This is a genomic window from Ureibacillus galli (genome assembly GCF_014836845.1).
Lineage (GTDB): Bacteria > Bacillota > Bacilli > Bacillales_A > Planococcaceae > Ureibacillus > Ureibacillus galli.
This window is the reverse complement of the sequence record NZ_JACSQA010000030.1, coordinates 1-40,540: the sequence shown is the minus strand read 5'-3', so window position 1 is coordinate 40,540 and position 40,540 is coordinate 1. Positions and strand designations below refer to the sequence as shown.

49 protein-coding genes and 2 pseudogenes are annotated in these 40,540 nt (G+C 34.9%); 36 read left to right on the top strand and 15 right to left on the bottom strand.

All coding sequences use genetic code 11. The features are described from left to right. Window positions 1-162 precede the first annotated feature (162 nt). The 3 genes from H9636_RS15680 to H9636_RS15670 all read right to left on the bottom strand — a co-directional run bounded on the left by H9636_RS15680 (window position 163) and on the right by H9636_RS15670 (window position 2,192). Window positions 163-729, bottom strand: a complete 567-nt coding sequence (locus H9636_RS15680; protein WP_191708509.1) for a DUF2812 domain-containing protein — start codon at window positions 727-729, stop codon at window positions 163-165. Next, on the bottom strand, window positions 716-1,033 hold the full coding sequence (locus H9636_RS15675) for a PadR family transcriptional regulator (RefSeq protein ID WP_122971664.1): 318 nt from the start codon (window positions 1,031-1,033) through the stop codon (window positions 716-718). The genes H9636_RS15680 and H9636_RS15675 overlap by 14 nt, the downstream gene beginning before the upstream one ends. A 577-nt stretch (window positions 1,034-1,610) precedes the next feature. Then, complete coding sequence (locus tag H9636_RS15670; protein ID WP_191708508.1) at window positions 1,611-2,192, bottom strand: DJ-1/PfpI family protein; 582 nt, start codon at window positions 2,190-2,192, stop codon at window positions 1,611-1,613. A gap of 140 nt (window positions 2,193-2,332) precedes the next feature. On the opposite strand from H9636_RS15670, the gene H9636_RS15665 reads away from it, so the two are divergent. Further along, window positions 2,333-2,764 carry an Lrp/AsnC family transcriptional regulator gene (locus tag H9636_RS15665; RefSeq protein ID WP_191708507.1) on the top strand — a complete coding sequence of 144 codons (432 nt, stop codon included), beginning with the start codon at window positions 2,333-2,335 and terminating at the stop codon, window positions 2,762-2,764. A 339-nt stretch (window positions 2,765-3,103) separates the two neighbouring features. Here H9636_RS15665 and vanY read toward each other — a convergent pair whose 3' ends face one another. From vanY to vanR, 3 genes are all read right to left on the bottom strand, one after another. Next, window positions 3,104-3,991, bottom strand: a complete 888-nt coding sequence (gene vanY / locus H9636_RS15660; protein WP_191708506.1) for a VanY-A/VanY-F/VanY-M family D-Ala-D-Ala carboxypeptidase — start codon at window positions 3,989-3,991, stop codon at window positions 3,104-3,106. A gap of 108 nt (window positions 3,992-4,099) precedes the next feature. Next, window positions 4,100-5,206, bottom strand: a complete 1,107-nt coding sequence (locus tag H9636_RS15655) for a sensor histidine kinase (protein ID WP_191708505.1) — start codon at window positions 5,204-5,206, stop codon at window positions 4,100-4,102. After that, window positions 5,199-5,894, bottom strand: coding sequence for a vancomycin resistance response regulator transcription factor, VanR-F/VanR-M family (vanR, locus tag H9636_RS15650; protein ID WP_191708504.1), 696 nt, complete (start codon window positions 5,892-5,894; stop codon window positions 5,199-5,201). Before vanR ends, H9636_RS15655 begins: the two co-directional genes overlap by 8 nt. 426 nt (window positions 5,895-6,320) lie before the next feature. Here vanR and H9636_RS19125 point away from each other — a divergent pair. The 4 genes and pseudogenes from H9636_RS19125 to H9636_RS15630 all read left to right on the top strand — a co-directional run. Then, window positions 6,321-6,782: pseudogene (locus H9636_RS19125) on the top strand (SMI1/KNR4 family protein); the annotation flags it as partial. Window positions 6,783-7,190: 408 nt separating this feature from the next. Then, window positions 7,191-7,970: an alpha/beta fold hydrolase gene (locus H9636_RS15640; RefSeq protein WP_191708503.1), complete on the top strand. Its 780-nt coding sequence runs from the start codon at window positions 7,191-7,193 to the stop codon at window positions 7,968-7,970. A 47-nt stretch (window positions 7,971-8,017) separates the two neighbouring features. Continuing rightward, entirely contained in the window at window positions 8,018-8,440 is a 423-nt protein-coding gene (locus H9636_RS15635) for a GNAT family N-acetyltransferase (RefSeq protein WP_191708502.1), read from the top strand. Between the two features lie 118 nt (window positions 8,441-8,558). After that, window positions 8,559-8,729, top strand: coding sequence for a hypothetical protein (locus tag H9636_RS15630; protein WP_191708501.1), 171 nt, complete (start codon window positions 8,559-8,561; stop codon window positions 8,727-8,729). A gap of 113 nt (window positions 8,730-8,842) precedes the next feature. Here the strand turns inward: H9636_RS15630 and H9636_RS15625 are convergent, their stop codons facing one another. After that, complete coding sequence (locus H9636_RS15625; RefSeq protein WP_225230275.1) at window positions 8,843-9,418, bottom strand: GNAT family N-acetyltransferase; 576 nt, start codon at window positions 9,416-9,418, stop codon at window positions 8,843-8,845. A 266-nt stretch (window positions 9,419-9,684) separates the two neighbouring features. Here H9636_RS15625 and H9636_RS15620 point away from each other — a divergent pair. Both H9636_RS15620 and H9636_RS15615 read left to right on the top strand, forming a co-directional pair. Next, window positions 9,685-10,580: pseudogene (locus tag H9636_RS15620) on the top strand (DMT family transporter). Between the two features lie 191 nt (window positions 10,581-10,771). Then, on the top strand, window positions 10,772-11,659 hold the full coding sequence (locus H9636_RS15615; protein WP_225230274.1) for a DMT family transporter: 888 nt from the start codon (window positions 10,772-10,774) through the stop codon (window positions 11,657-11,659). Window positions 11,660-11,730: 71 nt separating this feature from the next. Here the strand turns inward: H9636_RS15615 and H9636_RS15610 are convergent, their stop codons facing one another. Together H9636_RS15610 and H9636_RS15605 are read right to left on the bottom strand one after the other, a co-directional pair. Beyond that, window positions 11,731-12,636: an NAD(P)/FAD-dependent oxidoreductase gene (locus H9636_RS15610; RefSeq protein ID WP_191708499.1), complete on the bottom strand. Its 906-nt coding sequence runs from the start codon at window positions 12,634-12,636 to the stop codon at window positions 11,731-11,733. A 75-nt stretch (window positions 12,637-12,711) separates the two neighbouring features. Then, window positions 12,712-13,116 carry an Rrf2 family transcriptional regulator gene (locus H9636_RS15605; RefSeq protein ID WP_191708498.1) on the bottom strand — a complete coding sequence of 135 codons (405 nt, stop codon included), beginning with the start codon at window positions 13,114-13,116 and terminating at the stop codon, window positions 12,712-12,714. Window positions 13,117-13,295: 179 nt separating this feature from the next. On the opposite strand from H9636_RS15605, the gene H9636_RS15600 reads away from it, so the two are divergent. The 20 genes from H9636_RS15600 (at window position 13,296) to H9636_RS15505 (ending at window position 27,649) form a co-directional block, all read left to right on the top strand. Continuing rightward, a complete protein-coding gene (locus tag H9636_RS15600) occupies window positions 13,296-13,469 on the top strand; it encodes a hypothetical protein (RefSeq protein WP_191708497.1) in 174 nt (57 codons plus the stop codon). 193 nt (window positions 13,470-13,662) lie between these two features. Then, window positions 13,663-14,172 carry a YfiT family bacillithiol transferase gene (locus H9636_RS15595; RefSeq protein ID WP_191708496.1) on the top strand — a complete coding sequence of 170 codons (510 nt, stop codon included), beginning with the start codon at window positions 13,663-13,665 and terminating at the stop codon, window positions 14,170-14,172. 203 nt (window positions 14,173-14,375) lie between these two features. Continuing rightward, complete coding sequence (locus tag H9636_RS15590; protein WP_191708495.1) at window positions 14,376-14,831, top strand: DUF421 domain-containing protein; 456 nt, start codon at window positions 14,376-14,378, stop codon at window positions 14,829-14,831. Window positions 14,832-15,293: 462 nt separating this feature from the next. Beyond that, window positions 15,294-15,803: a membrane lipoprotein lipid attachment site-containing protein gene (locus H9636_RS15585; protein WP_191708494.1), complete on the top strand. Its 510-nt coding sequence runs from the start codon at window positions 15,294-15,296 to the stop codon at window positions 15,801-15,803. 323 nt (window positions 15,804-16,126) lie between these two features. Continuing rightward, a complete protein-coding gene (locus tag H9636_RS15580) occupies window positions 16,127-17,065 on the top strand; it encodes a DUF3231 family protein (RefSeq protein ID WP_225230273.1) in 939 nt (312 codons plus the stop codon). Between the two features lie 289 nt (window positions 17,066-17,354). Further along, window positions 17,355-17,732: a hypothetical protein gene (locus H9636_RS15575; protein WP_191708493.1), complete on the top strand. Its 378-nt coding sequence runs from the start codon at window positions 17,355-17,357 to the stop codon at window positions 17,730-17,732. Between the two features lie 44 nt (window positions 17,733-17,776). After that, a complete protein-coding gene (locus H9636_RS15570) occupies window positions 17,777-17,959 on the top strand; it encodes a hypothetical protein (protein ID WP_191708492.1) in 183 nt (60 codons plus the stop codon). Between the two features lie 27 nt (window positions 17,960-17,986). Continuing rightward, complete coding sequence (locus H9636_RS15565) at window positions 17,987-18,589, top strand: lysozyme inhibitor LprI family protein (protein WP_191708491.1); 603 nt, start codon at window positions 17,987-17,989, stop codon at window positions 18,587-18,589. Window positions 18,590-19,390: 801 nt separating this feature from the next. After that, on the top strand, window positions 19,391-19,921 hold the full coding sequence (locus tag H9636_RS15560) for a GNAT family N-acetyltransferase (protein ID WP_122971683.1): 531 nt from the start codon (window positions 19,391-19,393) through the stop codon (window positions 19,919-19,921). Window positions 19,922-20,102: 181 nt separating this feature from the next. Further along, window positions 20,103-20,267 (top strand): hypothetical protein, encoded by a 165-nt coding sequence (locus H9636_RS15555; RefSeq protein ID WP_158599681.1) that lies wholly within the window; start codon window positions 20,103-20,105, stop codon window positions 20,265-20,267. A gap of 208 nt (window positions 20,268-20,475) precedes the next feature. Beyond that, window positions 20,476-20,958, top strand: a complete 483-nt coding sequence (locus H9636_RS15550; RefSeq protein WP_191708490.1) for a DUF2975 domain-containing protein — start codon at window positions 20,476-20,478, stop codon at window positions 20,956-20,958. A gap of 11 nt (window positions 20,959-20,969) precedes the next feature. Further along, window positions 20,970-21,194 (top strand): helix-turn-helix domain-containing protein, encoded by a 225-nt coding sequence (locus H9636_RS15545; RefSeq protein ID WP_191708489.1) that lies wholly within the window; start codon window positions 20,970-20,972, stop codon window positions 21,192-21,194. Next, window positions 21,187-22,029, top strand: a complete 843-nt coding sequence (locus tag H9636_RS15540; RefSeq protein WP_225230272.1) for a DUF817 domain-containing protein — start codon at window positions 21,187-21,189, stop codon at window positions 22,027-22,029. The genes H9636_RS15545 and H9636_RS15540 overlap by 8 nt, the downstream gene beginning before the upstream one ends. Window positions 22,030-22,160: 131 nt before the next feature. Next, window positions 22,161-22,481, top strand: a complete 321-nt coding sequence (locus H9636_RS15535) for a hypothetical protein (protein ID WP_191708488.1) — start codon at window positions 22,161-22,163, stop codon at window positions 22,479-22,481. Between the two features lie 75 nt (window positions 22,482-22,556). Then, the gene (locus H9636_RS15530; RefSeq protein ID WP_191708487.1) at window positions 22,557-23,102 is read left to right on the top strand and encodes a DUF1697 domain-containing protein; all 546 of its coding nucleotides are present in this window, start codon (window positions 22,557-22,559) and stop codon (window positions 23,100-23,102) included. Window positions 23,103-23,266: 164 nt separating this feature from the next. Further along, window positions 23,267-24,319: an iron-siderophore ABC transporter substrate-binding protein gene (locus H9636_RS15525; RefSeq protein ID WP_191708486.1), complete on the top strand. Its 1,053-nt coding sequence runs from the start codon at window positions 23,267-23,269 to the stop codon at window positions 24,317-24,319. Further along, window positions 24,309-25,352, top strand: a complete 1,044-nt coding sequence (locus tag H9636_RS15520) for a FecCD family ABC transporter permease (protein WP_191708485.1) — start codon at window positions 24,309-24,311, stop codon at window positions 25,350-25,352. Before H9636_RS15525 ends, H9636_RS15520 begins: the two co-directional genes overlap by 11 nt. Beyond that, a complete protein-coding gene (locus H9636_RS15515) occupies window positions 25,349-26,386 on the top strand; it encodes a FecCD family ABC transporter permease (protein ID WP_191708484.1) in 1,038 nt (345 codons plus the stop codon). Before H9636_RS15520 ends, H9636_RS15515 begins: the two co-directional genes overlap by 4 nt. Next, window positions 26,386-27,198 (top strand): ABC transporter ATP-binding protein, encoded by an 813-nt coding sequence (locus H9636_RS15510; protein ID WP_191708483.1) that lies wholly within the window; start codon window positions 26,386-26,388, stop codon window positions 27,196-27,198. Before H9636_RS15515 ends, H9636_RS15510 begins: the two co-directional genes overlap by 1 nt. Window positions 27,199-27,352: 154 nt before the next feature. Then, the gene (locus tag H9636_RS15505) at window positions 27,353-27,649 is read left to right on the top strand and encodes a DUF3784 domain-containing protein (RefSeq protein ID WP_191708482.1); all 297 of its coding nucleotides are present in this window, start codon (window positions 27,353-27,355) and stop codon (window positions 27,647-27,649) included. A gap of 107 nt (window positions 27,650-27,756) precedes the next feature. Here the strand turns inward: H9636_RS15505 and H9636_RS15500 are convergent, their stop codons facing one another. The 3 genes from H9636_RS15500 to H9636_RS15490 are packed head-to-tail and all read right to left on the bottom strand — an operon-like array spanning window position 27,757 to window position 29,683. Continuing rightward, window positions 27,757-28,545 (bottom strand): ABC transporter permease, encoded by a 789-nt coding sequence (locus tag H9636_RS15500; protein ID WP_191708481.1) that lies wholly within the window; start codon window positions 28,543-28,545, stop codon window positions 27,757-27,759. Beyond that, window positions 28,542-29,447, bottom strand: coding sequence for an ABC transporter ATP-binding protein (locus H9636_RS15495; RefSeq protein ID WP_191708480.1), 906 nt, complete (start codon window positions 29,445-29,447; stop codon window positions 28,542-28,544). Before H9636_RS15495 ends, H9636_RS15500 begins: the two co-directional genes overlap by 4 nt. Then, entirely contained in the window at window positions 29,444-29,683 is a 240-nt protein-coding gene (locus tag H9636_RS15490; RefSeq protein WP_191708479.1) for a PLD nuclease N-terminal domain-containing protein, read from the bottom strand. The genes H9636_RS15495 and H9636_RS15490 overlap by 4 nt, the downstream gene beginning before the upstream one ends. A gap of 122 nt (window positions 29,684-29,805) precedes the next feature. On the opposite strand from H9636_RS15490, the gene H9636_RS15485 reads away from it, so the two are divergent. Then, window positions 29,806-30,351, top strand: a complete 546-nt coding sequence (locus H9636_RS15485) for a transcriptional regulator (RefSeq protein ID WP_191708478.1) — start codon at window positions 29,806-29,808, stop codon at window positions 30,349-30,351. Window positions 30,352-30,424: 73 nt separating this feature from the next. Then, a complete protein-coding gene (locus tag H9636_RS15480) occupies window positions 30,425-31,018 on the top strand; it encodes a dienelactone hydrolase family protein (protein ID WP_191708477.1) in 594 nt (197 codons plus the stop codon). Window positions 31,019-31,169: 151 nt separating this feature from the next. Here the strand turns inward: H9636_RS15480 and H9636_RS15475 are convergent, their stop codons facing one another. Both H9636_RS15475 and H9636_RS15470 read right to left on the bottom strand, forming a co-directional pair. After that, a complete protein-coding gene (locus H9636_RS15475) occupies window positions 31,170-31,634 on the bottom strand; it encodes a hypothetical protein (protein ID WP_191708476.1) in 465 nt (154 codons plus the stop codon). 45 nt (window positions 31,635-31,679) lie between these two features. Continuing rightward, window positions 31,680-32,702: a DUF3231 family protein gene (locus tag H9636_RS15470; RefSeq protein WP_191708475.1), complete on the bottom strand. Its 1,023-nt coding sequence runs from the start codon at window positions 32,700-32,702 to the stop codon at window positions 31,680-31,682. A 304-nt stretch (window positions 32,703-33,006) separates the two neighbouring features. On the opposite strand from H9636_RS15470, the gene H9636_RS15465 reads away from it, so the two are divergent. Together H9636_RS15465 and ppsA are read left to right on the top strand one after the other, a co-directional pair. Next, window positions 33,007-33,525, top strand: a complete 519-nt coding sequence (locus tag H9636_RS15465) for a GrpB family protein (RefSeq protein WP_191708474.1) — start codon at window positions 33,007-33,009, stop codon at window positions 33,523-33,525. Between the two features lie 217 nt (window positions 33,526-33,742). Next, window positions 33,743-36,343, top strand: coding sequence for a phosphoenolpyruvate synthase (ppsA, locus tag H9636_RS15460; RefSeq protein WP_191708473.1), 2,601 nt, complete (start codon window positions 33,743-33,745; stop codon window positions 36,341-36,343). Between the two features lie 25 nt (window positions 36,344-36,368). On the opposite strand, the gene H9636_RS15455 is transcribed toward ppsA, so the two are convergent. Next, window positions 36,369-36,995 carry a YczE/YyaS/YitT family protein gene (locus H9636_RS15455; RefSeq protein ID WP_191708472.1) on the bottom strand — a complete coding sequence of 209 codons (627 nt, stop codon included), beginning with the start codon at window positions 36,993-36,995 and terminating at the stop codon, window positions 36,369-36,371. Window positions 36,996-37,106: 111 nt separating this feature from the next. Between H9636_RS15455 and H9636_RS15450 the strand changes: the two genes are divergently transcribed. The 5 genes from H9636_RS15450 to H9636_RS15430 all read left to right on the top strand — a co-directional run bounded on the left by H9636_RS15450 (window position 37,107) and on the right by H9636_RS15430 (window position 40,437). Next, window positions 37,107-37,559, top strand: a complete 453-nt coding sequence (locus H9636_RS15450) for a MarR family winged helix-turn-helix transcriptional regulator (RefSeq protein ID WP_191708471.1) — start codon at window positions 37,107-37,109, stop codon at window positions 37,557-37,559. A 19-nt stretch (window positions 37,560-37,578) separates the two neighbouring features. After that, on the top strand, window positions 37,579-38,097 hold the full coding sequence (locus H9636_RS15445; protein ID WP_191708470.1) for a GNAT family N-acetyltransferase: 519 nt from the start codon (window positions 37,579-37,581) through the stop codon (window positions 38,095-38,097). A 12-nt stretch (window positions 38,098-38,109) separates the two neighbouring features. Further along, window positions 38,110-38,721 carry an FMN-binding negative transcriptional regulator gene (locus H9636_RS15440; RefSeq protein ID WP_191708469.1) on the top strand — a complete coding sequence of 204 codons (612 nt, stop codon included), beginning with the start codon at window positions 38,110-38,112 and terminating at the stop codon, window positions 38,719-38,721. Window positions 38,722-38,861: 140 nt separating this feature from the next. Continuing rightward, the gene (locus H9636_RS15435) at window positions 38,862-39,410 is read left to right on the top strand and encodes a sigma-70 family RNA polymerase sigma factor (RefSeq protein ID WP_191708468.1); all 549 of its coding nucleotides are present in this window, start codon (window positions 38,862-38,864) and stop codon (window positions 39,408-39,410) included. Further along, a complete protein-coding gene (locus H9636_RS15430) occupies window positions 39,385-40,437 on the top strand; it encodes a DUF4179 domain-containing protein (RefSeq protein WP_191708467.1) in 1,053 nt (350 codons plus the stop codon). Before H9636_RS15435 ends, H9636_RS15430 begins: the two co-directional genes overlap by 26 nt. The last annotated feature ends 103 nt before the right edge of the window (window positions 40,438-40,540 follow it).

Below are 40,540 nucleotides of genomic sequence, written 5' to 3'. Positions count from 1 at the left end.
TGTTCATTTGTAAATTTAGTCATAAAAAAACTACACCTCCAATTGTTAGATGTGTCTAACAATTGGGGTGCAGTTCACTTTCAGAAAAGCGCATAGTTGTAGTAGATATATGATCCTTAACTAATTCTTTGAATCAAAAAAGTTCGAATTGAACTCCTTACTTTATTCTTTTAACATGGAATGCTTTTGAAAAGCTTTATAGAAACTAATACCAAAGAAAACAACCATAATGGCGGGAAGCAATCTTAAAAGGGCGAATGGCGTTTCAAATAATAGTGCTTTCCAGAATAATGAACCTTTCATGCTCCAGAGACCTTCAGTCAAATATAAACCTGAATCCTTATAAAGCATAAAAGAAATAAACAATAATAATATAGCTAAGCTAGAAGAATAACCCATTAACCTTTTATAATAATTACTCTTCGATTGGCGATCCGAGAAGATTTCATTTTGATGATCTTTTTCTTTTTGCCAATATTGAATGCCACCAAGCCGGGAACCATTTATATAATGCCAACCGAAATCTTCATATATCCCTTTGTACTCTTCGAACTTATTCCTTGATAAATAATCTTGATAATCCAGTCGCACCACATATTGTTTGTTGGTTTTTTCGAAAGTGTATACGCCGAATCCGCTCGTATTTGTACAACGATAGCCTTTTTGTAATTGCTCATTTAGCCATTGTTCCTCTTTTTCGATATCAAAAAATATTTTAAATCTCTTCATTTGATGCACTTCCTTCATACAGAGATAAAATATGCAATAACCTGTTTTGTTCCATTTTCAAAATCGCTCTTCCTTCCTCTGTTATCATATAAACTTTTCTCCGGCCTTCCTCTCCAACAGGTTCGATCCAACCATGCTTACTTAAGTTCTCAATCGCACCATATAATGTACCAGCTGCTAAAATAACAGATCCGTTACTCATCGTTTCTATCTTTTGCATGACGGCATAGCCATGGAGTGGCTCACGCAAAGCTAATAAAATATAATGCATCGTTTCAGACAACGGTAATAATTTATGTTTCATTTTCTCATCCTCTATTCAGTTCGACTATATAGTTCAACTTAATAAAAATATAATACAGTTCAACTGAATAGTCAACATCATTTTCAAAATTAGTAAAAGGAACTTAATCTTCGATAAAGGTTCTAAAGGCACTACAATCTAGAGAATGAACGTTTACATATGAAGCATGTATTTCTAAAAAAGTGAAATGCCTCAGTTTCAGAAAAGGAAACATTAAAAAAAGACAAATCACAAGTAGTTGATAAAGGAACCAATTTGATGGAAAAGAGTTCATCAAGTTAGTAGGGGATAAGCATTGTACTAATTATTACTGATCGGATAATATGCTGAAAAGAAATCAATGATTTACGACAATAGGGGAATATGAGAATAGGGCTTACTTCATGTTTATCGAATTTCCAATTGCAAAAGTATTAAAGGGAAATTAAAAGGATTGAGTTCAGTTCAATACCGAAATCAATCCTTTATAGCTGTTAAAATAAATTTAAAACTTCTTATGGTAACTAAAATTTCGGGAAAAACGTCCGTTTATATAGTGATGACGATTAACTTCATTAGCTGGTTTTGAATCGATTATTTAAAATCCCATAAGATCCTTAACATGTTCTGCGTTTTCTTTAGAAGTTAATTTTTCGAGTAATAAAAATGCAACATCAAAAGCTGTACCTGGGTTAGAAGAGGTAATAATATTTTCATCCTGAACAATTAAATCATTTTGTACAACTGCACCGAAATTTTTTAACTGCTCTTTTCGTTTGCTCGTTGAATGATTGTATGTGGTTGCCTTTCTACCTTTAAGAATACCGCTTTTGCCAAGCGCTAAAGAGGCCACACAGATACTCGCAATCGGCTTCTTATTGGCATGAAAATGTTGAATAATATTTAAAAATGGGGTACTAAAAGCATCTTCGTAAAAGCCCGCTTCTTCAAAACCTCCTGGAATAGCTAGTGCATCAAACTCATCTAGTTGAATATCGTGAATCGTTTTTTCAGGTATGACTGTAAAATTCCAAGTACAAGTTAATTTATCCCGAAGGCCAACGGTTACGACTTCAGTTGAACCATCTCCCTCCCATTTATTCCAACCTAGTACATCTGTAAATACACTAGCCTCTACTGCTTCAAATCCATTAGCTAATAATAATAATATTTTTTTCATATTGTATCTCCCTCCTGGTACCTTATTTTATAAAATTATTTAAATTGCATGAATGGGTTGAAAAAGGATATTTAGTTGTTTAATTTTAATTAATAAAGTATTTAAGTTATTCTAATTTATAAAAAAAGGTTGGATATTTTATGGATCAAATTGATAAAAACATTGTGAAGATATTACAATCAAATGCAAAAATTTCAATGAAGGATTTAGCGGAAGCGGTTCACTTATCTTCTCCATCCGTCACGGAACGAGTACGAAAATTAGAGGAGCAACAAGTTATTGAAGGTTACCATGCACATGTTTCTCTAAAAAAAATGAACCGCCCAATCTCTGCACTTATATTGTTTGAATCAAAAGATTGTAAAGCATTAGCTAACTTTTGCCATAACCATCCAGATGTACTTGAATGTTATAGGGTTGCAGGGGAGATTAGCTATATTGTCAAAATAGCAACGCATTCTGTAGAGAGTTTAGAAAAATTTATTGATGAGTCAATGCAATTTGGAACACCCTCTACGAATATCGTGTTATCTTCTTATGAAAAAAGAATAATAGACCCTTTTGAAGAATGAAAATACAGGGAGACATACAAAAGAGGAGCCTCCAGTTATATACATTGATGTGGAATGGGACCAGATTTTGAGTTTGCGCCCAACTTTGATACACGATTATACGTAGAAGAAAGTAATGTTCTTTTCATAAAAAAAGGCACTTCCAAATGTTAGGCACAAATTAACATTGGAGGTGCCTTTATGAAGTAGGCAATCGATGCGATATTTTGTTTTAAAAGGGGTGAAGAAAGCCTAACTTCAATTGTTAAATCTCAATTTAAATTAATACTGAAATGTTAAATTTTTGATTGGAAAATATTAATTCCATGGACTAGAATCCCAAAACTTATTTCAAATTTATCATTCGTAAATGGTAACAATAATTCCATCCATATTGTCACCAGAAATCTCATATTTGTGATTTTTCGGTAGGTTAATGGTCATGTTTTCAGAAAAAGGGTAATAAGAAACAGTATATTTTTTACCTTCGATCTTCGTCGACACCTTCTTTTTTTCCTTTAGGTAATCTAAATATTCTTCTAAAACAAAATCCTCCTCCTTCATAATCGCACTATGCGGCAAACCAACATAACGAATATGCCAAGGTTCATATTGGATACCTGTAATATCAGTTTTATTCTCTGGATATCGTAAAATAAAGCCATATTTCCAAGCATTTTTTTCTATCCATTTTCCTTCTGGTGCATCTTCCATTTTCATCTGTGTAGACCCTACATCCAACGATAAACCCAAATTATGTTCGCTATAACCCGGAGGTAGTGCAAGGTTAGATCCCATTTGTTCATAAAGTATCTTTTGTTCTTCAAAACTACGAAATCCACTTGTGATAGCGAAATGATGGAGCCCATCTTTTCCAGCATCAGCAATCATGTCTGAGAATTTATGGGCAATATCCATTGACATATAATTTTTACTACCTAATAACACGTACCCCTGTGTCAATTCATTGTGAGTGGATAAATTAATCACGTCGGTTTTAATACTCTCTTGGTGAACTGGGTGTTCATTGTTGATCAATAGCAGATCTCCTTGAAAAATTTGTTCTTCTGTAATATTTGTTTGTAGGTTATTTTCAAAAGCCCTTTCGTATTCTGCTATTCCATGTTGATCATATTTTTCTACTTCTATTTTTGGTTTATCTACTTTTGATTCAAATAACGTTTCCTTATATATGAAGGCTAGAAACAAGCACAAAAGTAATAATAGTAAAAATCCCCACTTCTTCATTTTCAGTTTCCTCCTTATTCGTCACTAATTGATATAATAGGTAAAACTATTTAAAAAAAGAGTGGGGTAAATCTTAAATTTTTCTTAAATTATTTATTTGAAATCTACTTAATTATTTTGTTCACTTTCCTTTGGTAATCGGACTTCAAAAGTTGTCTGTACGACGTTGCTTTCAGCAGTAATTGATCCATTATGCTGCTCTGCAATATTCTTCGCAATAAACAGACCCAATCCTGTACTATCTTCTCTATGGGTTCGTGCTTTGTCTCCGGTATAGAACATATCAAAAAGATACGGGAGTTCATCATGAGGGATACTATCTCCATAATTCACAACTTGTACTACCACTTCGTTAGCTTCAATGAAACCATTAATATCTACATACTGGCCGTCAAATCCATAACGAATTGCATTGGTGATAAGATTTTCAAAAAGTCGTGCTAGCAAATCTCCATCACCCAAAACGGGTAAATGGCTAGGAATATTCATCCGGGCAATCAAATGATTTTTTTCGTATACAGGATACAGTTCTTCATTTAATTGGTTTAGTAGGTCTGTTAGATTAAATCTTTTTTTATCTACTGGCAGCATTCCATAATTCATTTTAGTTATTTCAAATAATTCATCAATTAGCCTTTCTAAACGTTGGGATTTAGTAAAAGCAATCGTTAAAAAATGCCTAACTTGTTCTTTCGTCAAGTTTTCATCTTTAAGGATTAAATCCAAATAACCTAAAACAGAAGTTAGTGGGGTACGCAGATCATGTGCTAAATTTACAACTAGTTGATTCTTACTGCTTTCTGAAAAGTCACCTCTTTCTATGGCTTCTTTTAATTTTTTACTTGCGAGATTTATGTCTTTGGCAATATCATTAAACTCATCATTTGATTGGATTTCAACTTGATGTTGAAAGTCTCCGCGAGCAAGGTAGTGAATTCCGCTTGAAATCTCGTTGAAATAAGTAGAATAGCGCTTCGTAAAGAAAAAGAAAAACAGTATCGAAAGTGGGATAAAAATAAGTAAAAAGAAATTAATGTCTCCAATTTTTAATATAAATAATCGGAAATGGGTTAATAAATCGCCGTAATCAACCCAAGTATGGTAATAATATTGAAGTATTTTAAAGATTATATAAGTGATGGAGCCAGACAGAATCATACTTAATCCAAATAACATAATCATTTTTGAGCGAAAACTTCTTAAAACTTTAACCATTGAATGTATACCCGATTCCCCATACAGTTTTAATTAATTTGTTTTTCTGCTGATCTTCTTTAAGTTTTTTCCGTAATGTACGAATATGAACCATAACAGTATTCCCACTTTCAAAATAAGCTTCGCCCCACACCTGCTGGAAAATATTTTCCACACTATAAACTTTCTTTGGATGGCTGGCTAGCAAATACAAAATATCAAATTCTTTAGGAGTTAACTCAATATATTCTCCGTAAAGAGTAACCGCCCGTTGCTCAGGAGAAATAACTAGTCCACCAAACTCTAGATTTGATTTTTTTTCGTTCTTAGCTTGATTCAAAGTAGTAAATCGCCGTAACTGCGCATTTACTCTAGCTACCAATTCAATGGGAGAGAATGGTTTAGTCATATAGTCATCTGCTCCAATTATGAGTCCCTGTACTTTGTCAAAATCAGATGTTTTAGCACTTAAAAATATAATAGGCATATTATGCTGTTCACGAATGCGGTGGGTTACTTCATATCCATTCATTTTCGGCATCATAATATCCAAAATTAGCAAATCAAAGACTTGATTTTCGATAACACGAACAGCCTCTTGACCATCTGAAACTTTCATAATATGGTATCCTTCTTTTTCAAGATGAAAGGCAATTAAATCAGCAATTTCCTCCTCATCATCAGCAATTAGTATCGATATATCTTTCATAGTTTCACCCCTAAATAATATGTACATATAGGTCCTAATCTTGTTCTATTATATCTTTTCTTTCCCAAAAAAATGGACTTATTAATGGACTGAAAATCTTCAACTAAACTTTCCACGATTTTAAATTACAATTCATAATAATATAATTGAAAGATACCTCTTTCAGCTTTTGATTGCTACTCAACAATCTGACACGATTGTTGAAAAAAAGCATGACTCACCATTTTTAACCTATTTGGTTTTAAAACGTCTTTATTATAAACCAGTAGATTTTGATGCAAAAAATATAAGATGTCTAATCGTGTTATGGTAAGGGTAATCAATTTTGTTGGTGGCTTCGTGATTGGTTCTAAATGGAAAATTTTGCGTTATAATGATTGTTCCTACCAATGCGTTCAAAACATACCCATTTTTGGAGGTCGGTTCATCATGATCAATATTTGGAAAAAAGACGACGAATATTATAAATTACCCCCTTTAACTGACAAAATACTAGAAAAAGCAGAAGAAACCCTTAGAGTAAAACTGCCTAAATCTTATATTCATTTACTTCAAGAACAGAATGGTGGATACATCATCTATGATTCATATCCTTCAGATGTCCCAACATCTTGGGCGGATGATCATATAAATATGGAATTCCTTTTCGGGATAGGCGAAGAAAACGGGATATTGGAAAGTGACTATTTCATACGAGAGTGGAATTTGCCGAACAATATTGTATTACTCTCTGGAAGTGGACATTCGTGGGTGGCACTTGATTATCGCCATACAAAAGAGGAGCCTCCAGTTATATATATTAATGTGGAATGGGACCAGATTTTTGAGTTAGCACCTAACTTTGACACGTTCATAAATGGATTATATGTAGAAGAAAGAGATGTTGAAGATCTTTATTTTGAACAAGATGAAAGACAATGGACGATCGATGAACTGAACAATGCCTTTTCAACTTCAAAGGAGCAAGAGATTACCCTTGCTTTGGATTACCTTTTTGAAAATACGAAAGGAAATGAACACTTCATTGAACAAAAGTTAATCGCTCTTCTACAAAGTCCAATTCTCGATATCAAACAGTTAGCGGCCAATTACGCGAATCATTTCCACGAAGTAGGAATCCTGTCTTCGAATGGGGTAGAGGAAATGGTATCCATCATTCGGAAGGACAATGAAATCGAATATTATGCAGATATGTACTTCAGTAATAATTGAATTGAACATACAACGTAAGGCATTTCTTTAGAGCAGGAAGAAATGTCTTTCTTATTGAATTTAATAGGGAGTGAGGTGAAGGAATTGACTTTACGTTACAAAGAATACGGTGATAAAAGTGCTTCCTTGATGGTCTTTTTACATGGTGGCGGTGTGAGTGATTGGATGTGGGATCAACAAGTACAATACTTCAAGCATTACCATTGCATTGTGCCGATTTTACCTGAACATGGTTTAAACAATGTTGACATTCCCTTTTCGATAAAGGGGAGTGCAGAAGCATTAATCCAACTAATTGAAGAAAAAGCTAGAGGAAAGAAAGTCATTTTAATTGGCTTTTCGTTAGGTTCACAAGTCATTATCCAACTACTCAGCATGAAACCAGATTTAATCGATTTTGCCATGATCAATAGCGCCTCAGTCAGACCTATGCCATACATGAAAAAAATTATCAAACCTGCGATTAAACTATCCTTTCCGTTAATAAAAAATCGATATTTTTCCAAACTCCAAGCAAAGCAATTATACATAGGGGAAGTCTACTTTGAAAGGTATTACGAGGAAAGTTGCCAACTAAAACCCGACACGCTTATTAGAGTATTAGAGGAAAACATGTCCTTTGAAATTCCGATAGATTTTAGAAAAGCAAAGGGAAAAATACTCGTTACAGTAGGTGAAAAGGAAAAAGGGGTTATGAAAAAATCTGCTAAAGATATCGTCAACGCAAACCCGAATTGTACTGGAATCATTTTACCTAAAGTAGGGCATGGTGTTTCTTTAGCAATGCCGGACTTCTTTAATCATCTCGTGGAAGGGTGGATCCAGGAAGGGAGGTTACCAAAGGAATGTAGCATGATAGGTTAGATCATTTTCGCGAAAATCAAATAAAAAGAAGAAAGGGGAAAATGATAATGGAACTTCATATTTGTAATGAAGTAAATAAAGAAGCAAAAGAATATATTGACGACGAGCTTTATAAATTTAATTTAAAGTACTTTCCAAAGGATTTAGTTGGGCGATACGAAGAAATTAATTTGTTTCTAAAGGATGAGAACGACAATGTTCGTGGTGGAATCTTAAGTGCAGTAAATTGGAATTGGTTAGAAATTTATACACTTATTTTAGATGAGGACTTAAGACATTCTGGCTATGGGACAAAATTGTTGTTAGAAATAGAGAAAATAGCTCTGGATAAAAAGTGTGATTTCATCAAAGTGGATACTTTAAGTTTTCAAGCATTAGATTTCTATAAAAAGAATGGATATCAAGTATATGGTAGCATCGACAATGTCGGTAGGGAATTTGAGCATTACTATTTGAAAAAGGATTTATAAAGTGTAGTTGCTAGTTTTCATGAGTTACCACTTCAGGTCGTGAATCGAAAGAGGGAATAGGGTTCTTTTAATTGAAGTGGATTTTATTAAAAGTAAAGTTAATGTAGGATGGGATACAATGATCGCTTTTGGATATATTCTACCAACTTTAATAGCCATTTTATTCGTAGGTTATTATGCGCCTTTAGTGGGGATTGTAGTTGGCTTTTTCATTCATATTTTCGTATTACTTATAAGAATTTCAGAGAAGCTAGACAAACTTTTGGATAAAACTGAGGATGGATTGTGACAATAAGGGTGATTAGAAATGCTTATGTTCTGTTCCTAATAAATGAGAAAACCAGAGCGGCTATGGCAACTCTGGTCTCTTTGAATACAATTGGTGGTACGCACCGATGTTGTTTATTTTTCGAGTGAATCAATTGTTAATGATTTACACATATGTTCATATTGATGATCACTAATGACTAATTCAGCAACTTTCTGATACCCTAAACTAGCATATAACTTTTTCGCTTTCGGGTTTGCCTTATCTACATTGAGACCAATCGTATGGTATCCTGCATCGATCGCGGTTTGGCTCATCCCGTTTAGTAAAGCGGAGCCAATACCTAAACCTCTAAATTTTTGGTTTACGACCACTGAATCGATATACCATTCATTTGGAAGTGTCTCTTTATCAACAAATAAATTATCATTAGGATCAAAACCGTTTTTCAGTAATACGTTTCTAAATGGCTCATCAATGATCGCCTCGTCCTCTGCGGGATAGCCAAAGATGACACCCGCAATTTCTCCATTTAACTCATAAACTAAGCCTCTTTTAAAACCAAAACGATATGTAGGTTCGGCAATACACTCAGCCACCATATCAAGTAATGTATTTTTAGAAATCTTCTTAAGTAAAGGTAATTCCATATCCTCAAAGATTACCCATAACAGTTTTGCAATCTCCATACAATCCTTTTGGGTTGCCATTCTAATCATCCATATCCAACCTTCCATATATTCACTATTCCACTGTTAAGTCTAAACCTTTTATCATTCGAAGGTCAATTAAATGGAATGCTCGAGATCAGTGGTAGGTGCTATTTTCAAGATGTTAGTTTAATAGGTCACGGTCCATTTTTCCTTGTCGTTTCAAAGTTATCTCCATTACATTCAATATTTCGATTATGGTTGAAATATTCAGCCGTTATAATGAACAGACAGACTGGTCAATTAAATAAGTAGGGAGATAAAAAATGAATACGTTCAAATTTACAACATTAATACTCTTAACAACCTTTTTAATGGGTTCTTCTTTTGCTGTCGTGAAGATTGGTTTACCTTATTATCTCCATTATTATTAGCAGCATTACGCTTTACACTTGCTGGACTTATGATGGCTGTAATAGTTTTTATTTTAAAAAGACCGCACCCGACATCTATAAAAAGTTGGATAAAGATATTGGTGATTGGTGCTTTTCAAACAGCTGGTGTTATGGGGTGTATTTTTTTGAGTTTACGAACGATTACAGCGAGTGAATCTTCTATTCTTACATTTACGAACCCGTTACTTGTTGTTGTATTCAGTACGATTTTTTTAAAAACACATTATAAATTTTATCAATGGATAGGTGTTCTTTTTGGATTAGTAGGGGTAAGTATTACAATGGGCGCACAACTAGAATTGAAGATTGGGATTTTTTATGGAATTCTTTCTGCAGTTTTTTGGGCAATCGCCACATTATTAGCGAATAAATGGGGAGTACATTTCGATACGTGGGTTCTATCCGCCTATCAGATGCTTTTTGGTGGATTTTTACTTTTACTCAGTAGCTTTATTGTTGAAAAACCATTTTTTATTTTAAATAGCCATTCATTACTCGTTTTATTATGGTTAAGTATTATGTCTTCAATTGTTCAATTTGCCGTCTGGTATTATCTGCTACAAAAAGGTGATCCAGGAAAAACGAGTGCATTTTTATTTTTAGCACCTTTCTTTGGTGTTCTATCTGGCTGGCTCATATTAGGGGAGTCATTATACCTTTCCATCATCGTTGGTGGTATATTTATTATTATTGGAATCTATCTTGTAAATAGCAATTTTCAGCAGAAAAATCATGGCGTAAAAAGAATTTTAAAGATAAATGATTAGCTTGTGAACTAAGAAGTCCTTCTCAGTGTCTATTAAGAGGGGGATTCTTTCTGGCCCATGTTGTTTCTTCAAGGGAAAAGGCAACTTTCGCTCCATTTAGATTTATACTCATTTTTACCAAACTTTCTGCATTGTCTATTTTGATTACAAGGAAATTGTGAAATAGCCATTTGGGGAAGGGAAAAAATAACTTGAAGAATAGTAATATGAAAACGATTTTTAGTCTTATCGCGCTTGTCTGTATATGGGGATCTGTATGGCCGATTTATAAATATGCCTTACAGTTTTCGCCACCAGTCTTATTTTCGGGAATCCGTTCAATCATTGCAGGACTTTTATTTGCTTTGATCTTAATTCCTCAATGGAGAAAAATAAAATGGAAAGAAAATTGGCCCGTTTATGTAATTTCGAGTATATTTAATGTCATACTTTTCTACGGAATTCAATCGATAGGTTTGCAATATTTACCGGCAGGCTTATACTCTGTCATCGTTTATTTCCAACCAGTGCTTGTTGTTATACTCGCATGGCCATTTTTAAAAGAACCGCTTACTCGTAACAAAATCATCGGTGTATGTTTAGGGTTTTTAGGTGTTGTGATGGTAAGTTTAGATGGGATTAGTGGCAAAGTTGCTCCGATTGGATTTGTACTTGCACTCATTACAGCTAGTGGTTGGGCGATTGGAACGATCTATGTAAAAATAAAGAGCAATGTCGTCAATGGGTTTTGGTTAGTTGCTTTACAAAATGTCATTGGTGGTCTTTGTATGTTGTTTTATGGCTTAGGAGCAGAAGACATCCGGGCAATTGAATGGAACGGGTCATTTATTGTTTGTTTAATCTATGGGGCAATTTTTGGTGTAGCATTAGCTTTTGTTTTGTATAACCAATTAATGAGTAAAGGAGAGGCAGGAAAAGTTAGCTCTTTTACCTTTTTAGTCCCATTAATTGCAGTGTTACTCGGTACGGTTTTCTTAGATGAACCATTTACCATAACTTTATTGATCGGAATGGTATTCATTTTATTAAGTATTTATTTAATTAATAAAAAGCCGAATGTTGTAACCGGAAAGGAATAGTTTAACTCCTTTATGTGCTCCACAATCAAAAAGCTGATGAGTTTATTTTTATAACTCATCAGCTTTCATTTTTAAAATCTTTCTAATGTTAGATCCATGTTTACGCTGGTAGCAGCCTTAAAACCATCAGCGGCAGCAATCATCAAAGAAGAGGGGCCAGCCTTTTCGGTTTCACCTGCAATATAGACCCCGGGCACGGTTGTTCGTCCATTACCATCTGTGATAATGATTCCGTTTTCATCAACTTGACAATTGAATTGTTCGGCAAATTGATTTGGACGATAAAAACGAGGTACTACAAAGCCACCACTTCTTGAAATGGTTTCACCTGATTCTAATTCAATACGTTCTAATTTACCATGATCCCCAAGTAGGTTTTTAATAATGGACGTATAAACTTTTATTTTTTTACTTTCAAATACGTTTCGTACTTGATCAGATAGTTCATGGCCATTCGTAAAAACGATTAGATCTTTTGACCAATTCATAAGCAATTTCGTTAGATGAATAGCGTGTTCACTATTTTCTGCAATGACGGCTAAAGGCTGGTCTCTCAGCTCCCAACCATCACAATAGGGACAGTTGAATAAACTTTTACCGTAATATTGTTTCACCTGTGAAAGGGGAAATTCTTCTTGTATACCAGTAGCTAACAATATTTTTTCTGCCATATAAGACGCATTGTTTGATGTTTTAACGAAAAATAAATCCGTTTGGTTATCTTTATCTACCTCAATCACTGTTTCGTGAAAAATGGAAATAGAAGGGTAAGACTGTAATTCCTTCATTGCTATATCTTTAAATTCTTGTGGTTTAATGCCATCTCTCGTTAAAAAACCGTGTGACGCTTGAGTTACTCGATTTCGATTTGTTCCATTATCAAAAATGGCAATGTTTCTACGCGCTCTTCCCAAAGTTAGGGCTGCACTTAATCCAGCAGGTCCTGCACCAATGACAATACAATCAAATTTATCCAACTTTAATTTCCTCCGTTTCAATAATATATATTATAGAGTCTTAATGTCTGTAATTAGGGTAAAAGACATCATGAATTATATAGATGTCTTATTCATTTTGTTAGCAAGGTCAAAAATACGTGTTTGATTCAATTCATCTAAAAGTTTTTGCTCGGCTGATTCAATCGCCTTCTGAATTAAACAATCAGGATTATGATTGTGGCAATAATCAAAAATAGGCGTTAAACCTTCAATCGCTTTTATCACATCGAGTAATGAAATTTTTTCCCAACCATGTTTTAATTTATATCCACCATTTGCACCTGAGACCGATTCAATCATTCCAGCTTTTACTAACTTTGTGAGGATTTTAGATAAATAGGTCGTTGAAACTTCTTGGCGTTCAGCTAATTTTGCGACACCGATATGCTCATTAGGAGGATTAACAGCTAAAAATAGCATGGTGTGCAAAGCATAATTCGTTGCTTTTGTTAACTTCATCATATCACCCTATTACAGACTTAATGTGTCTATAATATCTGCTTAGGTTATTCATGTCAAATAAATAGAGTGTTTCCATAGAAGAAGGGAATTACATTTCAGTAATAAGTGCATTAGTTGAATACGTTAATGTTCTATTATTGTCAAAATAATATTTACACTAACGGAGGTGTTACGAATTGAAAATACTTCATTTAATAATTGGCATTCTAATTATTTTCATAGGTAGTTTATTTATGAGCATCACGGTTAATAACGAAGTGTTTAAAACGATCATTAATAAAATCGTCGGATTTGTTATTTTGGTTGGAGGCATTATCTATCTAAGGAAACTTGCAAAGTTTGGACAGTGATAAAACAAATTGGAAATCATTCATATATTTTTTTCGTAAATGTGAAATTAATAACAAAATCAAAGGGTTATATATCCCTTATAAAGAAATAGTATAAACATAGGGAGATAGGTCTTCCTGAAAATTTGTGGAGTAAGAACATCATGATTCGTATTGCAAATTTCATTTAATAATGTGGAAAAGGGGATTGAAAATGGATGTAAGGTACCCAATAGGGAAATTACAAGTTCCTGAAAAAGTGACATTAGCAAATATTCAAGAATGGCTAAAAGAAATCGAAACTTACACGACTCGATTAAGTGAAACGGTACACGCATTAAGTGACGAGGAGTTAAGCAAAACGTACCGTGATGGCAGCTGGACTGTTCGTCAACTTGTTCATCACATTGCAGATTCTCAATTAAACATGTATCAACGTTTAAAGCTAGCCTTAACAGATGAGAATCCAACCGTACCGGCTTTTGATGAAGAAAAATGGGCTATTCAACCAGATACAAGGCTTCCTACAGAAAGTTCAATTAAAATGCTAGAAGGTTTAAATGAGCGTATTGTAGCTTTAGGAAATAGTTTAACGGTAGAGCAACTAGACAGAGTTTTTACTCACCAGAAAAACGGTAAAATTACCGTTGCAACAAAAGTTGCAAAATTAGCTTGGCACGAAGAGCATCACTTAGCTCATATAAAAATTGCATTATCAAAATAATTTCCTATGTTGGAATTGGCTTATTGAAAATTCAATAAGCCAATTTTTTTAATAATAGGGGAATTTTAATGTTCAGGACCAATTGGCAAGGTTGTGGAAATAAGTACTTATGTACATAAATTTATATCTCATTTTTAGAAAAGTTTAGTTAGCAATTAAAGAGGTATATATATAGAAAAAATCAATTTTGAAAGGGGAAACCTATGGATAAAATGACGCAGATTTTAGTAGAATTCCCATTCGTATTATTTTTAATGTTTGTCGTTTTTCGTTTTATGGGCAATAAAGAACTAAACCAATCAACGCCGATTGACTTTGCGTTTATGGTACTTATGACAAGTATTGGATGGGACGTGACGCTCAACCAAGATTATCCTTTATGGTTTACAATCGTTCTTTTTATCTTGTTGGTAGCGACAATCTATCTATTTGATTGGATCACAACGAAGTCAAAAAAAGCAGAAAAAATGATTATCGGAGAGCCTCTTCTTTTAATCGAACATGGTGAAATCCATAAAGAAGCCCTAAACAAAGAACGAATGTCCGAAGATGAACTACGGGCACTTTTACGATTAAAAGGCTTTTTTGTACTCGAGGAAGTTGAACAATGCTATTTGGAATTTAACGGTGATATATCCGTAAAACAAAAACAGAAATAAAAGGGAATCTCATTTTTACATAGGAAATTTGCTTTTAGGGCAGATCCTTTTATTAAGCCACCTTTATTATTTTGAAATACAAAAAAGCACTTCTAAAATGAACATACCTATCCTTGAGTAGAATAGTTTGAACACTTTAGAAGTGCTTATAAATTCTCTTCCGTTATTAAATTAAATAACTAAACTATCTCCAAAAGGTGCTTACGGTAAATCTACCTGTTAACTTCCTTTCTAACTTTTGTAGCAGATCCACCATTCATCTTTTCAATCTACATGAGTTCACTAAATGACCCATTTTCACTTACATTAGTATGGAGTCAATTGTTGATGCGCTAGTTGCTGTTGTTTATGAACACATCTTTCCACAATCTATCCTCCGTTGTTAATTTCATAGAATAAATACATTACTTTACTATAATAACATTTTATGTAAAATATTAAGTGAGGAAAAAGAGGTGGATTATGAAAAAGTATTTTTCATTTTTAGTTATATTAATTTTTTTATCAGGTTGTACTCCAAGTAAAAGTAACGAATATAACCATGATAATTTGTTAGAAATGTATAAAGGAGCACCCTTAGAAATTGGTGTAGTGGGGAGTGATGAATTACCAGCTGTAGGCAATGTAATTTATGATTACATTCAATTAAATGAAATTAGTAATCATGAGGAATTTGATGCTTTAATCATTATGCCAGGAGCTTTTACTGAAGCTGATAAAAATGACTATATAAATTTTTACAACACTGTAAAATACCCAATCTTCTTTTTTGGTATGCAAAACCTTCATTTGTTTGCATTTACAAATGAAAATATGACAATGGAAACATCTAAAGATGACGATGAACTAGCATATGTTCAAGGATTTAAAAATGTAAATGGAAAAAAAGAAGGTATTCAATTTTATAAAGGTGATTATTCGGATGAACAAATACTAGTTGAAATTTTTAATTATGTTAATGAAAATTTATGAAAATAATAAATTACGAACCATATCTTGAAACAGTTTTCCATGGTGATTCAGCTAAATATGGGCAGAACCATGAATCATGAAGCATGAGAATTTCAATTTGTTAAAAACATTGGTATTAAAAATGCCAGTGTTTTTTCATTTGCACATTAAAATTAAACAGATATTCTTTTTAAAGTGAAAGATTTTAAGTAACTTATCAATTTCATCATATGTATAACCTACATACAAATACAGATACTATTTTCAATAAACACACGGAAAATAGGAGTGTATAAACTTATGATAGAAGAACCTAAAATGAGTTCCTCTGAACTTGGGGCTCTTTGGATGACATATCAAAAAAATCAATGATTTTACGTATATTGGACTATTTTATTGAGAAAGCAGATGATCAAAAAGCAAAGGAACTCATGTCAGAGTTACGGAGCCAACTTCATCCAATCATTTTGAAAATGAAAACTACGCTTGAAAATGAAGGTGCGGCAGTTCCAGAAGGTTTTACGAAAAAGGATGTTCATTTAGAAGCACCAAAGTTATGGGACAATGGTTTTGACATTATGTTATGTCGCGTACTAAAGGAAATAAGTATGGGGATGTACGTACTCCACTTAACGATGGCATACCGACAAGACATTATAAAGCTTTATAAGGATATGTCTGAAATAACGGAAAACTTTTATGGACACTTTACACAGTATTTGCTTGATAAAAACCTTTATACACCCCCAACCTATGTCTCGATGCCAACAGCAACCAATTATATAGGGGACGAAGATTATTTAAAAGGTACCAATATTTTTGGGAAAAAGCGCCCAATCAATACGGTCGAGTTTGGCAATATCTATCGTACAATCGAAACAAATATTACTGGTATGCAATTGTTAAATGGTTTCATCCAAACGACTAAGGACGAAGATGTCAAAAAGTATTTTATGGAAGGGATTCAACTTGCCAAGGAAATTATAAGTGAGTTTTCTAATATTCTTCTTGAAAATAATATTCAACCCCCTGCAACTCCTGGAGGAACCGTTACAAACTCAACAATAGCACCTTTTTCAGAAAAGTTAATGATGTTTTGTAATTACCTTTTGTGTGCATTTTCCCTCGGAGGCGGTGGCTTTAGTGCTGGCTTTAGTTTACGCAAAGATCTTCAATCCAAAAATGCCGTATTTGGTAAAGACATCTATCAATATCAACTGAACGGAATTCAGCTTATGGTGTCTAAAGGATGGTTTGAGGAACCACCGAAAATGGATGTATAAAATTGTATCATGGTCTTTTCTGGTTTTGATAACCTTTTAACTGATAATATAAAAAATCGGGCGCTATCCTGGATAACAAGGATAGGCGCCCATTTTTTTTTAAACATCGGTAGCGGGAGAATAATGAATTGGTATTATTTGAAACTTTTCCTAAAAATTATCGTATAAAAATTAACAAGTAAAACAACTTTGGAGATGCATTGCATGTGCAAGCTGGGTTAACTCCTATTTACGGAATTCCGGGAGATTACAGTCCAAAGGAATTTAACATTTAGAAGGAGATATTTTTATGTTTAAAAGATTTTTTATGGTTTTAGTAACTTTAATAATAGCTGTAGGGGCGATTTTACTTGCTGCGAAACATCCGACAGGTCCAAACACGATTTCATACGACGAACCATTAGGTTTATGGTTATCTATTGGAATTGTCGTAATCCTCTTTTTGCCGCCTTTGATTCTATCGCTATTTAATAATCTTGTAGTTAGAGTTATTTCTGCGGTGTACCAAGGGTTTGTTGTCATTGCCTTTTTAGGGATAATACCAATTGGATTTCTATTTTCCAATAATATTGGGGTAAGTGTAATTGGGATTTTAGGAACTTTAGTATGTATTGGAAGTATTGTTGTAACCTTAAAAAATAGCTCCAATAAAACTGTTGAAGTCTGATTTAGCCCAGAAGGCTATATTTCGTATCAATAAGAGGGATTAATTTGTTAGTAACACTATTAGGTGCTATTAATACTAGAGAATATTTAAGTAATGGCATTCAATATGAAACTTTTCAATCTACAGAAAATCAAACGTTTAGATTTGGCATTTGCTGGATTCAACCATGTACAGAGGAAAACGATTTTCAAACTTGGTTTGGTGCTGATCCAATTTTAATGCCATAAAGGTAAGTAAGTTAAAGGAGCTTTAATATGACAACCAATCGAAAATATTTCATCGCAATGCTAATTGTAGTAGTCACGCTTTTAGCTGCTTGTGGCAATTCATCTGATAAGTCAAAGGCTGAATCGAAAAACGAGTCATCCAATAGCAAATCGCTTGAAGGTGTAGAGAATAATGATATTGATAATAAAACAGAAAATGCTTCAGAAAGTGCGGACAACAGCGAGTTAAATAAGCAAGAAGACAATTCTTCTAATTCATCTCTAGGGTCAACGACTAGTAATCAAAAGGATGAATATCTTAAGCAACTTAATGAAATGGAAGAAGCAGATCGAAATGAAGAAGCAAAAACAACGATGGTTGAAATGGAAGAACAAGAGGCGGAAAGATATAAAAAATGGGATGAATCATTGAATGAGATTTATGGGGTATTGATGGATCAGCTTAATACAGAACAGAGGGACCAATTAAGGGAAGAACAGCGGAAATGGATTGAACATAGAGATGCAACTGCAAAAGAATCATCCCTAAAATATAAAGGTGGTTCGACGGAATCATTAGAATATGTGGCAACCCAAGCAAGTCTTACGAAGGAAAGATGTTATGAGCTCGTTGCAAAATATATGAAGTAGTTCTGCAACTAACACTTTAAGGGGGACTATATGAAAACATATAAAATCATTTTATTAGCAATCTTGGCAGGTATCTATTCGGGCATATTGGATGATTTTGAACTCCATTACATGATCAGAGTACTTTTATTAATCGTTTTAGTGTTTATAACTGGATTTGTATTAAATACTATTGGTCGTAATCGAAAGAATGTAAGTAAATAAAGGTTAACAGTTTCATATGAAGTGCTAAAAGGCAATAGTAAACAATAGAGCAGTTAATAGTAAAAATAATATTTTTTAAATTTCATTTGCTTCACTCCTTTTTTGTATTTAATTCTTATAGAAAATATTTATAATTAAATTGTAAATTATTGTATTTCTTCATAATGATATAAAATCAGAAGAACTGAAAATGAATTTTGCTATGAATGGTTTTGTCCAAATTTATAAGAGAGGTTAGGTATTCAAATGAATAACAAAAAAGTTATTAATGTTTCCGAATCGATTTTATTGGTCAGTTCATTTTTTATGTTTATGTTTATTTATAAATATTTAGTATTTATACCTGAATTTAAATATATTTTTGAGAAACATACTTTATGGTACATATTACCTATTATAACTTTAGGTTTAGCGATACATTCATTTTGGAACAGGGAAACCTAATAATTAGGTTAATTCAAAAAAACTATTTAAAAAGGGAGCACTCTAACTGTAAAATACGTTTTTCATAATATGAATGGTAACTAGAAGGGAGTGAACTATGCGCAGATATCAATATTTCCAACTCACCCAATCATTGAAACGGAGGAAAGGATATTGATGACAAATTTATACACAGAAAGATTACTTTTAAGAAAAATGAGGACTACGGATTCAGCTAGTTTATTTAAAATTTGGTCGGACCCAGAAGTGGCTAAATTTATGAATATCGATCCATTCACAGAGGAAAGCCAAGCTGTAAATATGATTTCCCATCTTGATAAACTAGCTCATGATAACAAAGCGATTCGTTTTTCAATTATTAAATTAAGCACGAATGAATTGATTGGTTCTTGTGGTTATAACTTTTTAGATTTTGAAAATGAGAAAGCAGAAATAGGGTATGATATTGCGAAAGAACATTGGGGGAATGGCTATGCACCAGAAGCAATTAGTGCCCTTGTTGAAAATGCTTTTAATACGCTGAACTTAAATAGGGTGGAAGCGAAAGTGGAGCCTGAAAATATAAATTCCATTAAAGTTCTGGAAAAGTTGAACTTTACATGGGAAGGTACCTTAAGACAAACAGAAAAGTCAAAGGGGAAGTATATTGATCTAAAAATCTTTTCGAAACTAAAATCCGATTAACCGAATCGCCTATATTTCACTAAACATGAAATATAGGCTTTTTTATTTAACAATAGAACCCCACAGTAAACGGTTAATTTCTCCATTCTTTTCACTTTTAGCATTGCAAGTATTTTTTATCTGTCTTTTTATTGATATAATGTCTAATGTTGGAATTAGTAATGGTGAAGGAGGATGACAAATGGGAGCATTAGAGTTATTAACAGGTATTATACCACTTCTTATTTTATTCATTATTTATGTCGTACCGATTGTTTTTGTGATTTGGTTTGCCCTAACGGTAATAAAACTACAAAAGGAACAGATTCAACTATTAAAATCTATCTCTGACAAATTAAAATCTTAATGAATTAGATTTGAGTTGGAACTCTATTAAAATAATACTAAGTATTAGAGCATTTCTTTGTAATAAGAAGTGCTTTTTCTTTTGGGCTAAAATGATGGGTGAAATAGACGAACAATAAAAAAATGATTAAAATCAATAATAATTTATTGTAAAACGATAAATACTATGTTAAATTCAAATGGACAAATCATGAAGTGAGGTGCTTTTTATGAAAAGAGGGTCAACACTCTTTTTAAAGACAGCCGTTGTTTTGATGGGAGTCCCAGTTCTTCTTTTGTGCATTTTTTTAGTGCCTGAGATTGCCAACTTCGCAGCAGAACTATATCCCAATCATACGTATTTAAAATATCTTGTTTTTCTTGTGATGTATGCAGCAGCCATACCGTATTACATTGCGCTGTACCAAGCTTTTAAACTGCTTAGTTATATTGATAAAAACGATGCTTTTTCTCAAATTTCTGTAGAGGCTTTAATGAAAATAAAATATAGTGCCATTTCGATTAGTGTGATCTATGTGTTAGGCTTGCCACTCTTTTACCTCATTGCGGAGAGGGATGATGCTCCAGGGGTTATCCTTGTTGGATTAGGTTTAATCTTTGCACCATTGGTCATTGCCGTCTTTGCCGCTGTGCTCCAAAGACTTTTACAAGAAGCGATCAATATGAAATTAGAAAATGATTTGACGGTCTGAGGTGAAAAACAATGGCAATTATTATTAATATTGACGTCATGTTGGCAAAACGGAAAATGAGCGTAACGGAGCTTTCTGAAAAGGTTGGAATCACAATGGCGAACTTGTCGATTTTGAAAAATGGCAAAGCAAAAGCAATCCGATTATCGACGTTAGAGGCGATTTGTAAAGCGTTAGATTGTCAGCCTGGAGACATTTTAGAATATCGAAAGGATGAAGGAAACGACAATGACTAAAGTTGGAATGGTTAAGTTGGAAAGGGAAAATCAGGTTTTAAGAGCTTTTATACAGCTTGTCCACTTCAGTTGGGAGCAGGCTCTATCTTGTTTATTTCCGGTCGTCATTTTTTCCGCTTTAGCTATTACCCAATTTATTCCATTGCCCTTTTTACCACGGTATGACTGGTTACTTATCATTTGCTTGTTGATGCAATGGTGGATGTTACGTTCCGGACTTGAAACGAAGGATGAATTAAAGGTGATTACATTATTCCACCTGATAGGCCTTGCCCTTGAAATTTTTAAAGTCCATATGGGCTCCTGGTCTTATCCAGAAGAAGGCTATTTTAAAATTTTTGGAGTCCCATTATACAGTGGATTTATGTATGCAAGTGTTGCGAGTTACTTATGTCAGGCATGGCGAAGAATCAAGGTCGAATTAGTGAAATGGCCACCTTTCTATATCGTAGTTCCATTGGCAGCGGCCATTTATTTAAACTTTTTTACTCACCACTATTGGATTGATATCCGTTGGTGGTTATCAGGACTCGTCATCATCGTCTTTTGGCGCTCCTGGGTTTTTTATGAAGTAAATGGAACGCGTTACCGTATGCCCATTGCACTCTCCTTTGTCCTCATCGGGTTTTTTATATGGATAGCAGAAAACATCGCCACGTTTTTCGGTGCTTGGCAATATCCGAATCAAACCAATGCGTGGAGCCTTGTGCACCTAGGGAAGGTCAGTTCATGGCTTTTACTAGTCATTGTTAGTTTCCTAATTGTAGCAACGTTAAAACGGACGAAGGGGAAGAATGCAAAGAAATTAAATGATGTTCATTTAAATCACAATTAGCAATAAAAAGTCGAATTCCTCGTATGATGAGGGTTCGACTTTTTGTTTGTTTTGCAGGAGGCTCCTCTCGTTTAGACATACTTTTTTTGGCAATACTGAACTTATAAAATGAATAAAAGAGGTGTAAAGTAATGCCACGAAAATCTGCTCAAAATAACGAAGAATCAGAAAACGAATTGGTACCATTCCCAAACACAGAACAAAAGCAAGGAGAAGTAGAGGACCTTAAGCGTATGTTAGCAGCTGTATTGGAATATTTGTCCGATGACAGTAACGAAGAAATCGATGTTGGCTACCTTTTCGATAGTACGGAAGGTTTACGAGAGTGGTGGACACAGTATCAGGAAAACAACCGAAAAAAAATTGAAGATGAAATTACCGCATCTTTAGGTGAATTAACTTTGGAAGATTTAAATAAAATTCGTGATCAAGTAAAAGGAAAAAAAGGGTAGGCGTTTTTTAATAAACTGTTCGCTTTCCCTTTAGAATAAGGAATATAATGGATATATATGTAAAGGGGGATGATTATGGTTTATATTGCGCTTCTTCGAGGCATTAACGTTGGTGGGAATAATAAGATTGATATGAAGTTACTTAAACAAACCTTTGAACGAGTCGGGATGAATGACGTGGTCACCTACATCAATACGGGGAATATTATTTTTTCAAGCGAAAGCTTATCAAAAGATGAACTATCAAAGATTTTGGAAGAAGCGATACATAATGATTTCGGATTACAAATTAAAGTCATGGTACGAAGTGTCGATGATGTAAGAGAAATCATGAACGCGATTCCGGACACATGGAAAAATGACAAAGAAATGTCCAGTGATGTAATGTTTTTATGGGATGAAGTGGATAATGAATCGGTCCTTGAAAACCTCGTTATGAAACCGAATATTGACACAGTAACCTATACTCCAGGGGCCATTCTATGGTCGGTGGATAAGAAAAATATTACGAAAAGCGGAAAGTCAAAAATCATTGGAACGAAGCTATACAAACAAATGACAGTGAGAAATGTAAACACCGCTCGTAAAATTTACGAACTGATGCAAGCTCAAAATAGTTAGTAAAAGAAAAGAAAGTCTCTGTAACGATAAAGTTCAGAGACTTTCTTTTTTTCTGAATTCTAAATTTTAATCCATTGACAGTTAGTAAATTTTGGAGTACATTTTTGATAATGATAATCGTTTTCAATTAAATATAATGATAATTTAGAAGGGTAGGAATACATATGAAAAACAAAAAGTCATTTTTATTCATGTTAACGTTTGTGATTGTGGCCGTTTTTGCATTAGTAGGCTGTTCGAGCGATTCTTCAAAAAAGGAAACAGAAGAAAAGGATGCAACAGCTTCGACTGAAACAGATTCCCAATATCCAATGACGATTAAACATGCGTTAGGGGAGGCTGTTATTAAAAGTAAACCAGAACGAGTTGTGACGATTCAATGGGGAAATCAAGATGTGGCTTTAGCTCTTGGTGTAGTACCAGTCGGTTTTTCAGCGGCAAACTTTGGTGTTCAAGATGATAGCGGTTTATTACCATGGACAAAAGAAAAGTTAGATGAACTAGGGGCAACAGACCCGAACGTTTTCCAAGATACAGATGGTTTAGATTTCGAAGCAATTTCCGATGCAGATCCGGACGTTATTCTTGCTGCATATTCTGGTATTACAGCTGAAGATTATGAAACATTAACGCAAATTGCTCCAGTAGTTGCTTATCCAGATGCACCATGGGCAACAACTTGGCGTGAACAAGTGGAACTTAATGCACAAGGTATGGGCATGAAAGAAGAAGGCGAGCAATTAATTCAAGATATCGAAAGTTTAATTGATGAAAAATTATCTGCGTACCCTCAAATCGAAGGGAAAAAAGTTGTGTGGGTGAACTTCTCAGCAGATGATTTATCCCAATTACATATTTATACGCCAATTGATTCCCGTGTATCCTTCTTAAAGGAGTTAGGTCTGACGTATCCAGAAAGTGTAACGGAACTGATTACAGATCCTTCAAGCTACTCATTAAATTTAAGTGCTGAAAACGTTGAAGCCTTATTTGATGCAGACATTATCGTTGGTTATGGCGATGATGCCCTTTACGAAACAATTAAAGCGGATCCTTTACTTGGAAAAATTCCAGCTGTTGAAAGAGGTTCTGTCGCATTCATTACAAGTGACACGCCATTGGTCGCAGCGGGTACACCAAACCCACTTTCAATCGAATATACAATTGATGAATATTTAAAATTAATTGGTGGGGCAATTGATAAAATTGAAGAATAATCAATACAACTCTAAAAAAAAGAAACTAGATTTGCATGTGCCGAAATATTTTCCCCTTATTTTAACGATTGGGTTCATTTTATTAATCGTCACAATCATTGCTTCTCTAGTATTAGGAGCACGGGTAGTTAGTTTCCAAGAATTAATGGATGGGTTATTTTATCAAAACCAAGATTCATACGGTGCAAACGTAGTGCAAAAGCGAATATCGCGAACAATTTTTAGTTTGTGCTGTGGTGTTGCGTTAGGGGTTGCCGGTGTCCTGATGCAAACAGTGACCCGCAATCCATTAGCAGACCCGAGTATTTTAGGTGTTAATACTGGTGCAGCACTGTTTGTAGTAGTCGGTATATCATTTTTTAATATTACGACAGCCAGCCAATATATATGGTTAGCTTTAATCGGAGCTGCTGTCACAGCAGTTTTCGTATTTGGAATAGGCTCTATGGGGCGTGGTGGTGCAACGCCAATTAAATTAGTGTTAGCTGGAGCTGCAACTACTGCAGCTCTTTCTTCACTTGTCACAGCGATTATGATTCCAAGTCAGTATGCGATGGATCAATTTCGCTATTGGCAAGTAGGAAGTGTGGGCTCTGGATCATGGGATTCCATCCTGCTCTTCATTCCTTTTCTACTAATGGGAGTATTGATCGCCTTTGTATCCGCACCAGCATTAAATGCCTTAGCATTAGGTGACGATGTGGCATCGGGTCTCGGTGTACGGCCTGGTGTATTACGAGTATTTGCGATTTGTGCCGGTGTTATTTTATGTGGCGTAACGACTGCTTTAGCCGGTCCTATCGGTTTTATCGGTCTTTTAGCTACCCATGCGATGCGTTTAGTAATTGGACCAGATTTACGCTTCTTAATTCCGATGTCAGCCTTAGCAGGGGCAATTATTCTAACGATTTCTGATGTGTTTGGTCGATTGCTTGGAAGTCCTGGAGAACTAGAAGTTGGTATTGTCACAGCCTTTATTGGCGCACCCATCCTCATCTTACTAGCGAAAAGATCGAAGGTGAGGTCATTATGAGAAATCAGACGGTTGAATCGAATTTTATCGTAAAAGGAATGCGTCAACGAAGAAGACGTTGGATTTTTGTTACGAGTCTATTGAGTATTTTAGTAGTCATCCTTTGTGGTGGAATGCTTTTATTAGGAAACACGATTTATCCAGTAGATGTCGTTATTCGTACATTAATGGGGGAAGATATTGCAGGGGCTAATTTTGCCATCAATACAATTCGTCTTCCCCGAATGATTACTGGCTTATTTGCAGGATTTGCCTTTGGGGTAGCAGGTTACATTTTTCAAACGATGTTACGTAACCCATTAGCGAATCCAAATATTTTAGGTATTACATCCGGTTCCAGTGTGGCCGCTGTATTTTGTATAATCGTCCTCCATACAAGTAATACCGTTGTATCGATAGCAGCAGTCGTTGGGGGATTAATTACAGTCATTGTGATGTATCTTTTATCCCGTGGTCGTTCCTTTTCAATTGGTCGTTTAATCATTATTGGGATTGGGATGCAAGCGATGTTAGATGCGGTCATTTCGTACTTGATTCTGAAAAGTGCCCAACAAGATATTGCGGTAGCTTTAAGGTGGTTAAGTGGGAGTCTAAATGGTTCCAAAATGAGTGAAGTACTTCCGTTAATTTTAATCGTTGTTGTTTTCACACCTATACTGCTTGCCCTGGGTAAACAGTTAAACATGCTCGAATTAGGGGAGCAAATGGCAACTTCCCTTGGCATTGCTACCGATAAATTGCGTATTACTTTAATCGTAAGTGCCGTATTTATCATTGCGATTGCTACCGCAACAACGGGACCAATTGCCTTTGTTTCCTTTTTAGCAGGGCCCATTGCGAATCGACTAGTTGGTGCTAGTGCGTCAAATATTCTCCCAGCAGGTCTAGTCGGTGCAAATCTCGTATTATTTGCAGATTTAATAGGGCAGTTTGCATTTGAATATCGATTCCCAGTCGGGGTTATTACCGGATTACTCGGAGCACCTTATTTAATTTATCTGCTAATTCGAATGAACCGTAAAGGAGAATTATAATGAGCAACACACATGTTTTTCGAGCAGAACGTCTTGTTTCTGGTTATGATCATAAGACGATCATTCATGGAATTGATCTCGAAATTCCACAAAATAAAATCAGTGTCATTATCGGTGCAAATGGTAGCGGGAAATCAACCCTTTTAAAAACGATGGCCAAACTGATTAAACCTACAGAAGGTGATGTCACGCTAGATGGGAAAGCGATTAATAAATATCCGCCGAAGGAATTGGCCCGTATGTTAGGCCTTCTCCCGCAATCACCAGTTGTTCCGGATGGAATTACGGTGGCCGATTTAGTCGGTCGGGGAAGATTTCCGCACCAATCGTTATTTAGTGGATGGTCGAAACAAGATTATGAAGCGGTAGAAGAAGCGATGGCGTTCATGAACATTACAGCGTTTGCGAATCATGATATCGATGAACTTTCAGGTGGTCAAAGACAGCGCGTTTGGATTGCCATGGCCCTTGCACAGCAAACCGATATTTTACTATTAGATGAACCTACTACCTTTTTAGATATTACCTATCAGGTCGAAATATTAGACTTACTGACAAACTTAAACCGGAGATACGGTACGACTATAGTGATGGTCTTGCATGATATTAATTTATCAGCCCGTTATGCAGATCATATATTTGCGGTAAAAGAAGGAAAGCTGATTGCAGAGGGAAAACCGACTGAAGTGCTAACAAGTGATTTAGTCAAAACTGTTTTTGACTTAAATTGTGTTGTCATTCCAGATCCCATTTCGGATACCCCGTTAGTTATCCCTAAAGGACGTTATCATGTAAAAGATGGGGATAATTAAAACATTCAACAAATCACCTTTATATGAAAAATAGAGGTGATGTTCTCTTTAAGGGTTTAAATTAATTATGGAGAGGGTATAGGAAAAATTGGCGCTAAGGTTAATGAAACCTTTCATATAAAGAGAACGTAAATATGATAGAGGGGGTCGCACTATGTACTTTGATTTAAATGTTACTTCTATAACAGTTGCTATTCTTTTTATATTTGTTGCTTACTATGTTGGGGTTAAAAAACAAACTTGTATATTAAAAGGCTTTAATCAAGAAAGGATACGGGATAAGGATCGGTTAGCAGAAATTGCTGGATTTTTCTTTTTAAACAGTGGGTTTTTCCTATTGTTAAATGGCGTTATTCATATCCCATACCAGGATTCGTTTACCCCTTCGATCATCCTTGCTTATGGTGCGTGTACGATTATTTATGTTCATAAAACATTAGTAGATAAATGAGGTGGGCGATTGCGAATTGCGGTCGCTTTTTTATTTGGAGGAAGGGCAGGGTGGTTGAAAAGAAATAAAAAGCAGTCTATAAGACTACTTTTTATATCGTATATGATTTAACCATGATGAAACTTCTTTTTTGTAATCCAATAGTTCGTTATAAAGAATGTGAATAAAACTAAAACGAGCGTTAGCAGTATATTTATGATTGCATTAGTGTTTACTAATCCTGTTGCTAATGTTTCCATTGCAAGCTTACTCATACTGGCAGGATTTACTCGATCGATGATTGGACTCAAACCGACGATTATTCGGCAACCTAGTAGGACAACAATGGATATTAATGCAATAATGCCTTGACTATGGAAGACAGTGCTAATCATTGTTGTAAACGATACGATAAAAAGAACCCATAAAAGATAAAATAAAAGTCCGGTAAACATGGATGAAAATGGAATAGGCGTAAACAGAACATTTACATATAAATAAGAAACAAAATATCCAATCGTTACACTAAGAGCTGATAGAAAATAATTTGAAACTAGTTTTCCCACAACATATGAAGGTACCGTAACAGGCCGTGTCAAAATAAAGGACAACATACCATTGGCTTTATCTGCTTGTATAATACCCATTAAGGAAATGGAAAGAATCATGAGCCCAAGTTGATCAAATTGAGAGCCTAAAGTAGTTGTTAGTACTTCACCACCGCTTTGGGCTGTCATACTTGAATCAATTGTAATTCCTTGACTACCTCCCAATGCTTCTAAAATGGATGGTAAGTAGTAGGTGACTAACGGCTGAGTCGCCCCTAACAGGATAAAAATAATCGGTAGCCAAAATACTTTATAATCACGAAACATTTGCGTATATTCTTTTTTTATCAGTACCATTAAGTTATTCAATTTTGCACCACCAATTTCAAGAAAATTTCTTCTAAAGTATCACGATTTATTTCAAATTTTATGATGTCCACTTTATGCTCCAGTGCATGTTGCAACAAAAGATTTTTGTTTTTCTCGATGTGATCAACGCTAATTTTGACTTTATGCCCGGTGACTTCAACCTCTTTCACATACGGTAATTTTTTAACAACATGAATCCACTGTTGATCCTTTGCCGTGATTTCGACAATGAACTTATTTTCGCTATGACGGTTTAAAAGTTCGGTAATGGTTGTATCTTCAATTTTTGTTCCTTCTTTTATCATGACAAATCGTTCACAAATTTCTTCTGCATCGCTTAAAATATGGGTGGATAATAAAATAGTAGTCTCTCTTTTTATTTCTTCAATGAGGTTTAAAACTTCTCTTCGGCCGATTGGATCTAATGCTGATACGGGTTCGTCCATGACTATAAATGAAGGCTTATGTAATAGGGCTTGGGCGATACCAAGTCGTTGTTTCATACCGCCCGAAAATGTACCGACTTTTGAGTTTCCCACATCCTTTAGCCCAACCTTTGTTAAAATTTCTGGTATGGATTTTTTTAATTCTTCTTTTTTTAATCCTGAAAGTTGCACCATAAAAGTTAATGTTTCTTTCGCTGTCATCCAATGAAAAAAGTTAGGGTACTGGGGGAGATAACCAATCTCTTTTTTCATTTTCGATATTTTTTCCCCGTTTAATAAAATCTCACCCCCATTTGGATCTAGAATGTCTGCAACTAGCTTTATTAATGTTGATTTACCTGCACCATTTGGTCCAATTAAACCGACACATTCTCCAGAATGCAGTTCCATGGAGAAATTATTAACAGCCGTTTTTCCATAAAAGGATTTGGACACATGATTAATTTCCAATTTCAATATTTTTCACTATCCTTTCTTCCAATTACTAAGTACAGAATAGGTCCAAGGGTATTAGCAAATATAATAACGAAAGTCCATATTAGTACATTTTTTCTTGTCTTCCTATGGCGGTATAAATCAATTAAGGCAATGCATATTAAAATCAAACTTACTACTAAAACTGGCAATATAAGGGGCAGAAAAGCCATAAGATCAATATCTTTAAGGTCATCTAATCCATAATGTAATTGCATTTTATTATCCTCCATTCTTATTGTCATTATTGATAATGATAATGTAAGCGTAGTGACATTGCAATCATTATTCTCATTATTTATAATGAGAATCAAAATAGAACGGAAAATAAGGTGATATGATGACGAATAAAATTGAAATATTAATGCACCCTGTAAGAATGAAAATATGCCAAGCATTAATGAGAAATAAAGAAAATGGGTTAACCCCATTAGAAATGGTAAAAATCATTAAAGATGTTCCTCAAGCAACTTTATATCGACATATACAAGCAATGTTGGAGGCAGATATTATTTACGTTATTAAAGAAAAAAGGGTGAAATCTGTTTCTGAAAAATATTACGCCATTAATGAAGAAGAGGCAAAAATTGATGTCAGTGAATGGAAGAAGTTAACGGATAAAGAAAAACTAGATTATATTTCTTATTACCAGTTATCCTTAATGACACAATATCAAAGTTATCTTAAGAAATTAAATGATCAAAACAATCAAGAAGATGGTGCAACTTTTTCTGTAGTGGAATTAAAGATAGACGATGAACGTTTTATACAATTTCAAAATGAATTAAACACACTTGTAACGAAATATTACCTTGCTCAAAATAAGGACAATGAAATAGATGCCCCAGTTCGTACTGTTGCCATTACAATTATTCCGGAAACTTGAGAGTCGCGGCTTTTAGCTAAAGAGAGAAGGGGAAGTTAAACGGGAGCTTGAAAATTATAATGGGAGGTTTCATTTGATCAACATACATACGAATTCCGATCAATTAATAATCGTCGTACATGAAATTTATGGGATTAATCAACATATGAAAAATGTTTGCGTTACTTTATCAGAAAGAGGCTTTGATGTAATTTGTCCTAATTTACTAGAGCAAGAAAATCCGTTTGACTATTCATTAGAGGAAGATGCTTATCAACATTTTATGGAGCAAATCGGGTTTATAAATGGGGCAAATAAAATAAAAAATGTAGTACAAGAAGTGAAAGATCGATATCAAAAGGTTTATATCGTTGGTTTTAGTGTTGGGGCAACGATTGCTTGGTTATGTAGTGAAGAAAAGGGGATTAGTGGTGTTGTTTGCTACTATGGTTCCCGAATTAGAAACTATATAGAAATAGAACCAATATGTCCAACAATGCTTTTCTTCCCCGAAAGTGAAAAATCTTTTAATGTAGATGAATTTATAGCATCAATCGATAAAAAGAATACGAAAATCCATAAATTTTGTGGGAAGCACGGATTTAGTGATCCGTACAATTCAAATTATCATGCAACATCTGCACAAGAAACATTTAATATGACGGTTGATTTTTTATTGAAAAATTAGTGAAGCAAAGCAATAGTATTTAAAATTCAATAGAATGTTGAATCGAAGAAAATCCCTGCTTTGAAATAAAGTAGGGATTCCTTTGTATTCATTAGTTAGGGGGCTGTAAAAAAAGTGCCGAAAAGATTCTCTTATATCATCATCTCGATTATTACTTGAACCTCATTTTCCGTAATATCATTTTGATCAGTACACCAATGCCGATTCCGAAAATTATAAATAAAATTGGCAAAAATACAGGTCCGATTAGCACCCCAAACAATTTTAAATTTGAGGAGTAAATTACGCCAATGGTTCCCAAATAAGCACTAATGACAAAGGGTAAAAAGGAAAAAGGTGTTGTTTCTCCTTCAGCATCTCGATAAGCATCCCAAATCGAATACATATAAATACAAGGGTAAAACATGAGCCACTGATAATTCGTTTCCTCAATGGCTAATTGAATGTCCCCTTGGAAGCTATAAATAATTACTTGATTCAAACTAGATTGTACGTTGATTAAAAATTCTAATATAATCAAAATCAACCCTTTGAATAGTTGGCCATTTAACAGTTGACCAAGGCCAGGTAAGGCAATACTCCAAAGAATCTTTTCGATTTGTCCTGATTTTGACATTTTATTCACTTCTTATTTTTTGTTTTAAAATCGGAAATTTCCTTATCAATCGGTCGTCTCTTTATTCCTTGCTAATTTCTTCTTATCCGTCGTTCCTGGCGGTTGCTCCAGCCATCCGTGTTCAATTACGATGTCGGCCCCATCTTTTGTATATTGAGCAATTTCAAGGGAGAAACGATTATAATTTAAAATGAGATCACTTCTTTGACTTGCAGCAGCTGCTGTTGCGTAATTTCCTATACCTGCCGCACTTAGTAAAGACATATGATACATCGTTAGTTTGTCCGAAAAGGGCGGTATAGTAGAATCCGTTATCGCAACATCTGATGGGGAAGGTGCCTGTACATCATTTTCAAGTAACGTTTTAGTAAAGATTTGAATATGTTTTTTTGATATATCTCTTCCTTTTAACATCCACTTTTGTATTTTCTCTTCTGCTGAAGCTTGTGCAAAACTAAGGGCAAGTTTACTTCCTAAAAGGTTCGTTTGTATGTTCATAAATAAATGGGATATTTCTACTACATTTAAAGGACGTTTTTGACTTAAAGGATTAAGCCCACTTAAATATTTTTTATTGTCTATAAAATCTTTTGTAGTTGGATAAGGGATATAGGGAGCTCTTACAAAGATTCCTTTTGAAAGTAGAACTTTCGAACTTTGTTCAAACAATTGTACTGTATCTGTTAAACTGTCAGTGAAGTAGTTTCTTACATCCTCCCGAGCACTCATAGAAATAAATCCGCTATATTGAAGCATTCCAACTTTAGCCATATGATTGATATAAGTTAGCATAAAGGTATCGGTATACATACGTGGAGCGTTCATATTAACATCATTACTAGTGAACCCAGTTGGTGTTGGAATTTCTTCTCTTTGAAATAGGCTTGTTAACTTTTCGATATGAGCTGCTGAATTATCATAAGCTAACTGAACAATGGGTCTAATCTCCTCATCCTTCACATCTTTTAAGAAATATCCTAATATACACTCAGACATACTATCATACATAAAGTTAGTCCATATCGATCCAATCTCACTAGATGTAAGCAATGTTTGATGTTTTGTCATGGATGACCTCCAAAGAACATATTTATAAATTTATTCTTTGCCAATCCTAGTATTTTCAAACCAAAAAGGAACAAACATAAATTGTTGGCTGAGAAGTTAAAGAAACAAAGCCTAATCCTTTCTAATTGGAGCGACAAAAAGGTTACGCCACATCTTCTTACATACTTTCCCTAAAACTCAACAATCGACAGAGTTTCCTTCATATGAACACGTTGAATTAAAGGGCACATTTCGGATGGGAAAAATGATTCCATTACCATATCGTCTGTTAAAATAACTTATAGAAAGGGAAGGGGGAAGTTTATTGCGAAAAGTCGAAGTAAGTTCATATCGTGAAAAGTGGACGTTTAATTTTGCGGAAGAGGCTGAAAAACTTAAGCTTATTTTTGGAGATGTAGTAGTAGCGATTCATCATATTGGTAGTACATCTGTTCCAGGTCTAAAAGCGAAACCAATAATCGACATCATGCCCGTCGTTCAGGACATTGGCATCATTGACCAATACAATCAAGCGATGCGGAACATTGGATATGAACCTAAAGGAGAGAAAGGTATCCCTGGACGGAGATATTTTCAAAAAGGCGGAGACAATCGCACCCATCATGTTCATATTTATGAAGTAGGAAATATAGAGATAAAGCGACATTTGGCTTTTCGAGATTACTTAAAAAGTCATCCGGAAGCAATGAAGCGTTACGGTGAGTTAAAAGAACGTTTAGCTCAACAATTTCCGTATGATGTTGACTCCTATATAAAAGGGAAAGAATTGCTTGTAAACGAAATAGAAGAAAAAGCATTGAAGTGGATTGAAGAAATTGGATGAATACAAGAGTTGAGAATCTGTAAATATAGATTGTCAGCTCTTTTTATGTTAACAGTGATGGAAGGAGTATTAGAAAGTATTCAACGAATTAGTTTACTCCACTTTTTTACTCTTCCCACTTTAATTATAGCACATGGAAAATTGATATTATAGACTACTTCTTGCCGTTTCCGACTGGTAAAATCAATAGAACATTCAGGGTGAGGAGAGATGTAGAGTGGATTCTTTAGTAATTAGTTTTCAGGAAATAAAGAAAACAGAGCAGTTCCTCGTTGGCGGAAAAGGGTTAAATTTAGGGGAATTATCAAAACTACAAGAAATACGTGTTCCAGAAGGATTTTGCATAACAACAGTAGGTTATCAACGAGCAGTTGAGCAAAATGAAATGTATCAACACTTGGTACAACGATTATCGATGTTAAAAGTAGAAGACCAAGATCAAATACGTAAAGTTAGCAAGGAAATTCGAAAGACGATTATGGAAGTAGAAATCCCCTCTGATGTTACAAAAGCCGTCACAGCGAATCTTTCCCTTTACGGCGAGAAGCATGCTTATGCAGTGCGTTCAAGTGCAACTGCAGAAGATTTGCCCTATGCCTCATTTGCTGGACAACAAGACACCTATTTAAATATTATCGGCGTCCATTCTGTCTTAGAGCATATACGCAAATGTTGGGCTTCGTTATTTACGGATCGCGCGGTCATTTATCGGATGCAACATGGATTTGATCATAGCCAAGTCTATTTATCGGTTATTGTTCAAAGAATGGTTTTCCCGCAAGCTTCCGGGATATTATTTACCGCAGACCCCATTACTTGTAATCGAAAGTTACTATCCATTGACGCCAGTTACGGACTAGGAGAAGCACTCGTTTCCGGATTGGTCTCTGCCGATTTTTATAAAGTACAGGAAGGTGAAATTGTTGATAAGAAGATCGCAAAGAAAAAATTAGCTGTCTATGCACGACAAGAAGGAGGCACAGAGACACGGCCGATTGAACCGAATGAGCAAAAGACCCAAACCCTTACGGATCAACAAATTTTACAACTGGCGCACATTGGAAGACAAATTGAAGCTTATTTTGGTCAGCCACAAGATATTGAATGGTGTTTAGTCGAAGATACTTTTTATATTGTACAGAGTCGTCCAATCACCACGCTTTTCCCAATCCCTGAAGCAAACGATCAAGAAAATCACGTTTATATCTCTGTTGGTCATCAACAAATGATGACGGATCCTATCAAACCATTGGGATTGTCCTTTTATTTGTTGACGACACCTGCACCGATGCGGAAAGCAGGAGGAAGGTTATTTGTGGATATCACTCATAATCTGGCATCCCCTAATATCAGAGAGTTTTTCTTAAATAGTATGGGGCAGCATGATCCGCTCTTAAAAGATGCAATAATGACCATTCTAGAGCGACGAGACTTCATTAAATCGATGCCAAAACATCAACCAGCACCGAATCATAGCAAAGGCAATGAGGATATACTAGCTCAAATTGAAAAAGATCCGTCAATTGTTTTTGATTTAATGAAAAGTACCGAAGTATCCATCGAACAGTTAAAACAAAATATCCAAACGAAATCAGGAGCGGATTTATTTACTTTTATTTTGGAAGATATTCAGGAATTAAAAAAGATTTTATTTCATCCAAAAAGTTCGGTTGTCATTCGAGCGGCAATGGATGCTTCCTTATGGTTGAATGAAAAAATGAACGAATGGTTAGGGGAAAAAAACGCAGCAGATACGATATCACAATCTGTACCAAATAATATCACTTCGGAAATGGGGTTAGCGTTATTAGATGTGGCAGATGTGATTCGTCCTTATCCAGAAGTCATCGAGTATTTACAGCATGCAAACGATCATCACTTTTTGGATGACCTAGTGAAGTTAGAAGGTGGACGAGAAACTCAGGAAGCGATTGTTACCTTTCTGAACAAATATGGAATGCGTTGTAGCGGTGAAATCGATATGACAAGAACGCGGTGGATTGAAAAACCAACGACACTTGTTCCAATGATTCTTAATAACATTAAAAACTTTGGGCCAAATGAAAGCCAGCGGAAATTTGAGCAAGGGTTCCAGGAGGCTTTACAGAAAGAACGAGCATTATTAGAACGATTAAAGCAACTACCGGATGGTGAACAAAAAGTAAAAGAAACGAAACGAATGATTGACATCATCCGAAATTTCAGTGGCTTTAGGGAATATCCAAAATACGGGATGATTTATCGGTACTTCATATATAAACAGGCGTTACTAAAAGAAGCAGAACAACTCGCCCAAGACAATGTGATTCACGAAAAAGAAGATATATACTATCTTACTTTTGAAGAACTTCACGAAGTCGTACGTACAAAAAAACTAGATTACGAAATCATTCGCAATCGAAAAGAAGAGTACCAATTATATGAAAAGCTATCTCCACCACGTGTAATAACATCTGATGGGGAAATCATTACTGGTTCTTATAAACGAGAAAACCTCCCATCCGAAGCAATTGTCGGTTTACCCGTTTCTGCTGGAATGATAGAGGGACGCGCGCGGGTCATCTTCAATATGGAAGATGCTGATTTAGAAGAAGGAGATATATTAGTTACTGCCTTTACGGATCCGAGTTGGACTCCATTGTTTGTATCTGTAAAAGGCTTAGTTACAGAAGTGGGTGGACTGATGACCCATGGAGCAGTGATCGCTCGTGAATATGGGTTACCAGCAGTTGTTGGAGTCGAAAATGCGACAAAAATGATAAAGGACGGACAACGAATTCGTGTTCATGGAACAGAAGGGTATATCGAGATATTGTAATAGCTTCAAAAAAGAAAAAGCCATTCTAAATCGAATGGTTTTTTTCTTTTGCATCGTGTGAAATGAAACGGTTCAAAACTTTTTCGGTATAAGGTATAAAGAAATGAAGTATGAGCCCGCCAAAACAAACGGTTAATATTGTTCCGACTCCAATTGGCCCTTTAAAAAGGATGGCTAAAATTAAGAATACGAAGTAAATAAGTGTTCTCGAAAAGAATAGCGTCTTTTTCATTAATTCTTGTAGAATCAAAGTAAGTCGGTCAATAGGAATTGGCGCAAAATTTGTCTGTAAGTAAGTTGCGGTGCCTAATCCAATAGCAACTAAGCCAATACCAAAGCAAAGAATTTTGCTATACATAAGTTCGGGTGTTATCAAATGATGCACTAAAAAGAGCCATAGATCAATACCAATACCCGTTATAAAGGCGGTTACCAACCCTAAAACTTCAGGTCTTTCTCTTTTTAATAACGCATTACAACAGATTAATAGAAAGGCGATAATAATTTCCCAGCTTCCCACTGTTAGTCCTACATTCTTTGATAGTCCTACTAAAAGGGCATCAAAAGGGGAAGTGCCAAGGTCCGATTGTATAGTGAAGGAAATACCAAAGGTTAAAATTAAAATTCCGATTACATAACAAAACATTTTCACTTTACTCGACCTCTTTATCATTATTTTTGTTGCAAATACAACAAAATTACACTAGATTAAATATATACGATTTTTTATTGTATATGCAACAATAATTTAGAGGTGGTAACGATGAAGGAAATTCTTCGCGAAATTGGTATGATCGCAAGGGCATTGGATTCAATTAGCAACATCGAATTTAAAGAATATGACCTGACAAAAGGACAATATTTGTATTTAGTCCGAATCTATGAAAATCCTGGAATCATTCAAGAAAAATTAGCTGAAATGATAAAAGTAAATCGAACAACTGCCGCTCGTGCGATAAAGAAACTGGAGATACATGGTTTTATCGAAAAGAAAGATGATGAACAGAACAAAAAAATAAAAAAACTTTATCCGACAGAGAAGGGGAAAAAAGTTTATCCTTTTATTAAACGAGAAAATGATTATTCCAATAGTGTTGCATTACAGGGATTTTCCGAAGAGGAAGCAGAAATATTATTTGATTACCTTTATCGAGTAAGAAAAAACGTGGAAACAGATTGGGAATTTGTCAAAAAGGGAAACAAGAGAAGTTATTGATGGAGGAGGGGCTGATAAAATGACAATAAAAACAAAATTATGTACTATGGAAGACTTACCAATGCTGCAAGAAATTAGTATCGAAACATTTAACGATACATTTAAAGATCAGAATTCGCCAGAAAATATGAAAGCCTATTTAGAAAAGGCATTTCACTTAAAGCAATTAGAAAAAGAGTTATCCAATCGTTGTTCCCAATTCTTTTTTGTTTATTTTCATGATGACGTAGCTGGCTATTTAAAAATCAATACAGGTGTTGCTCAATCGGAAGAAATGGGTGATGACTCCCTTGAAATTGAACGAATCTATATAAAGAAATCATACCAAAAACATGGCCTTGGTAAATATTTATTAAATAAAGCGATGGACATTGCGATGGAATATAGTAAAAAGAAAATTTGGTTAGGTGTATGGGAAAAAAATGAAAACGCCATCGCTTTTTATAACAAAATGGGGTTTGTTCAAACGGGTGCCCACTCTTTTTATATGGGCGATGAGGAACAAATCGATTATATTATGATGAAAACGCTCGTCTAAAGGGGGATTCGAATGTATATTCCTAAATTTTTCAAATTGGAAGAGGAAGAAGTCATTTATGATTTAATCGAACAATATGGATTTGCCACTTTAGTTTCTCAACATAAAGGAGAACCTTACGCAACCCATCTTCCACTCATGTTAAATAAAGATGAAAAGACTCTATATGGCCATTTTGCCCGGCCGAATTTACAATGGAAAGATGTTGAAGACCAACAAGTGCTCGCCATATTCCAAGGCCCTCATTGTTATATTTCACCTTCATGGTACGAAACAACGAAGGCAGTCCCAACTTGGAATTATGTTTCAATCCATGTATATGGAAAGCTCGAGGTAATTGAAGATAAAGAAGTTGTTTTTAACTCATTAAATGAATTAGTAAAGAAATATGAAGCCCCCGATAGTCCATACAGCTTAGAAAGTGTCGAGCCAAGTTTTATCGAAGGGATGACGAAAGGGATTGTAGCGTTTAAAATACACATTACGAAAGTGGAAGGAAAAGCGAAATTAAGTCAAAATCATCCTGTGGAACGGCAAGAGCTCGTTATAAAACATTTAGAAAAATCCTCACAACACGACAATATACAAGTGGCTTCGCTTATGAAGAAAAATCTACAAAAATAAAAAGAGTTTTCTATATAATAAGGTTATCGATAACGGCTTCCAGTGAGAGTGGGAGCCGATTTTTTTATTTTTTAATAAAAAGTTGAATCGTTTTGTTGCTGTCATTTCTCTAATAAGTATGAGCGAAAGGAGGTTGTACGTTGGAGAGTAAATCAAAGTTAGTAAAGCGTGCGAAAAAGGGGGATACAGAAGCATTTCAGTTGCTCATTCACGAAGAGAAAGAAAAAATGTACAGAATGGCTTATATGTATATGAAAAATGAGGAAGATGCCCTCGAAGTGTTTCAAGAAAGCCTTTATAAAGCTTTAAATTCCATTCGTACATTGAAACAGAACGACTATTTTTCAACTTGGCTAATGAGAATTTTAATAAACACAGCCATCGCCGCATTAAAAAAGAAACAAAAGTTCGTTTTGATGAACAATGAGGTTTATGAACAGATAGGGAATGTTACATATTTTCAATCGGAGGAACATTTAGATCTTCTTCATGCGATGGATGACATTGAAGAAAAGTACAAGACAGTGTTACTACTGCGGTTTTATCAAGATTATACTGTTAAGCAAATTGCCGCGTTTCTTGATTGTCCAGAAGGTACAGTGAAAACAAATATACGCCGTGGATTAGAAATTTTACGTTCAAAATTAAAGGGGGTTTATTTTGATGACAGACAAAACTCGATCGTTTAAAGAAGAAATTAATCATATTCATGTCCCGACTGAAAAGTTAGATGCCATCATCTCGAATACGATTAATGAATATGAAGGGAAAAGGAAAAAGTTGAAAGGAAACAAAATCGTCTATAGCTTAACAGCTGTTGCCGCTGCCTTTCTACTATTAGTTAGTACGTCTTCATTTTCACCGGCGATGGCCAATATCGTTTCGAAGATTCCTATTTTAGGTTCAGTGTTTAGTGATTCAGGAGACGTTGGTTTAAAACAAGTAAATCAACAGGGATTATCTCAACTCATTGGTACTTCTGAAAGGGTAGGGGAGACTTCGATGACACTCGATGAAGTATTTTATGATGAGACCCGTTTAACGATTGGGTTTTCCATCGTATCAGAAAATCCAATTGGCGATTTCTATCTAGCTTCCGGACCTGAAATTACGATAAACGGTAAAGCTTTTTCAGGTGCTAGTACTTATGGTGAAAAAGAACTTGCTCCTACTCATAAAACAGGAATTGTCGATATGGATTCAGTGGAAGATTTGCCTGAAGCTTTCACACTTGGTTTAATTTTTACTGGGGCAGACGGCAAACAATGGGAGTTCTCAACTCAAGTCAAGAAGAGCGAAGAAGTTCAAAACGTAGTCATTGATCACCAACAAAAAGCAAATGGCATAGACTTAAAAGTATCAGAGGTAAAGGTCAGTCCAGCTGGTTTGTTATTTAGCTACAGTGCAAATTATGAAACGGATTTAGGAAATGGAAGAATTGATTTTAATGTTTTCGATGAGAAGGGGAATGAACTTTCGTCCCATTCAGGCAGTGCCATCGTCGACCATGAAAAGAAACAGATTACAGGTACAATCTTAATCGATCCAATAAAAGACGATGTGAAAAAATTAACAGTCACTCCGTATATGATTTTCCCTGAGTCAGGAATGGGTGTCGAAGTCGACTTACAAGGCAATGAAGCAACAAAGACGAACATCCAACCATATGAAGGACCTGACATTCACTTTGAAAACTTTACAGTGACAATACCATAAGAAGATAAAAGGGTAGGGCGATTGCATTTGAACTGAACCCCAAATAGTGGACACTTTAAAAAAAGTGGACCTATTCGGGGTTTTTCTATTTTCTTCAATGAAC

Excerpts from the sequence above, each read along its gene's own strand:
- H9636_RS15585 (WP_191708494.1), top strand. The coding sequence starts at position 15,294 with ATGAAAAAGTATTTTTCATTTTTAGTTATATTAATTTTTTTATCAGGT.
- H9636_RS15540 (WP_225230272.1), top strand. The coding sequence starts at position 21,187 with ATGACTAAAGTTGGAATGGTTAAGTTGGAAAGGGAAAATCAGGTTTTA.
- H9636_RS15605 (WP_191708498.1), bottom strand. The coding sequence starts at position 13,116 with ATGAAGTTAACAAAAGCAACGAATTATGCTTTGCACACCATGCTATTT.
- H9636_RS15565 (WP_191708491.1), top strand. The coding sequence starts at position 17,987 with ATGACAACCAATCGAAAATATTTCATCGCAATGCTAATTGTAGTAGTC.
- H9636_RS15450 (WP_191708471.1), top strand. The coding sequence starts at position 37,107 with ATGAAGGAAATTCTTCGCGAAATTGGTATGATCGCAAGGGCATTGGAT.
- H9636_RS15590 (WP_191708495.1), top strand. The coding sequence starts at position 14,376 with ATGGATAAAATGACGCAGATTTTAGTAGAATTCCCATTCGTATTATTT.
- H9636_RS15680 (WP_191708509.1), bottom strand. The coding sequence starts at position 729 with ATGAAGAGATTTAAAATATTTTTTGATATCGAAAAAGAGGAACAATGG.
- H9636_RS15505 (WP_191708482.1), top strand. The coding sequence starts at position 27,353 with ATGTACTTTGATTTAAATGTTACTTCTATAACAGTTGCTATTCTTTTT.
- H9636_RS15445 (WP_191708470.1), top strand. The coding sequence starts at position 37,579 with ATGACAATAAAAACAAAATTATGTACTATGGAAGACTTACCAATGCTG.
- H9636_RS15515 (WP_191708484.1), top strand. The coding sequence starts at position 25,349 with ATGAGAAATCAGACGGTTGAATCGAATTTTATCGTAAAAGGAATGCGT.
- H9636_RS15555 (WP_158599681.1), top strand. The coding sequence starts at position 20,103 with ATGGGAGCATTAGAGTTATTAACAGGTATTATACCACTTCTTATTTTA.
- H9636_RS15670 (WP_191708508.1), bottom strand. The coding sequence starts at position 2,192 with ATGAAAAAAATATTATTATTATTAGCTAATGGATTTGAAGCAGTAGAG.
- H9636_RS15630 (WP_191708501.1), top strand. The coding sequence starts at position 8,559 with ATGATCGCTTTTGGATATATTCTACCAACTTTAATAGCCATTTTATTC.
- H9636_RS15510 (WP_191708483.1), top strand. The coding sequence starts at position 26,386 with ATGAGCAACACACATGTTTTTCGAGCAGAACGTCTTGTTTCTGGTTAT.
- vanR (WP_191708504.1), bottom strand. The coding sequence starts at position 5,894 with ATGAAAGATATATCGATACTAATTGCTGATGATGAGGAGGAAATTGCT.
- H9636_RS15655 (WP_191708505.1), bottom strand. The coding sequence starts at position 5,206 with ATGGTTAAAGTTTTAAGAAGTTTTCGCTCAAAAATGATTATGTTATTT.
- H9636_RS15430 (WP_191708467.1), top strand. The coding sequence starts at position 39,385 with ATGACAGACAAAACTCGATCGTTTAAAGAAGAAATTAATCATATTCAT.
- H9636_RS15550 (WP_191708490.1), top strand. The coding sequence starts at position 20,476 with ATGAAAAGAGGGTCAACACTCTTTTTAAAGACAGCCGTTGTTTTGATG.
- H9636_RS15545 (WP_191708489.1), top strand. The coding sequence starts at position 20,970 with ATGGCAATTATTATTAATATTGACGTCATGTTGGCAAAACGGAAAATG.
- H9636_RS15440 (WP_191708469.1), top strand. The coding sequence starts at position 38,110 with ATGTATATTCCTAAATTTTTCAAATTGGAAGAGGAAGAAGTCATTTAT.
- H9636_RS15635 (WP_191708502.1), top strand. The coding sequence starts at position 8,018 with ATGGAACTTCATATTTGTAATGAAGTAAATAAAGAAGCAAAAGAATAT.
- H9636_RS15530 (WP_191708487.1), top strand. The coding sequence starts at position 22,557 with ATGGTTTATATTGCGCTTCTTCGAGGCATTAACGTTGGTGGGAATAAT.
- H9636_RS15525 (WP_191708486.1), top strand. The coding sequence starts at position 23,267 with ATGAAAAACAAAAAGTCATTTTTATTCATGTTAACGTTTGTGATTGTG.
- H9636_RS15490 (WP_191708479.1), bottom strand. The coding sequence starts at position 29,683 with ATGCAATTACATTATGGATTAGATGACCTTAAAGATATTGATCTTATG.
- H9636_RS15665 (WP_191708507.1), top strand. The coding sequence starts at position 2,333 with ATGGATCAAATTGATAAAAACATTGTGAAGATATTACAATCAAATGCA.
- H9636_RS15575 (WP_191708493.1), top strand. The coding sequence starts at position 17,355 with ATGTTTAAAAGATTTTTTATGGTTTTAGTAACTTTAATAATAGCTGTA.
- H9636_RS15475 (WP_191708476.1), bottom strand. The coding sequence starts at position 31,634 with ATGTCAAAATCAGGACAAATCGAAAAGATTCTTTGGAGTATTGCCTTA.
- H9636_RS15535 (WP_191708488.1), top strand. The coding sequence starts at position 22,161 with ATGCCACGAAAATCTGCTCAAAATAACGAAGAATCAGAAAACGAATTG.
- H9636_RS15485 (WP_191708478.1), top strand. The coding sequence starts at position 29,806 with ATGACGAATAAAATTGAAATATTAATGCACCCTGTAAGAATGAAAATA.
- H9636_RS15625 (WP_225230275.1), bottom strand. The coding sequence starts at position 9,418 with ATGGCAACCCAAAAGGATTGTATGGAGATTGCAAAACTGTTATGGGTA.
- H9636_RS15595 (WP_191708496.1), top strand. The coding sequence starts at position 13,663 with ATGGATGTAAGGTACCCAATAGGGAAATTACAAGTTCCTGAAAAAGTG.
- H9636_RS15675 (WP_122971664.1), bottom strand. The coding sequence starts at position 1,033 with ATGAAACATAAATTATTACCGTTGTCTGAAACGATGCATTATATTTTA.
- H9636_RS15470 (WP_191708475.1), bottom strand. The coding sequence starts at position 32,702 with ATGACAAAACATCAAACATTGCTTACATCTAGTGAGATTGGATCGATA.
- vanY (WP_191708506.1), bottom strand. The coding sequence starts at position 3,991 with ATGAAGAAGTGGGGATTTTTACTATTATTACTTTTGTGCTTGTTTCTA.